Below are 57,671 nucleotides of genomic sequence, written 5' to 3'. Positions count from 1 at the left end.
CGCTCATGACGCCCTCGGGGACGAAGAAGAAGGCGCTCCGGTCGTGATAGAGCAGGAAACCGGGAGCCCGTTTCCGGTAACCTACGAAATTATTCCAGGGCTGGCGGTAACCGGACGTCCCGCTGCGCACCGAGAGCTCGTCCTGCGAAATCGCCACGGTCAGCTCTTCGCCGAAGAAGGGGTGACGGCAGGCTGTACGCAGGGATTTGGCGACCAGCAGGTGTTTTGACAAAACAGCGAACAGGCCGGTGGCAAGAAGCAGCGAGGCGATGACGGGCGAGTGATAGAACCCGCCGAAACCGAGCGCGCCGATCATGATGCAGAGTACGCCCCACAGGTAGCGCATTTTGAGCGTGGGGTTGCTGCTGAAATGGGCATCCAGGAACTGTTGCCAGAGTTCCCTGGTGAGGCGGTAGTTGAGGATGATGATTGTTTCGGACATGGGGGATGCTTTTTGGTGAGAGTTGGAGTAGATGGAGGGTTCGGGGCGGTGTGCGACGGGGAGAGTGTGTTCTGGTTCCCTGTTGCCCCTGTGCTTACAGGGTTATTTTTGATGCCGAAAATCGGCGTGTAAGGGTTATAACGCAAAAAAATCGCCCCTGCCGGCACATCACCGGCAAAGGCGGTTCAAATCTGTCTTCCCTCTCTCAATCTCATCCCATCCCCAATGCACAATGCAAATAAAGCCAGAGGTTACAATTTATCCATAAAGAGTGTCAAAGAAATTCGCCGGTCCCGGCCGGCGGCCGGGTGACTTTCTTTGCTGGTCCAAAGAAAGTCACCAAAGAAAGGACCCTGCCACTGGCGTGGAGCACTCCTGTGCCGATCTCCGGGGTCATTAACAACGCGCCGCAGATCACCACAGCACACTTATCGGCACCGGCTGTAAACGGGGACCTCTCGCAATGGTTCACCGACCTCATGTCTGCACCTCGCGTGCAGGCATCGAAAGCACAGCGAGTTTATCACTGTCAGAATTACCGCCTGTGAGACTCATCGACCCTTTCCTATAGTGCCCAACGAGTCTGGGAATTCAGTGGGGACGCTGGTGACTTGGAGCTGGTGACTTGTTGACTTCCGATCGACCGCGTATCATTCCCAATATCCCTCCCCACCTTCAGCCCCAATGGCCAGAAGCACCCGCCTTCGCCAAGGCTTCGGCGGGCATGAGCCGAGGAGATCTTAGGGATTCGAACCGCTCAATCCTATAACGCAAAAAACCGCCCCTGCCGCATATCACCGGCAAAGGCGGTTCAAAATTCTCACTTCCCTCTCTTTCGACCTCAGCACAGCCCCCATGTCCAATGCAAATAAAGCCAGAGGGTACAATTTATCCATAAAGAGTGTCAAAGAAAAAACAGGCACATCAAGACCCGGGGGTTGCGCCCCTGACGGCGCCGTCCTCTTTTACTGGCCTAAGAGAGAGTATGCAGAAAAGGGCCTGCCACTGGCGTGGAGCATGTCTGCGCCGATCGTTGTGGTTATCAACGAGAGAGCTGCGGATTACTACCGCTTGCTTATCCGCACCGGTGTCAGACGGGAGCTTCTCGCAATGGGTCTCCAACATCGAGGCTCGCACTGGCGGTGCAGTTCCCGTTTTCAGAAAAAATTCCCGCTCCTGAGGGGGGCGGAAAAGATCAGGCCCCTCTTCGCTGCCACGAAGCAACGACCTGGTCAATGGCAGCGGCTTACTTACCGTGCAGATGGTGGTCGGAAAAGAAATCGCTACGCCAAATGCAAACGAGTTCGGCATGGAAAAAGCTTGTTCTCTTGTGTTTCTGCGGTAGAATCGGTGGATCGTTTCTCATCTCCAAAACCCCTCGAAAGACAAGCGGCGAATGCACGAACTCGGAATCACACAGAGCATCATCGAAATCGCCGAAAGGCACGCCATGGAGGGCGGCGCCCGGAAAGTTCTGTCCCTGACCGTCGAAATAGGCGAGCTCTCGGGGGTCGTTCCCGAAGCGGTCGAATTCGCCTTCGAAGCCTGCTCCCGGGGGACCCTGCTGGAAGAAAGCAAGCTGATCATCGAAAGCATCCCGGGCCGCGCCCGATGCGGCGACTGCCGCCGAGAGACCGGTATCGACCGCTACAGCTTCGCCTGCCCGTCCTGCGACGCTTTCGCCCTGGAAATCCTGCAGGGCGAGGAGCTGCGCATCAAGGAAATGGAGGTCGACTAGACATGTGCACCGACTGCGGCTGCGAGCCCGCGCAGCATCACCATCACGATCATGACCACGGTCATTCCCACGGTCATGGTCACCACGAGCACGAGCACGGGCACGACGCCGGCGCTAAAACGATCCGCATCGAGGAGGACATTCTCGGCAAGAACAACCGGCTGGCCGCGGGCAACCGGGCGCTCTTCTCCGAGAAGGGGCTCTTCGTCCTCAACCTGGTCAGCTCCCCCGGCTCGGGAAAGACGTCGATCCTGGAGCGGACCCTCACCGACCTCGGCGGCCGGCACTCCTTCGCCGTTCTGGAAGGGGACCAGCAGACCTCCAACGATGCCGAGCGCATCGCCGCCACGGGGGTGCCGGTGCGGCAGATCAACACCGGCGCCGGCTGCCACCTGGACGCCCACATGGTCGGCCACGGCGTGGAGCATTTCGATCTCGACGCCGCCGACCTGCTGATGATCGAGAACGTCGGCAACCTGGTCTGCCCCGCCTCCTTCGACCTGGGCGAGGACCACAAGGTCGCCGTCCTTTCCGTCACCGAGGGAGAGGACAAGCCGGTCAAGTACCCCAACATGTTTCACGCCGCCGACGTGATGCTGATCAACAAGATCGACCTGCTCCCCTACCTGCGCTTCGACATGGAGAAATGCAAGGACTTCGCCCGCCGGGTCAATCCGGGCATCCGCATCTTCGAGCTCTCCTGCCACAGCGGCGAGGGGATGGACGCCTGGTATGAGTGGCTGGCTGAGGGAGTGAAAAGAAAAGGACGGTGATTGGTAACTGGTGATCAGTGATTAGTAACTGGTGATCAGTGATCCGTGATCAGTGATCCGTTAGAGCTTTTACCGATCACCGATCACTGATCACCGATCACTGATCACCGATTTCCAAAGGGAGCTTGCGATGTGTCTAGGCGTACCTATGCAGGTGATGAGCATTGACGGGGAGACGGCGGTCTGCGAGATCGACGGCGTCCGGAGGGAGGCGAGTCTGATGATGGTCGACGGCGTGTCCGTGGGGGATTTCGTCATCATCCACGCCGGGTTCGCCATCGAGAAGCTGGACGAGGAGAACGCCCGGGAGACCCTGCAGATCTTCCGAGAGCTGTTAGCCCGGGGGGCAATGCCGGAATGACATATACTAGAGAATTCCGTAACCCCGATGTCGCCAAACACCTCCTCGAAAGGATTGCCGATACCGTCCGGGATCACGCCGGCTCCATGACCTTCATGGAAGTCTGCGGGACCCACACCATGGCCATCTATCAGCACGGCATCCGCAGCCTGCTGCCGGAGAAGATCCGGCTGATCTCCGGCCCCGGCTGCCCGGTCTGCGTCACTCCCGTGGACTACGTCGATCATGCCGTGGCCCTCGCCCGCCGCCCCGGCACCGTCATCGCCACCTTCGGGGACATGGTGCGGGTTCCCGGCTCGACGAGCAGCCTGGTGAACGAGCAGGCCGCCGGCGCCGACGTGCGCATCGTCTACTCCCCCCTTGATGCCGTCGCCCTGGCGGCGAAGCATCCGGACAGGTCGGTGGTTTTTCTCGGCGTCGGCTTCGAGACGACTGCTCCGACGATCGCCGGCTCGGTCATCGAGGCGCAGCGGCGAGGGCTGGACAACTATTTCGTCCTCTGCGCCCACAAGACCATCCCCGGCCCCATGGCCATCCTCGCCGACGACCCCGGGCTGCAGGTCGACGGCTATCTCTGCCCCGCCCACGTCAGCGCCATCATCGGCGCGGAGGCGTACGAGCCTCTCGCCCGCGACCACAAGGTCCCCTCTGTCGTGACCGGCTTCGAGCCCCTGGACATGCTGCAGGGGGTGGAGATGCTCGCCCGGCAGGTCGTCGCCGGAGAGGCGAAGGTGGAGATTCAGTACAGCCGGGTGGTCAAGGCGGGAGGGAACCCCAAGGCCCGCGAGGTCCTCTACCGGGTCTTCGAGCCCTGCGACGCCCGCTGGCGAGGCATCGGCGTCATCCCCGGCAGCGGCCTGGGCCTGCGCCCGGAATACGCCGCCTTCGACGCCGCAACCCGCCTCCCCGTCGAGGTGGAAGAGCCCAGGGAGCACCAGGGGTGCGCCTGCGGCGAGATCCTCAAGGGGAAGGTCACGCCGAGGCAGTGCCCCCTCTTCCGCACCGCCTGCACCCCCGAGAACCCCGTCGGCGCATGCATGGTCTCCAGCGAGGGGACCTGCGCGGCGGAGTACAAGTACGGAACCTGAAATAACCAGTGACAGGTGATCGGTGATCAGTTATTGGTTTTGTGAATTGCCGATCACCGATCACTGATCACCGATCACTGATCACTGATCACCGCTTTTCGGAGCTTTTCAATGAAATCCGACATCATCCTCCTCGGCCACGGCAGCGGCGGGAAACTCAGTCACCAGCTTCTCGACGAGATCATCATCCCCGCCCTCTCCGGAGTGGCCCGGCGGGACCAGAACGACGCCGCGGTTCTGACCCACGGCGGCGGGCGGCTCGCCTTCACCACCGACTCCTACGTGGTCGATCCGATCTTCTTCCCCGGGGGGAACATCGGCGATCTGGCCGTCAACGGCACGATCAACGACCTGGCCATGAGCGGCGCCCGCCCGCTGGCGATCAGCGTCGGGCTGATCCTGGAGGAAGGCCTCCCCCTTGCCGATCTGCGGACCATCCTCTCCAGCATGAAGGAGGCGGCCGAAACCGCCGGCGTGGCCATCGTCACCGGCGACACCAAGGTCGTCCCCCGGGGGAAGGCCGACAAGATCTTCATCAACACCTCCGGGATCGGCGTCTTCGACCACGAGTTCGACATCCGCGGCAGCGGCGCCCGTTTGGGGGACAAGATCCTCATCAACGGCACCATCGGCGACCACGGCATGGCCGTCCTGGCCAGCCGCGAGGGGCTTGATCTGCAATCCGACATCCGGACCGACAGCGCCTCCCTCCACCACCTCGTCGTCGCCATCCTCGCCGCCGGGGGGAGCGCCGTCCACGCCCTGCGCGACCCCACCCGCGGGGGCGTGGCCACCACCCTCAAGGAAATCGCCCTCCAGTCGGAGATCGACATCACTCTGGACGAATCCTCCCTGCCGGTGAGCGACGCCGTAGGCGGCGCCTGCGCCATCCTCGGCCTCGACCCGCTTTACGTCGCCAATGAAGGAAAGCTGCTGGCCGTGGTCGCACCCGAGGCCGCCGAAGGAGTTCTGGCAGCCATGCGGCATCGTCCCGAGGGGAAGGGGACGGCGATCATCGGAGAAGTCACCGGCGCCTCCTCCGGCAAGGTTTTCATGCGCACCGCCATCGGCGGCCTGCGGGCCATCGAGATGCTTTCGGGGGAGCAGCTGCCCAGGATCTGCTGAAAACCTGACACAAAGCATTTACCACAGAGATACTGAGACCACAGAGGAAAGCCGGTCCAAGGTGTGAATGGTTTTCTCTGTGCCTCTTGGTTCGGACCTGATGGCTCTATTTCCCCGCCAGCATCTTCATCTGCTCCGCCGGAATCAGAAACACCAGCTCCCCCTCTCCGGGTTTCAACTCCGCCGCGTCGATGCGGCACAGGCCGCCGTTCTCGAAACGGACCCGCACTGAGGTGTCGCCGCCCAGCAGCAGGGAGGCGATGCGGGCGAGGGACGGCAGGTGCCCGGCGACCAGCACCCTTTTCTCCCTCCCGAATCCGCGCAGGAAAGAAACGGCCTCATCAGGCGGAGCCGTCGCCTTGACCGTCTCCGTCTCCACGATGTCGCTGTAAGGGTAGTTCACCCCCTCGGCGACCAGGGCAGCGCTCTGGCGGGAGCGTTTCTTCGGGCTGCAGACGATGACGTCGAAGGCGATTCCCATCCGTTTCATCGCGGCCGCCGTCGCCTGGATCTGCGCCACCCCCTCCCGGCTCAGCGGCTGCTCCGGATTCTCCTCTTCCGGCACCGCCCGGCCGTGCTGCATGAGATAAAGTTCCATTTCTCGCCCTCCTTATGCGGGGTTCCTAATCGTGGTGAGAACATCCTCTTGGGACATTGTTGCATTATGCCAGAGGTTGTCTAGTATTGACACAGGATGATCGCTGAAACCAGCAAGGAGAGACGATATGGCACCTTACAAAGGCACTATCGGCATTCTGACGGGCGGAGGCGATGTGCCGGGGCTCAATCCGGCCATCCGCGCCGTCACCATTCGCGCCCTGCGTGAAGGATACCGGGTTCTGGGGATTCGCCGGGGGTGGGCGGGGCTCGTCGACTTGGTCCCCGAGAAGGATTTCGACAACAGCAGCAATGTGCAGGTGCTGACCGAGGACATCGTCAACCGGGCGGGGAGAACGGGAGGGACCTTCCTCCACACCTCGCGCACCCGGCCGAGCCACCTCCCAAGCGGAATCGTGCCGCCGCACCTCAGGGACAAGTACGCCGACGAAATCAACGACATCACTCCCGAGGTCCTCAAGAACCTGGAATTCCTGGGGATCGATTTTCTCATCCCCATCGGAGGGGACGACACCCTGAGCTATGCCGAGCGTCTGCACGAGGAAGGGGTCAAGGTGGTGGCCATCCCCAAGACCATGGACAACGACGTGCCCGGCACCGACTACTGCATCGGATTCTCCACCTGCGTCACCCGCACCATCGAGCTGACGCACCGCCTGCGGACCTCGGCCGGCTCCCATGAGCGGCTTCTGGTCATCGAGGTCTTCGGCCGCTATGCCGGCTTCACCGCCCTGCTCCCCACGATGGCGGGAGCCGCCGACCGCTGCCTGATCCCCGAGCATCCTTTCGAGGTCGAGGAGCTCACGGAGATCCTGGTCCAGGACCGAAACCGCCACCCCAGCAAATACGCGGTTGTGCTGGTTTCCGAAGGGGCCAAAATGCTGCACGAGCAGGAGATGTCTTTCGAAAGCGCGGAAGTGGACCAGTACGGGCACCGCAAGCTGGGGGGGGTCGGGGACAAGGTTTCGGCCCAGCTCAAGGAGCTCTCACCGCGTTTCAACAACGGGCGGCGCATCAATGTGCTCAATCAGCGTCTCGGATACCTGGTCCGCTGCGGCGATCCCGACGCCCTCGACTCCATCGTCCCCATGGCCTTCGGCAACATCGCCTTCGATCTCGTCCTGCAGGGGACCTCCGGGCGCCTCATCAGCATTCACAACGGTTGCTATGACAACATGCCCATTGATGTGGTCACCGGCCACAAAAAGATCGTCGACGTCAGCAAATACTACAACGTCGGCCGCTTCCGCCCGAGATACGAAACGTTTCTCCGGCAGCCTCTTTTCATCATGACCAGCGATTTCTGACCTCTCGTGATCGGTAGGGAATCGCCCGGAAGAAATTCACTGGGGAGAAATATTTTTTCTTGCAAAAGATGACCACTGCGGTTATATTTAAAACCAAGATATCAAACCTTCTTCGCTCCTGATACTCCCGAATGTTTGCGCGTTGGTTCTCCCTCCTGGCCGACGCGCTTTTTTTTGTCGAATTCTCTCTTCGGGCTCCGTCTGGTGGCCCCTCCATCATTTCACCTTCATGACGCTTGTAAATATCCGAGTCTTGCAGAAATATCCGCTGCTCCCCGGGTTACGAGCGGAACAAGTTCACTAGCGATACGTCCATCGCTGAACCGAAGAGACGGTCCCAGGAGGGTAATTGCCCCGACAATCCTTGAGGTATTATCCCGAATAGGTGCTCCTACACTTCTTAGCCCTATTTCCAGCTCGTCGAGTTGAACGGCGTACCCCTTGTGTGCAATCTTCCGGAGGTGAGTCTCCAACTGCTGACGGTCGGTAATGGTGTATGGCGTGTATTGTTGAAACTGGCAGTCAAGGACATACCTCCTGAGTGTCTCCTCCTCAAAAAAGGCGATCTGTGACTTGCCGCCCGCTGTGCAGTAGGCAGGAAGCTGCGAACCTATTCGCGGCATCACCCGCAGGGGATGTTTACTTTCGACAACGCCCAGGTTGACGATACACGAATCTTTCAGAAAGGACATGCAGGCCGTCTCGTTGCATTCCCTGACCAGCGACTCCATGATGGAACGCGATATATCAAGAGTGCTCAACTGTCGAATAGCCGCTTTGCTCAACTCAAAGGTTTTGAAGCCGAGGCGGTACTTTTCCGTCACGGGGTCCTGCTCGATAAAGTTGCGCGATCTCAGAGTGGACAGCAATCTGGAAACCCTGGTTTGGGGAAGCTGCAGAGATCGGCTCAGATCGGCCAACCCGAGTTCGTCCATGTTTCCAAGGAACTGCTCAAGGAGATCGATGGCATGGGAAACAGAGAGGATGTTGTATGCAGAATTTTTTTCGTAACTAGCCATGGGTCGAATCCTTGAATTTCGCGTGACCGCCTTCGCACGCCTTATCTTTAAGCATGTCGTCATCTAAATACGGTTCATTTTCCGCGCCGCCTCCATGAGCTCTCCACGGAAATCCGGATGGGCGATGTTGATCAGGTTCAAGGCGCGTTGTCTGGCGGTCTGTCCCCGGAGCTTGGCGACCCCGAATTCGGTCACTACATGGTCTACATCGTTCTTGCTTGTGGTGACGGAGGCTCCTGGCGCGAGGGTCGGCACGATACATGAGACTTTTCCGTTCTTGGCGGTCGCTGCCGTGCAGATGAAGCCTTTGCCGCCGCGAGATCGGTTGGCGCCCCGAGCGAAGTCGGCCTGGCCGCCAGTGCCGCTCCACTGCAGATGCCCAAAGGATTCTGAACAGCACTGACCGAGAAGATCGACCTGGATGGTGGCATTGATGGAAACCATATTGTCGATCTGTCCGATCACACAAGGATCGTTGACATAATCAACCGGATGCATCTCGACTACGGGGTTTTCATGCATGAATTCGAAGAGGCGCTTTGTTCCAAGGGCAAAGGTTCCGAGGGTCTTGCCGCGATTGATTGTTTTGCGTGAATTGTTGACCGCGCCGGCGAGCATGAGATCGGCGATACCGTCGGAAATCAACTCCGTGTGTACCCCCAAATCCCTCTTCTTGAGCAATGCAGTGCAGACTGCATTAGGTATGCCTCCCCAGCCGAGCTGCAAGGTTGAGCCATCCTTTATGCGTTCCGCAATGTACCCTCCGATGGCCTCTTCTACCGTGGAAACCGGAGGGATATCCAGTTCCTTCAGCGGCTCGTCGCATTCGATGATATGGTCGACCTCGGAGATGTGAATGTGACAGTTGCCGTGCGTGCGGGGAGCATTGGGGTTCACCTGCACCACGACCTTCCTTGCTTTCCTCACAGCCTCCATGGTGTAGCCGACGGAGAGACTGCAGGTAAAGTAGCCATACTCATCCATGGGGGACACGACCGTCCCCGCCACGTCGACGGGCCAGTAGTCACGCAGCAGTTTGGGAACTTCGTGAAAGTGATTGGGAACAAAGTCAGCCCAACCCTTCTGAACCGCTTCGCGAGACACGTGGCTGATGAACCAGGCGTTAACCTTGATGTGTGGAACCGAGTCCTCTGTAAAATAATCGGAACAGAGATGATGCTGCTGATTGACGACAACACCCTCCAACTCATGTTTGCGAGCCGCCAGCGCCCTGACCATGAGGGTCGGTTCTCCGACCCCGAGAGGAAAACAGAGATGGTCTCTTGACTTCACTGTTGACGCAGCTTCTGCCGGTGTGCAGAGTTTTTGCTGATAGGCCTGTTTAAAGTTTCCTCTGGTGATTGATAGATTTGTCATTCTATTCGCCTCCCTTGGGTTTTCTTTTTTGACGGCAGGCTTGTCACCTGAGTCCGCCTGTCGTAACTCGGAATATGCACCCGGGCGTCCCACTCTGCGTTTTTTGCTGTCCGGGCCTCACACGTCGTGCTCTAAGGCATAGCAAGGCTGATACCAAACAATGTTATTTTTTAAGATGTCGACTTCTTTCTTGCTTAAGTCATTGATTAGACTGGGGATTAAGGATATTCTAGGATGGTGGGCGGTGGGTTCGTTTGGGCTTGCCGTGTCAATGATCATTGACAGACGGGAGACGAAGGTGGGATCAACCGATGGAAAATACTGAATATCCGGGATGTTGTGTTTGCTGTGAATTGTTTACTGATTGTACAGAGTGTTGACTGAATGCAGCCGGGCACCGGTGTATTCGGCCTTCGATATTCGATAAAACAGGTTTTCAGCTGGGGATCGATAATGGGAGGCCAGGGGGGGTCAGGATCGGTCAGAATCGTCCTTTTCATTATGTTTTTGCAGCTTCCTGTAAAGCCATTGTCTTGAGATTCCCAGAATCCGGGCAGCTTGGAGTTTATTCCCCTGGCTGAGCTCGACGGCGGTAGTAACGAGTACCTTTTCGAAATCGTCCATGATCTGGTTGAGGTTCTTCTTGCCCAGGCTGGCAGTGATGTAATCCTCGATGTTGTGATGGGACGCACTTTCCGTCCGATTGTCATCGCGGAGGATAAGATTTGCAAGCTTTTCGGGCAGATGTTTTCTCCCGATCAGCGGCCCGGTGACCAAGTTAAAGGAGCTTTCAATCACATTTCGTAATTCACGAATATTCCCCGGCCAGACGTGACCCTTGATGGTGGCCCAAGCTTCCGGGTCGAGCCCCTTGACATGGAGCCCGAATTCGGAATTGAACTGATCTATGAAACTTTTCGTAAGGGAATAGATATCTTCCATCCGATCACGAAGAGGGGGAATGGAGATAGTCACCACCTTCAGGCGGTAGTAGAGGTCTTCCCGGAATTTTCCTTCCACGACCAACTGTTCCAGATTGCTGTTAGTCGCCGCAACCACTCGGACATCCACCGCCTTTGGCGTCGTGCAACCAAGCTGTGTCAGCTCTTTCTCCTGCAATACACGCAGCATTTTGGCCTGCATGTACAGCGGCATATCCCCAATCTCATCCAGGAAAATGGTCCCGGTGTGGGCCTGCTCGAACTTGCCGATCTGCCCCCCCCTTCTTGCGCCGGTAAAAGCTCCCTCTGCGTAACCGAATAGTTCCGACTCCAACAGGTGCTCCGGGATGGCCGCACAGTTCATCTTGACGAACGGCGCGTATCGCCGACTGCTGGCGGCGTGGAGAGCGTGCGCAAAAAGCTCCTTGCCGGTCCCGCTTTCCCCTCTCAGAAGGACATTGGAGTTTTTCTGGGCCACGCGCAGGAGGGTTTCCTTAGACTCGGTGATCTTTCTGCTTTGACCGACAATGCTGTTTACGTCGTACTTGAAGAGAGATTCTTCCCCCGTCACATTGCGGCGCGGTTCCCGTGTTGCCGATGAAGCCCGCAGGTGGTTGGCGATGCGGCCGATCTCCCGCACGTCATTAAAGAGGATCTTGCCCATGCAGCCGATGACTTTGCCGTCCTTGATAAGTGGGAAACGGCTGGCGTAAACCTGTTTGCCATTGAAGTAATGGGTAATGCCGATTTCCGGCTTGCCTGTCTCCATGACGGTCGACAAGTGGGAAGGCTGCGAATCAAGGTAGGCTTTATCAACGTGCTTGCCGATAATGGCTTGAGGATTGGAATCGAGAAGTTTGGCGAAGGCCTGGTTAACCAGCACCACGATTCCATCACGATCTACCACGATGATGCCGTCGTGATCGTAGTTCATGAAAGCATTCGCCGAACGGAGAATCTCCTTCAGTTCGTCGGAAGACGTCGCGACATCCTCATGAAGCGCCTTGTGAAGCGAAAGCGTCCCGCCTACGACCAGATCATCCTCCACAATCGGCACATAATTGCAGACGATGCGCCGTGATCCGACGGTGATGACCTGGTTGCTGAAACTGATGCCGTTTTTGATCAGGTTGCTCATGTTGGCCAGGTCGGCAACCGCGTCGAATCTCTGTCCCAGGAGGGTTTCGGGGGAGAGGCCCATCAGGCAACCGGCCTGTTCATCGAGGGATACGATGCCGAGACCCGTGTCCAGTCGGATAAAACCTATTTCGTCCGATGCAGACAGGGACTCTCCGCGTGGGGGGCATCCGCCTCTTTTCTCGCTGCAATTCACTCCAATGCCTTTCTGCCCACCTCAAAATTCCTGTGGGGGGAACTAAAATCCAGCTTAGTTCAGATCCTGGTATAATATCATTTTCTAATGCCGCGGTGGTCATCTTCCACCCGAATGCGGTCGCCTCTTAAGTATCTTTGAAACTTATTCTCTTGACAACCAAAAAGTATTGCGGTACTTGTTTACCGAATAACCGGCCCCACATTCTGCCCATTCCCCGGTCAGAGGGGTTGTCAGCATTCAACATCTCGTGCGGAGTGCGCCACCCTCTCAAGGCGGCTCCCCTGCCGAATCCAGAAGGATTTACTCAAAGAAGATGAAGGAGGAAGATCAATGAGCAATGCACCGCATCGTTGGCAAATGACGGCAGTAGGTGAGCCCAAGACGAAGGCAGAATTCGACCCGTTTCCACCGTCCGCCGGGGAAGTCGTGGTCGAGGTGGCCGGCTGCGGGGTCTGCCACACGGACCTGGGCTTCTATTACGACGGCGTGCGCGTCAACCATGAATTGCCCTTGACGCTCGGCCACGAAATCAGCGGCCGCGTAGTCGCCGCCGGAGCCGGGGCCGAGCAGTGGCAGGGGAAGGCCGTGATCATTCCCGCCGTGATACCTTGCGGGGAGTGTGAACTCTGCGCCTCCGGACACGGCACCATCTGCCGCAGCCAGCAGATGCCCGGTAACGACATCCACGGAGGATTTGCCACCCACATCCGCGTTCCGGCCAAGGGGCTGTGCCCTGTGGACGAGCAGCGGCTGGCTAAAGCAGGGCTGCAGCTGGCCGATGTCTCGGTGGTGGCCGACGCCGTGACCACTCCTTATCAGGCGGCGGTGCAGGCCGAGGTAAAGCCCGGCGATCTGGCCATTGTGGTGGGAGTCGGAGGGGTCGGCGGCTACGCCGTGCAGATCGCGAATGCCCTGGGGGCCACCGTGGTCGCTCTCGATGTGGACAAGGCAAAACTCGACAATATGGCCAAATACGGCGCAGCGCTGACTCTCAACGTTCGAGAGCTCGATGCGCGCGAACTCAAGAAGGCGATCCAGGGATTCGTCAAGGAGAAGGGACTGCCCGGCACCGGATGGAAGATCTTCGAGTGCTCCGGCACCGCCCCCGGTCAGGAGACCGCCTACGGCCTGCTTACCTTCGGAGCCACCCTGTCGGTGGTGGGGTTCACCATGGACAAGGTGAATCTGCGCCTCTCCAACCTGATGGCCTTCCATGCCAGGGCCCTCGGCAACTGGGGATGCCTGACCGAACTCTATCCCGCGGCGCTCGACCTGGTACTCGATGGCAAGATTGCGCTGGCTCCTTTCATCGAGCGCCATCCTCTCGAAAAAATCAACGAGGTCTTTGCAGAAGCCCACGCCCACAAGCTGACCCGGCGCGCCATCCTGGTTCCCAATTCATGATGCTTGCATAAAGGAGATGTTCAGATGAGTGTCGAAAACGCAAAAAACCCCGAACCGGGCGCCTCCCCCCTCAAAGTCTGGCTGGAGCATGAAGGCAAGCTGCTGCGCCTGCGCCTGGCCCGTCCGAAGGCCAACATCGTCGACGCCGCCATGATCGCGGCACTGCAGGCGGCTCTCACCGAGCATCTGTCGAGCCCATCGCTTCGGGGAGTGCTTCTCGATGCCGAAGGGCCCCACTTCAGTTTCGGCGCCAGTGTGGAAGAACACCTTCCGGAATCCTGTGCCCAGATGCTTCAGGAACTGCATGCTCTGATCAAGCAACTTCTGAAAAGCCCGGTTCCGGTCCTGGTTGCCGTGCGCGGCCAGTGTCTGGGTGGGGGCCTCGAGGTGGTATCGGCGGGCCACCTGATCTTCGCCGCCCCCGGCGCGGTGCTGGGGCAGCCCGAGATCAAGCTCGCGGTCTTCGCTCCTGCGGGCTCCTGCCTGTTGCCGGAGCGCATCGGCCAGGCCCAGGCCGACGACCTGCTTTTCTCGGGACGCAGTATCGACGGAGAAGAGGCTCACCGTCTCGGACTGGTCAACGAGATTGCCGAGGACCCGGAGCAGGCGGCGCTCGCCTATTTCGAGAAACATCTGGCGCCGCTGAGCGCCAGCTCTCTGCGTCTCGCCGTGCACGCCTCCCGGGCCGATGCCGTTGAGCGCATCGTGAAGAAGCTCGACGAAGTTGAGCGGCTGTATCTCGAAGACCTGATGGCCACCCACGATGCCGTCGAGGGGCTGACGGCCTTCATCGAAAAGCGTTCCGCCAAATGGGAGGACCGCTGATCCGGAAGGATGGAGGATGGGTTCCCCGCTGTAAGGGGCAAACTCAAAGCTAGTTAAACAGAACTGAAAAAAGGGTTAGCGACCAAACGGTCAGCTAACCCTTTGCTTTTCCTGTTCGAGTTTTTTCAGCCCGTTGAGGATCCGCTCCGGGCTGAAGGGGGTCTCATGGAGCCGCACGCCGGTGGCGTCGTAGACGGCGTTGGCCATGGCGGCGAGAATCCCTGAAATAAGCCCTTCGCCGACTTCCTTGGTGCGGTAGGGCTGGCCGACCCGGTACTCCTCGGTGATCACGTCGGCGTCTTCCGATTCAGCCATGTTGTGAATGGTCGGCATGCGGTAGTCCAGCCAGTTCGGATTTAAGGTGTAACCGTTCTTCGTGATCACCTCTTCCATGAAGGCGTGGCCCAGCGCCATGGACACCTGGCCGTCGACTTGCCCCTTGACCAGTGCCGGGTTGACCGGAAATCCGCAGTCATGCACGGTCAACGCTTTGATCAACTTCGCCTCGCCTGTCTCGATATCTACCTCTACCTCCGCCACCTGGGCGCTGAAGGCGTAATTTTCCGTCCAGCGCCCCTTGGTGGTCGCCAGGCTGGGATGGGTCGGTTCATCGCGCATGGTGCGCCAGAAGCCCTCGCCGATGATTGTGTCGCCGCGGTGGGTGGCGACACTGGCGGTAAAGAGTTGGGCGTAGGACAGGCGCTGCTGCGGGTCGCGCCTGTTGAAGACGGCCTTGTCCTCGATCCACAGGTCCTCGACCGGCGTCTTCATCTGCTCCGAGGCCACCTGCAGCAGTTTTTCACGGGCGTTGCCAGCGGCCTGGCGGGCGGCATTGCCGGTGACGTAGGTCATGCCGCTGATCCAGGCGCCGATGTCCTGGGGCGTGATGTCGGTATCGGAAGCGATGATCTTGATATCGTCCATACCGATGGCGAGCTCCTCGGCGACGATCTGGGCGATGACGGTCTCCGCCCCTTGCCCCACGTCGATGGCGCCGGTGAGGACAACGGCCGTTCCGTCGTCGTTCATCTTGACGATGACGCCCGAGCCGTTGGGGTAGATCAGCGAACCGCCGAAGTAGGCGCTGACGCCGATGCCGATCCCCCGGCGGAGGCGCCCGGTCTGGGGTGACTTGCGGGCCTGCCCATATTTACTGAGCAGGTCGGACTTCTCGGCGGCCATCCGGATGCATTCCACCAGCCCGCCCCGGTGCACGTTATCCCCGTTCGGCAGATCCTCGCCGGGGTGGCGGGCGTTGCGCAGCCGGATGGTGATCGGATCGATGCCGAGCTCTTCGGCGATCATGTCGAGCTGAGACTCGATGGCGAAGCGCACCTTGGGGCAGCCGTGACCGCGCTGAGGGGCCCGCACCGTGTGGTTTGTGTAGACGGAGTAACCCTCGTACTTCAGGTTGGGGCAGCGGTAGGGCGCCATGGTGAAGCCCCAGGCCAGGAAGATGACCACCACGCCGCTTCCCCGGTAGGCTCCGCCGTTGTTGATCACCCGCACCTGCTGGGCGACGATGGTACCGTCCTTTTTCACCCCCGTCTTGACCTCGACGATCAGCGGCTGGGCGTGGCGATAGGCGGAGAAGATCTCCTCGCGGCTCGCCACGATGCGCACCGGACGGCCGGTGAGCATCGACAGCCTGGCGGCGCAGTATTCGTGGGAGTACAGGTCGATCTTGCCGCCGAAGGTGCCCCCCACGTAGGTCTTGTGGACCCGCACCGAGGAATGCGGCAGGTCCAGGACCTTGGCCAGCTTCGCCCGCTTGATGAAGGTCCCCATGGAGGAGGTCCAGATGTTCAGCTTGTCGCTCTCCCAGTGGGCCAGGGTGACGTGGGGCTCCAGGTACCCGTGGGTGCGCAGCTGGCTCTCGAAGCGGTCCTCTCGCACGTAATCGGATTCGGCGAATCCCTGCGCCACGTCCCCCCAGCCGCCTTCGGTCTTGCCGCCGATGTTGGCGTAGGGCTCTTTTTCGGCAATCTTGGGATGGCTCGGATGGATTTGCGGCGCCTGCGCATCCATGGCCTTTTCCGGATCGAACACCGCCGGCAGGATTTCATACTCGACTTCAATCAATTGCAGCGCCTGGTGGGCGGTCAGCGCATCCACGGCAGCTACGGCGGCGATCTCCTCACCCACGTGCACCACCTTCCCCCGGGCCAGGACTTCCTGGTCCGGCGGATAGCGCGGCGTTTCCACGAATCCATGCTTGATCCCCTTGGTATCCTCGACGGTGATCACCGCCTTGACGCCGGGCAGTGCGCTCGCCTTCGACGTGTCGATGCCGAGAATCCGGGCGTGGGGGTGGGGGCTGCGCAGGATGCGGCCGATCAGCATGTTAGGGAGTTTGACGTCCTCGCTGTATACCGCCCGCCCGGTGACCTTGTCCGGGCCGTCCTTGCGACGCAAGCTCTTTCCGACGTAATTCAATTCGTTCATGGGCTCTTCCTCGCTTATTTCATGACGGGCGTCACGCCCTGGTCCGAGGCCTGCAGAACGGCATCGACGATCGCGTTGTACCCGGTGCACCGGCAGAGGTTGCCTTCCAGAGCTTTCTTGATCTCCGGCAGCGACGGCTTGGGAGTGTGTTCCAGCAGGGCCGTGGCCGACATCAGCATCCCCGGCGTGCAGAAACCGCACTGAACCGCCCCCTGATCAAGGAACGCCTCCTGGATTGCGCTGAGGTTCCCACCTTGGGCCAGATCCTCCACGGTACGGACTTCCTTGCCGTCGCATTCCACGGCGAGCGTGATGCAGGACAGCACCGGTCGACCGGACAGCAGAACGGTACAGGCGCCGCAGGCGCCCGTCGCACAGCTCCCCTTGGTCCCCGTCAAGCCGACCTTCTCCCGGATCACCTCGAGCAGCGTATGCCTTGGGCGAACGCAGACCTCGTGCCACTCTCCGTTGATTCTCAAGGTGACGAGTCGCGTTCTCGCCTTCGACTCAGTTGTGGCCGGGAGGCCTGTCTTCAGGAACGGCGCCGTATTCAAAGTGTTCATCAAGGAATCTCCTCGGTTGTCATTGTCCCGGGAAGGGAGTCCGGAAAAACGAAATGTCTTAAACGCTCTGTCCGCGTGCGCGGTCGAAGGCCGCAGTGAAAGTACGCCGCAGATGCACCCGGATATTTTCTTTCAGGTAATTTCTGGTAAGGCCGTGATGGGGCAGCGGGTTGATCTCCGCGCTGGCGTCATCCGCCGCTTTCGACATTCTCTGGACGTCCAGGACCTGGCCGACCAACGTCCGGGCCGCAACCGATGCCTGCAAGGGACCTTCTGAAACGGCGCCCACGACGACCTTGGCGCTCGCGCAGGTTTTGCCATCGGCTTCCAGGTGGAGCGCCACAGCCATATTGGCCATGGCAAACTCTAATCCACCCCGAATGGTCGATTTGTGATAGCCCCAGCCGAAATACGGTGGGGTCGGCGGCACAACGATCGAGCGGATGATCTCCGCACGGGCAAGCGTCAAAGGATTCAAAGCGTTGCCGCTGAAGAGCGCTTCCGCCCGAATCCTGCGGATACCGGCTTTACCCAGGATTTCTATTTCCGCTCCAAGGGCAATCAAGGCAGGCGCGATGTCGGACATGTACACCGACCAGCACGTGTCGTTCCGATTGCCTGGATAGGGATAGCAGCAGTCGCCGCCACGCTTGTAGCAGGGTGCGGTGAACTGGAAGTCATGAGCCTGGTTGAGGTACAGGCAACGGGTTTCCTGGCACAGGTTGCCGCCAAGCGTCCCCATCTGTCGGATCTGGTTTCCCCCAACCGCATGGGCGCTCTCGGCCAGCATAGGGACCCGGCTCCGAATAAAGTCCGAGTTCACCAGGCTGGCCAGGCGGGTCAGCGCATCGATTCGGATCGAACCGTCCGGCCCGATTTCCGGCGGCAATGGTTCGATGCCTCCCAGACTGACCAGTAATGCCGGCTGTAAAATCCCTATCCGCATGTTGGGAAGCAGATCCGTGCCCCCGGCCAACAGCCGGGCGCTGGTTCCGGACCGGCGCAGGAGAGCTGCCGCTTTATCCAGTGTGTCGGGGCGTTCATAGTCGAAGTCATACGGAATCATGTCGTGTCTCCATTCGGCTGGGTGCTTGGAAGCAAACAGATTATCGCATACAATTGCGTACAAATGGTAAAGCGAACTACGTTGGTTGAGGGTACTTAGAAAAGGCGCTTTACGTAGATCGCCGACGCCAAGCGGTCCGCGGTCTGCTGGAAACAGGAGGCGGGTAGCGCAGAAAAATAAATCTTGTTAACTATTTCTGGCAAGCGAGCTATGAAAAAGAAAAGGCACTTGCGGATCATACCGCAAGTGCCTGTTTTTTATTGGTGGAGCTGAACGGGATCGAACCGTCGACCTATGCGTTGCGAACGCATCGCTCTCCCAGCTGAGCTACAGCCCCTTGAATGCGGCTTACATTAACCAAACAGTCTCTTTTTGTCAACGGAAAGGTGCCGGAGAGTATCGACGGGAAGGCGAAGGATGAAAAGGGCGCCCCTTTCCCGATTCTGCACCTCGATTTCGCCGCCATGGTGTTCAATTATCCGGTGGGAGATGGAGAGCCCCAGCCCTGTGCCTTCATCCTTGGTCGTAAAGAAGGGATTGAAGATGTTGCGCATGATTTCGGCGGAAATTCCACCGCCTGTGTCTTCCACTTCCACGGCGACGGCCTTGTCGCCCCGCAGTGCATCCGGGTAGGCCCGAAGGGTGAGCGTTCCGCCCGCGGGCATCACTTGCAGTGAGTTGGCGATCAGATTGATCATGACCTGACGCAGTTTCTGTTCGTCCCCCCGGATCGGCGGCAAGTCCTTGGCGATGTCGGTCACCAGCCGGATCGCCCTGCGGTTGAGGGCATCGGCCTCCAGGGAGAGGGCCTCCTCGATGATGTCGACAACATCGCAGGGCGCGACGCAGAGCATCTGCTTTTTGGAAAAGGCAAGGATGTTGGCGAGCATTTCTTCCATGCGGCGCACCTCCCGCACGACGATCGAAGAATACTCGCGCTCCCTGCTGCCGGTGGCAAGCCGGTTCAGTCGCTGGGCAAATCCCCCGATGGCCACCAGGGGATTTCTGAGCTCGTGGGCCACCGAGGCCGCCATTTCCCCGAGTCCAGCCATCTTTTCCCCCTGAATCAGCTTTTCCTGGGTTTCCCTCAGATCCTGATGGGCTGTTTCAAGTCGATTCAGCAGCATGGAGTTTTCCATGGCTGCGCCTGCCAGACTCGCGAAAAGCTCCAGAAAACGCAGCCGGTCCGCGGCGATCTCTTCCTCCGAATCCGGATTGTCCACCACCAGCACCCCCAAAGCCCTGTCCCTCCCCAGCATTGGCGCGCAGGCATAGGGGGCCAGTTGCAGTTCCTCGGCCAGAGCCGCCCCGGAAGGAGGCTCTGACGCCGGACGGGTGACCAGGAGAACCCTCTCTTGGAAGGCGGCCCGTGCCAGCGCATTGTCCGCGGGGTTGAAAGGCAGACGCTGCCTCATCACCTGACGGCAGAAACGGGAGCGGCTCTGAGCGATCCGGATGTCCTCACCGAATTCGGGACTCTCCCACGTAAGAGAGCCCTGCTGCGGGGGCAGAACGAGGGCGGCCGTTTTTGCGGTGACACCCAGCATCCCCTGCAGGGTGCCGCTCCTCTCATTGATCATGAAGAGCATGGCCCTTTCAAAACCGCCCCCCTCCGGCAAAGCCGCCGCCGACAGGATGAGGTGCATCAGCTCATTCAGGCGCAACGTACTATGCATTGCCCTGGAGGTTCGATATAGAAGGGTGGTCTCGCGAAGTTTGCGGTCGTTGTCCGCCGAGAGGGACGTCAGCCGTTCCTTGCCGATCACCCGCTCCAGGGCATGCGCCACAAGCGAACCGACCGAGGCGCAAAGTCTCCTTGCTTCCCGGTCGGCAGCAAGTGGTATGCCCTTTGCGTCTTCGGTGCCGAAGAGGGACAGGGTGCCCAGCACCTGATCCTGGATCTTGAGGGGAACAGTCACCAGGGTCATGCTGGAAGCTGGAGAGGCTTCCCTGCCTCTGGTGGAACCCTGGCGGTAAACCGGCCTGCCTTCGCTGAGCACCTGAACCGAAAGTTCTTCTTCAAGATCCAGGAATACGCGGCGCAGTCCTCGCGAAGACGGGCTGATCCGAATCAGGCTGCGCCCGAGGAGAGTTTCTCCGTGCACCGGACGGAGGATGACGCAGTCGACCTCGAAATGTTTGTGGATGGTGCGGACGGCCACCTGCATGAGCTCCCTCAGGGTCTGCGCTCTCGTCAGCTCCCGGCCCAGGTCGGAAAGCAGGGTCAACTGCGTCACCCGTCGCCGCTCCTCTCCGGAGATCAGGCCATACTGGACCATGGAGGCGAGCTGATCGCAGACTCCCTGAAGAACGGGCTGCGAGCCTTCGGATAAAGGAGAGGCGGGAGTGGTCCGGAGGGACAGAACCCCGAAGTCACGGCTTTGATTGTAGACAGGTAGATGGAGACAGGACCCGGACCGCAGGGGTTTATGGCGTTTCAGGGAGGTCCCTTCGGGGGTATTTTCGCAGGGCGTGTGGCGGGGAAGAAACAGATCGGTGCCGGTAGCTTGGACGGATTGTGAAAAAATCTGTTTCCGGCTGTCGAGGAGCAGAAAGACGGCTTCTTCAAGTCCAAGGGCTCTGCGCAGGTAGCGCAGAATGCTTTTGAAACCGCGCGGGTAGTCGAATGCCATCTGATTCGCGATACGGACGACGCTGTGCAGCACTTCAAAAGGATCGCGGCTCATAGCTGGCTCCGGCATCGCGCTCTGTTCAGCCGATCTTCTCCTGACGCTCCTGTTCGGTTTTGCAGTCGATGCAGAGAGTGGTTACGGGGCGGGCTTTCAAGCGGGCTTCGCCGATCATTTCTTCGCAGCTCTCACAGATTCCAAATTCGCCGTTTTCTATCCTCTCCAGCGCTTCCCGGATCTTCATGATCAGCTTTCGTTCCCGGTCCCTGATTCGCAGCTCGAAATTCCGGTCCGATTCGAGAGAAGCCCTGTCCGTCGGATCGGGAAAGTTGCTTTTTTCGTCCGTCATTTCAGAAACGGTTTTTCCGGCCTCGCGCAATAACTCATCCAGTTGTCCCTGGAGAATCTTCTGGAATTCCTCGAGCTTTGCCTTATCCATGCGGGACTCCCTTGTGATTTGAGAATTAGGTCAATTTAAAGGAGATTGGCCTAAAAGTCAACGTAAATGGGTCTTTTGAGAGTTCCTTCAGAGTCTTCCGCCCAGTTGGATATAGAGGATGAAAGCCAGCAGCAGCACCCCAAGCCAGCACGAAACGATGTCGGTGCTCTTTGTCGGCGGGGCTGCCGCCAACTTCTTCGTTTCTTCGCTCACCGTATCCGGCGGCACCCGCGAAAGCAGGGCATCTACCATGGCGGGAAAATCGGCGTAGGCATTAGAAAGGATGAGGAAATCATCCCCGGCGCAGAGGGTCAGAAAGGCTCGCTTTCGCACCATCACCGTCTCCACCGCGGTTATCTCGGAAAACTTGAGCATCTTCCGCCGGAGGAATTTAAAAACGGTCACCTTTTCGTTGTTGACCACCGTTCGCCGATTGAAGCTCTCCGCAAAAAGGACCGCCACCGGAAGGATGATAAAGCCCAGAATGAGGGTTTTTGCCAGCGGCTGTCCCTGCACCAGGCAGAGAATGAAAAGGATCACGCACTGGGCCAGCAGCAGACCCAGCGGGATCAGGAAAGACTTGCGGATCGAGAATGTCTGCAGTACGTTCACGGTACTCCTTTCAAAGGCCGCATTCGCAACCCGGCGGGAATTCTACCAGAAAAAAAACGCGATGCAACCCCTGGGGGGGGCCATCATTCCTGGCGAAGATAGGTGCCGCTTTTGCCGCCGTGCTTTTCGAGCAGTCGGATTTCACCGATGACCATTCCCTTGTCCACCGCCTTGCACATGTCATAGATGGTCAGGGCCGCAGCAGAAACCGCGCAGAGGGCCTCCATTTCGACCCCGGTGGTTCCGGTGACCTTGACCGTCGCCTCGACCTCGACCCGTCCCTCCCCGGGAAAAGGATGGAATTCGACGGCCGCCGACGTCAGGGCCAGAGGATGGCACAGGGGGATAATCTCCGGCGTCTTCTTGGCTGCCATGATTCCTGCGATGCGCGCCACGGCGAAAACATCGCCCTTCTCCACGGAGCGGTCCAGGATGCGCCGAAGCGTTTCCTCCTTCATGCGCACCTCTCCCCGGGCCACGGCGATCCGACGGGTGGCGGACTTCTCCCCCACCTCAACCATGATGGCCTTTCCTTCACTGTCGAAATGCGTCAGCTTGTCTGTGCTCATTATCTCTCTCCAGAATGAAAACCTTTGAGGTATGGGAGCAGGAATCATAGAGGTCGTCCGATCCCGATCCTACTCGAACATTCCTTCCAGCGCCTCTTCGGCGCTGCGGACGCCGACCAGCGCGATTCCGGGAGGCGGCTCAAGGTTCTTGAGGTTGCCGGCAGGGAGCAGGCAGCGGTCGAATCCGAGGCGGGCCGCTTCATTGATGCGCAATTCGGGGCGGGAGACGGCGCGCACCTCCCCGGCCAGACCGACCTCGCCGAAAACGATGGTCCGCGGCGGCAACGGCCGATTGAGATGGCTGGAAGCCAGGGCGGCGATCACCCCGAGATCGGCGGCCGGTTCGTCGAGACGCACCCCGCCGGCGACATTAAGGAAAACGTCCTGAGACAGCAGCGATAGACCGACTTTCTTCTCGAGCACGGCCACCAGCAGGGAAACCCGGTTGTGATCGATCCCGATGGTGGTGCGCCGCGGCGTTCCGAAAGAGGAGCCGGAGACCAGCGCCTGCAGTTCCACCAGGATCGGACGGCTCCCCTCCAGCGAGGAGACGACGGCGCTGCCGGCCGCTCCTTCGGGGCGCTCGGCGAGGAAGAGCTCCGAGGGGTTGGCGACTTCGGCCAGTCCGCTCTCCTTCATCTCGAAGACGCCGATCTCGTTTGTGGAGCCGAAGCGGTTCTTCACCGCCCTCAGGATGCGATAGGGATGACCCGCATCCCCTTCGAAATAGAGGACGGTATCGACCATGTGTTCGAGCATGCGCGGCCCGGCGATGGATCCGTCCTTGGTGACGTGGCCGACGATGAAGGTGGGAATGCCGTCCCCCTTGGCCACCTGCATCAGCCGTCCGGCGCATTCACGCACCTGGCTGACGCTTCCCGGGGCCGATTCGAGGGCTGAGGTGAATATGGTCTGAATGGAGTCGACCACCAGGAACCCGGGTCCTAGTTCACGCACCCTCTCGAGAATCGCTTCCAGGGAAGTTTCGGCCAGCAGAAACAGATCCTTTGCCGCAACCCCCAGTCGTTCGGCGCGCAGCTTGACCTGCCGGGTCGACTCTTCGGCGGTGACGTAGAGGGCCGGTGCGGATTCCGCCAGGCGCGCAATACTCTGAAGAAGGAGAGTCGATTTGCCGATCCCCGGATCGCCTCCGATCAGGGCGAAGGAGCCGGGGACCACTCCGCCTCCCAGGACCCGATCGAATTCCGCAATGCCGCAGCGTATGCGGTCCTCCTCAGTTCCCGCCACTTCATGCAGACGCTGGGGCTTCCCGGCCGGAACAGGTGAGCGGCCTTTCCCCCGGGTCAACACGATGGCCTCCTCGGCCAGGGTGTTCCATTTCTGGCAGTCGGGACACTTTCCCAGCCACTTGGGACTCTGATAGCCGCACTGCTGGCAGGTATAGATCGTCTTCTGTTTCAAAAATCCCCCCTTTGGCCAAAGGAGGTCATTTTATGTGCTGCCGAAGAGAGTGTCAACGACCAACGCCTTGATGGGTACAACTCTCTCCCTGTTGTATGGTTCAGCCGGGACCGGCGTCCGTGAGATAAGATTTCGCCTGAGAGCCAAGTTCCTCACGGCCGCTCTCGAATTCGACCGCAGGACGGGAGGGGTCGCCGTTCAGATAGCCAAGCCGGGCGACGCATCGCCATTTTCCCCCGGAGAGTTCGTGGGAAGGCATTTCCGACCATCCGACCGGACGCCTGTTCTCTTCCAGCAGCGAAAAGATATCTTTCTGGAAACGAGCGCCTTCTTCCAGGCCGATATTGCGGAATGCCTTCTCTCCCGGGACCTTGACCGCCAGTTCTCCGAAATCGTTCTCATAGAGTTCCGCATTGATGTTGAAGGCTACCTGTTCGCTTGCGCCCATTGTATTCTCCTTTCTCGGTTTCCCACGAAAACTCTCTCATGTCCAGATTAGCACAGGAGAGGCGGCGAACAAGGTGCCGCCTTCGTGCCGGAGCAAGGTTTGACAGTATCCGACTTCATGATAATTTTTTATACTGGTCGACCTGCCGAATGACGCCTCACCGAGGGGTGCCGCGGGACAAATTGAGCTCCTCGAAGAGGGTGACCCGAACGAATGGAGAGATGATGCGTACGGCTAACCGATTGATGCTGTTCCTGATCGTCGCCCTGTCCCATTCCACCGTTGCCGGGGCCGCTTCGACCCTCGCTGTCGATCCGATGCAATGTCTCGAATGTCATGCCGATTCCATTGATTCGGACGCCTTCGCCCGTTCTGTTCACAGCCCGAACGCCTGCACCAGCTGCCATGTGGAAATCACGGATCTGGGCAAGCACCTTGCGGGAGAAATCGAGATCAAACCTGTCCGCTGCGCCCGCTGCCACAAGGACGAGTCCGCCGCACATTATGCCAGCGTGCACATGCTCAGCGACATCGGCTGCTCGGCCTGTCATGCCGACATCCATGAAATGCGCCCGTGGGACGGCGCAAAGGGCAGGGTGGTGGAAGTTTGCGGAGGATGCCATGACGCTGAGCGATACGAGGCGTCGGTTCACGGGAAGGCGGTCCGGGAGGGGAATCCCGATTCGGCGGCCTGCCACGACTGCCACAATCTCCATGAAATAAAGCCGCTGGAGGCCCCGGACACCGAACAATTCCGACTGTTTCACACCCGGGTCTGTCTCGATTGTCATGGCGACGGGGAGATGATGGAGCGCAACGGGGTATTCCCCATGGCGGTGGACACGTATTTTGAAAGCTATCACGGCAAGAGCTATCGCCTCGGATCCGGGCGGCAGGTGGCCGGCTGCGTCGACTGCCATTCCGCCCACAACATTCTGCCCGAAGACGATCCCGACTCCAGCATCAACCCGGATAACCTGGTTGAAACCTGCCGCCAGTGCCATTCGGAGGTCACGACCCGGTTTACGGAATTCTACGTACACGGCGACCATAGTGACCGTCGGAACTATCCTGTTCTTTTCTGGACGTTTGTCCTGATGACGGCACTGGTCGTGGCGGTTTTCGCCGTCTTCTGGTTCCATACTCTCTTCTGGATGTTCCGGGGCTTTGTGGAAAACAGGCATCGGGCAGTCGAACTCGCGGAGGGGAAGATCAAGCCCCTGCCGGACGGGCACAAGGCCTATCGCCGATTTCGAAAGCGCCATATCGTCCTGCATCTGATCGTCATCGTCAGCTTTCTCGGCCTCTCACTGACCGGTCTTCCCCTCAAATTCAGCGAGCACTCCTGGGCTCGGGCCATGATGTCTTTTTACGGCGGCGTTCAGAATGCCGGCCTTCTCCACCGAGCGTGCGCGGTCCTCACCTTCTATTATTTTTTCGTCGCTCTCGCCATGAGCTTTCAATTTCTGTTCATCCGTCGGGACATCCCGGGCAACTGGCTGCAGCGGCTTTTCGGTCCCGACAGCCTCATGCCCAACACCAAGGACTTGCGGGACGTCCGCGGCATGATCCGGTGGTTTCTGTTCCGGGGACCCAAGCCTCAGTTCGAGCGCTGGACCTACTGGGAGAAGTTTGATTTCTTCGCGGTTTTCTGGGGGATGTTCGCCATTGGAGGATCCGGGCTGCTGCTGTGGTTTCCCGAGTTCTTCTGCCGTTTTCTTCCCGGATGGCTTCTGAACGTGGCGACGATCATCCATTCGGACGAGGCCCTGCTGGCCACCGGCTTCATCTTCACGGTTCACTTCTTCAACACCCACGGGCGCCCGGAGAAATTCCCCATGGATTTCGTCATCTTCAATGGCGAGATTTCCAAGGAGGAACTCATTCTGGAGCGCGGCGAGCAGTGGAGAAGGTACGAGGAGCTCGGCGTGACCGAGAACTTCCGGGTCCGCAAATCAAGCGGCATCCTTTACGATTTCATCCTCAAGGGATTCGGGTTTCTCGCCCTGTTTACGGGGCTTCTTCTGGCCTTTCTGATTTTTTCCGCCTTTATCTGGGGGTAGAGGGGGGGCGGCGTCCCTCGAAGGGATAGCCGCCGGCGAAGAGGCCGGCGTTTGAGGTTGATGACGAGGGATCGTGCAGCCGGCAGGGTTGGGGTGGCAGGCAAAGGGCGGCTCCCTTAAGGGCTTCCCCCACTTAGGAGCAAAAAAAATGGAATGAGAAGGGTGAGGTTTTAATGCCTCACCCTTGCCTTCTTCTGCCATCCGAAAGATGGATTCCGGTCCCCACCATCAGGATAATCCGCACACCACCATGTGGTATTCTGTCTCGCTCCGCTTAATCGCGTTTCGTGAATCGCCAGAATATGCACCAGGGGCGACTACCGACTCCTCCCGTTTCACCCTCCATCTTTTGACCTAAATCTTCAGCGCAATTCAACTTCACGCAAGGGGCACACGAGATGCGCGTTTTCGCCATTTTGCCCGCTGTCACGCGAATCACTTTCCAAGCAAATCTGAATCTAAAGTTATATAAAGCTTTATCCTCGGATTAATTTTCTTTTCGACAGAAGGTTTTAGACTTTGGAATACATAGGATGGAGAGATGAAAATGTTTGAGACAAAGAGAAGTGCGAAGCGGATTCGGATAGAAGTGCCGGTGCATCTGGATCCGGGATCCGGCGTTACCCGGGATGTCAGCCAGTCCGGAGTCTACTTCTTCACCGAGCAGCCGTTTTCACCGGGCATGCCCATCAGCCTCATCCTGGAACTCGATTATGTCTTCCCCGGAGAGCCTGTGCATCTCCGCTGCCAGGGGAAGGTGGTGCGGGTGGAAGAGGTTGGGGAAAGGGTGGGCGTGGCGGCCAGCATCAGCGATTTTCAGAGCGCCGCTTGAGTTGCGGGAGGAGACAGGTCGCCGGTGAAAGGCCGGAGAGAGGGATATGGATTTGAAAAGGGACGAGGAACCTTGTTGTTCACGGGACGCGGGTTTGGAAGGGTCATTATCAAAAAGGAGGCAAAGATGAGAAGAAAGGGAATGATCACAATTCTGGCGTTGGTGTTACTGATGGCCGGCTGGTGCGGAGTGGGATGGGCAAAGGATATGGTAAGGGCGGAGGTGACCGAACCCGACGCTATAGTCACCCCCAACGGTTTGGCAAATGGGACGATTCATGTTGTCTACACGGTGAACGCATTGGCATTCACTACGGGATTTTTCAACAGCTTTGATCTCAATCTTGACATCGCGGCAAGGTCCGGCAACCCTGAAACGGCTTACCCTCTTACCCTGAATCTCACCCAGAAACAGAGCGGGGATGCCAGCCTGGAATTGACCCCGGCTACCCCCAGCTTCGGTGTGAACGGGCCGGGGGCGGTGGGTTCGACGGGCGTTACAGTGACCATCCCTTCGGGGGCCCCGGACGACGACGAGACGACCTTGACCGGCGTATTGCAGCTGGAAGCCAGCCCCGGAAGCGGCAACAATGCCCATCTCGATACCATCACCACGATCGTGGTCAAGGTTATCCTGTTGCATCCGACCGCCTGCCTGAAGGTGGTTGACTTTATTACCGATCAGGACTTCACCAGGATGCTCGCCACAGCGACGGCCTCCGCCCCCATTGAGGTTAAGGTGAAAAACGGCAACATCCAAAATACTAATCCTCCGCAGCTTTCCGACAACATCTTGATTGCCAACAACTGCAGCGATGCCCAGACCTTTGACCTGCAGATCGCACTTGACAGCAGATTCGAAACCAGCCCGGCAGGGAACCCCGGCAACGCGGTCTTCACCTACCAGACTACGGGCATTTACGAGGAGCCGACCACCAGCCTCGGTTCTTTTGGCACCGGGACACCGCAGGGGCAGCAGCTCTGCCTGGGGAATGTGACGGTACCGGCCGGTCAGACATTTCTGGCCACGGTGCACATGCGCATCGGTTCGAATGTGACAACCGCCTTGCCTGAGGACGGCACCTTCGACTTTCTTGCGGCGGTGTTGGAAACCGCCTCTTCTTCATGTTCTTCCGGCACCTACCTGTGGTTGGCTGGCCCGAATCCGGCGCCGGTGCAACTTCCCTTCATGGTGACCGTCCAAGGGAACTCCAAGTGATCTAGGACGGCAGCCGCCGGCAATATGACCCGGTCAGGCCGCTCCGAAGCAGGAGCGGCCTTTTTTCTAGCCACGGCATTTCACACCAGCCCTCTCTTCTGAGCATACAGGGTCAAATCCACCCGGTTTTCGATCCCGAGCTTCTTGTAAACGTTGTGAAGGTGGATTTTCACCGTTCCTTCGCGTAGTCCCAACTTATCGGCGATCTCCCGGTTGCTCTGTCCTTTGGCGACCAGGTGCACGGTCTCGATCTCTCGGGGCGTGAGGATGTTGGCGAGCCGGCGGGCCCCGGCTTCCCGCCGCAGCATCTTTTCAACGGCGTGGCCGACCGACTCTTTTTCCAGCCACTGGCCGCCGGCAGCCACCTTGCGCAGACATTGGGGCAGCAGGTGGGGCGGCATGGTTTTCAGCACCACACCCGGTACCCCCAGGCGCAGGGCTTCCAGGGCCAGCGTGTCGTCTATTATGGATGTAAGAAGGATGGAGCGGGTGGGCAGGGAATACCCTTTCAACTCGCGAATGAGCTGCAGACCGCTTCGGTCCGGGAAGTGAACGTCGAGAACCAGCAGGTCGGGGCGATGGCTGCGCACAGTCTTGAGGGTATCGCCGGCGGTATTGCAGCGTGCGACCACCTGCAGATCAGGCTCGGATGAAAATAAATGTTCTATGCCAAGCAGAAAAATGGGATGAGGGTCGGCCAATACAACGGTCAGAGACATGATCCCTCCGGACAAGGCAGCAATCAACGCAAGAATGCTGATAGTTTATCACGTCAACAGCAAGTTACCATTTCCATCTAATCCGGATCTGCTGGAGCATGTCAGGCGAGGTGCCATTAAAGAGCTTCAGAAACGACGGAGATTAGAATCCATACCATTGCAGGAACTCTTTCCGGATCGGTTTCGATTCTATCAGGCGCAGGCGCAGCATCAAGGTTTCAGATAGCTTCGTATCCCCTGCGGAAACGACTTCGGCGCGATTCCGAAGACCTCCGCCCACTCCTTCGGGTCGCATTCGTTCCCCTCCAGCAGCATGGTCATCTGGCTGGTGGTGAGGGGGAAGGCGGAGAAGTTTTCGAGCAGGGAGACGACCGGTTTCATCAGGCCGACAGGTTGATGAACTTTGGACACCCGGTTTTTCCCGAGAGCCTCGCCGATCAGATCGAGCACCTCGTTGTAGCTGTAGCTCACCGGACCGCAGCAGTGAAAGGTCCTGCCGATGGTCTCCGGCAAGGCAAGAGATCTGACGAAGGAGGCGGCGACGTCCTCCACCGCCACCGGACTCATCCGGTAGCGGCCGTCGCCTATGACAGGCATGACAGGCAGCTTGCGCATCATGTCGGCCAGCATGTTGACGAAGGCGTCCCCGGGGCCGAAGATGAGGCTGGGACGGAAGATGGTCCAGGACAGGGAAGATTTCCGTACGGTCTCCTCGGCTCGCCACTTGGTCCGGTGATAGGAAGAGACGGCTTTCTCACGGGTGCCGTTGGCGCTCATATGCACGAACCGCTTCACCCGCTGGATCTCGGCCTCCGCCGCCACGTTGCGGGTGGCCTCGAAGTGCAGCTTTTCGAAGGTGATGCCGCGGCCTGGAAACTCACGAATGATCCCCACAAGGTGAATGACCGCATCGCACCCGTCAAGGGCCTCTTCCAGGGTGTCCGGCTCGGTGGCGTCTCCCGGATGGATCTGCACTCCCTGATGGACGGCGAGTTTTTTTTCCGAACCCGGCCGGACGAGGCAGCGCACCGTGTGTCCCGCCACGACCAGTTGCCGCAGCACTTCACTTCCCACGAACCCGGTGCCGCCGGTGAGGAAAACTTTCATGGAACCTCCTGAGGACTGCAGAGGACGGAGGACGGAAGAAGTCGGGCGCTTCTCCGTCCTCCGTCATCTGTCCTCTAGCCTTTGATAACCGCCATCGGTCTCAGCCGTGCCACTATTTTGCCTATCCCCGCCTGCTGCACCACTCCCACCACTTCCATGACGTCCTTGTACGCCTCGGATATCTCCTCGGCCACCGTGGCACGGCCTGCGGCGCGGATGAGGATCCCCTGGGCGGCTAGTTCCGCTTCGATGTTGCGTCCCCTGGCCTGTTTCTTCGCGGCGTGGCGGGAGAGCACCCGTCCGGCTCCGTGACAGGTGGAGCCGAACGTCTCATCGAAAGCGCCGCTGGTCCCGACCAGGACATAGGAATAGCGGCCCATGTCTCCGGGGATGAGCACCGGCTGCCCCACATTCCTGTACGCTTCGGGGGTTTCCGGGTGCCCAGGGGGGAAGGCCCGGGTGGCTCCCTTGCGGTGGACGCAAAGGCGCCGCTCCTTCCCCTGGAACCTGTGGGTCTCCCATTTGGCGATGTTGTGGCAGACGTCGTAAATGACCGAAAGGCGCAGATCGGAGGGGCCGAGGCCGAGGACCTGTTCGAAGGATTCCCGCACCCAGGAGGTGATCAGCTGGCGGTTGGCGAAGGCGAAATTGGCGGCGCAGGCCATGGCGCCCATGTACTGGGTGGCCTCAGGGCTCCTCAGCGGAGCGCAGCAGAGCTGACGGTCGGGGAGCTCTATTCCGTATTTGCGGCTGGCCTGCAGCATGACCCGCAGATAGTCGTCGCAGACCTGGTGCCCGAGCCCCCTGCTGCCGGTGTGAATGGTGACCGTGAGCTGCCCTTCGTGGAGTCCAAGGGCCTCGGCGGCCTCCTGGTCGTGGATTCTTTCGACCTGCTGCACCTCGAGAAAATGGTTGCCGGAGCCGAGAGTGCCCAGCTGCGTTCGGCCCCGCTCGAGAGCCCGATCCGAGACGAACTCCAGTTCTGCGCCGGGGATGGCGCCACCCTCTTCGATGTGCCGCAAGTCCTCCTCGCTGCCGAAACCCTGTTCCACGGCCCAGCGGGCGCCTTTTTTCAGGACCTGCCTTTCCGCCTGGGAGGAGAGCTTCAGGTCCCGCCGCTGGGAACCGACCCCTGAGGGGACGTTGCGGAAGAGAGCATCGGCCAGTTCCTTGAGGCGGGGACGGATCTCGGCCGCCGACAGGGCGGACCGCAACAGACGTACCCCGCAGTTGATATCGTAGCCGACGCCTCCGGGAGAGACGACCCCCTCTTCCAGGTCGAAGGCGGCCACCCCGCCGATGGGGAAGCCGTACCCCCAGTGGATATCCGGCATGGCGATGGAGGGACCGACGAGCCCCGGGAGGGTGGCCACATTCCGCACCTGCTCCAGGGCTTGCTGCTCCTCGCGCTGCAGGACCCGCATCAGCGCCTCGGAGGCAAAGACAAGCCCTTCGGCGCGCATTTTCCCCGTGCGGGGAATGCGCCAGCGGCAGGCGTCAATTTTCTCCACCGTGATGCTCATATGCTTCCTTCCCAATCACAAATCGAGATAGACTCGGGCCAGCCATCCCTTCTCCCCATGCTCGAGCCGGAGCTGGTGATAGGTCGCGGCCTTGATCTCCCGATCGATGGGGTGCCGATCCGGGTCGAAGGGCTCCCCGAGGATCCGGGCCCTTATCCGGTTTTCCGTTGCCTGTTCGATGACGAATTCGGCAGGAAAGAAGCCCCCGGAATCGAAGAGAAAGAGGATTTCGTTCAGCCAGTTCACCAGGAGTTCTTCTCCCTCGCCGGCCGTGATTTCGACACTTCTCTCCTCATGGGGGAGCGCCTCGGCCCCACTGATGATCTCCATCATTCCCCGGGCCGCCTGGACCAGAAGCTCATCCAGAGTCTCTCCGGCGGCTTCGATCCCCATATCGGCGGTATGTTCCAGAATGCGGTATCTCCCCATGCGCCTTCCACAACAGCGGATGAGATCCGTGGTATCCGTCCCCCTCCGCTCTTCTCCATATGCTGTCAGGCCGATCGTTCCCAAGTCACCCGACAGAGAGAATGCTCATCGCTCCAGTCTATCTTGAGTTCTCCCTGGTGCGCCTTGTTCAATGCCCGCCCCAGATGCTCGGCCAGCTTTTCCTCGGTCGTTTCAATGACCAGGTTGTCCCCTTCGCGCTCCATACGCATGATGCGCTCCAGGGGGTTCTTGGCCATCGCCTTGTTCTCCTCGTTCTTCAGGATGTTGCGAATCTCCTCCTCGTGATGCCAGAGATAATCGCCGCGAAGGGTGACTACGCCCTCGGGGTAGGACTGGGTGATCTTCTGGCAGGCGGGGCAGGCGGTCTCGACGGCCTCACGGTTTTCCCGGAGATATTTGAATTCGTTTTCCTCGAAATACCAGTGCTTGTTCTTGTAAACGGCGTGACATCGGATGCATACCGCAGGTTCCGGCCGTCCTTCGTCCATGACGTAAGGATCGAGATTGCGCCGGTTGCGGCCCCGCTTCTGGTCGGTCTCGCTTTCGAATTTACGCCCTTTTCTATCGCTGACCTGACTTCCGTGAATGCCCTTGTTTGGCATAAAATTCCTCCTTTCTCGGTATCTCCTGGTTTCAGTATACCATTTCTCTTTCGGCACAAGGCGTGGGTCCGGGGCGACCTCGCGAGCCCCGTTGAAGGCGAACATCAGGTCTGCAGACAAGTTTTTAGATGGGTCGGAAAAAAAGAAGGCGCTCGGTTGTTAAAGGGACAGGAAGACATATAGTTTTTAAAAATTTCATAATGTTTAAAGGGTGAGCTGTTGATTGTGACGGAATACGCATGGACCCGGATATTTGCTTGACAGCATGCAGACAAGGTAATAAAACTTTGTTATATAAATAAATTTAACGAAGCCAGATCTACTTATAAATGGCAAATATAAGGAAAGGCGTTCTGCAATCGGTTGAAACTGGAAAGGAGGAGAGTCCATGAAAAATGAAAACACCCCGGAACCGGTCTCCCTGCCGGAGGAGATGCTTCAGAGATGGGAGGAGAGGGGAGTCGGCCGCCGCGAGTTCATGAAATTCTGTTCGACCATGGCTGCCACCCTGGCTCTTCCCGTCAGTTTCATTCCGAAGATCGCCGAAGCGCTGGAAGCCGACAACCGGCCGCCGGTCATCTGGCTGGAATTCCAGAGCTGCAGCGGCGACTCGGAGGCCCTGCTGCGCGCCAACGCGCCCACGGCGGCGGAGCTGATTCTGGATCATCTCTCCATCGAATATGCCGAGGTGATCATGGCCGCCGCGGGCCACCAGGCGGAGCAGGCCAAGAACGAGGCCATCGAGAAGTACAAGGGAAAATACATCGCCGTGGTGGAGGGGTCGATACCGATGAAGGACGGCGGCGTCTACTGCACCATCGGCGGCGAGAGCGCTCTAAACATCGCCAGGAAGGTCTGCGGCAATGCGGCTGTTACGATCGCCGTGGGCAGCTGCGCCACCTTCGGCAATATTCCCGCCGCCGCTCCGAACCCGACCGGGGCGGTGGGGGTGCGGAAGGCCGTCCCCGGCGCCACCGTGCTCAACCTGCCGGGCTGCCCGCTCAACGCAGAAAACCTCACTGCGGCGATCGTCCACTTCATCACCTTCGGAAAGCTTCCCGCGGTCGATGGTTTGAACCGTCCTCTTTTCGCCTACGGCAAGCGGATTCACGACAACTGCGAACGCCGCTCCCACTTCGACGCGGGGCAGTATGCGGAAAAATTCGGCGATCCGGGTCATCGGAAGGGGTATTGCCTGTACAAGCTCGGCTGCAAGGGCCCGGAAACCTTCCACAACTGTCCGACGGTGCGCTACAACGAAGGGGTGAGCTGGCCGGTCATGGCCGGTCACGGCTGCATCGGCTGCTCCGAACCGCAGTTCTGGGACGCCATGACTCCCTTCTACCGGCGTCTGCCGAAGGTCCCCGGTTTCGGAATCGAAGCGACCGTCGACAAGATCGGCATCGGGCTGGCTGCAGCAACCGCCGTGGCCTTCGGCGCCCATGGGGTGATCAGCGCTCTCCGCAAGGGTGATGAATCCGATAAGGTGAAAAAGGAGGAATAAACGATGGCCAAGAAAATTGCTGTTGATCCGGTAACCCGTATCGAGGGGCACCTGCGCATAGAGGCCCAGGTCGAGGGGGGCAAGATCGTCGACGCCTGGAGCTCTTCGACCGCCTTCCGCGGTATCGAAACGATCCTGAAGGGACGCGATCCCCGTGACGCCCATCACTTCACCCAGCGCTTCTGCGGGGTCTGCACCACCGTTCATTCCATGGCCAGCATCCGCTGCGTGGAGGACGCTCTCAAAATCCGGATTCCGGACAATGCCCGCCTCATCCGCAACCTGATCATGGGAATTCAGAACGTCCAGGATCACGTGATCCACTTCTATCACCTCCACGCCCTCGACTGGGTCGACATCACCAGCGCTCTTCAGGCCGATCCGAAAAAGACGGCCCAGCTTGCCCAATCGATCTCCAACTGGCCGATTTCCGGGACTGCCTACTTCCAGGGGATCAAGGACCGTATCGCCGCCTTCGTCGGAACCGGCCGCCTCGGCCCCTTCCAGAACGCCTACTGGGGTCACAGCGCCTACCGCCTTCCGCCCGAAGCCAATCTGATGGCGGTGGCCCACTATCTGGAGGCTCTCGAGTGGCAGAAGGACATCATCAAGATCCACGCCATCCTAGGCTCGAAGAATCCCCATCCCCAGACCTTCCTGGTCGGCGGAATGTCGATTCCGGTCGATCCCGACAGCCAGAACGCCATCAACGCCGACAAGGTTGCCTACATCGGCAAGCTGCTGAAGAAAGCACGGGGCTTCGTCGAGCAGGTCTACATCCCGGATCTGCTGGCGGTGGCTTCCTTCTACAAGGAATGGGCCGGCATCGGCGGCGGCGTGGGGAACTTCCTTACCTATGGCGATTTCCCCATGGACAACAGCGGCGGCCCGGAAAGCTTCTACTTTCCCCGGGGCGTGATCATGGGCAAGGACATCTCCAATGTCATGGAGATGGATGAGACCAGGATCGCCGAGTACGTCACCAAATCCTGGTACACCTACTCCGGCGGCGACGACAAGGGCCTGCACCCCTACGATGGCGAGACCAATCACAAGTACACCGGCCCCAAACCTCCCTATGAGTTCCTCAACACCGAGGAGAAATATTCCTGGGTCAAAGCTCCCCGCTATATGGATCAGCCGATGGAAGTCGGGCCGCTGGCCCGTATGGTTGTGGCTTATGCGGGAGGGCACAAGGAAGTTCAGGACACGGTCAATTTCGTCCTTGGCAAGTTGGGGGTCGGCCCCGAGGCGCTCTTTTCCACCCTCGGCCGCACCGCCGCCAGGGGGATCGAAACGCTCCTCCTGGCTCAGAAGAATGAAATATGGCTGAAGCAGCTCGCGGACAACATGGGCCGGGGCATTCTCGAAGTGCACAACAGCGAATTCTGGGACCCCTCCACCTGGCCGAAGGAGTCCCGGGGATTCGGCTACCACGAAGCGCCGCGCGGGGCGCTCGGCCACTGGATCCGCATCGAGAACGGCACCATCGCCAATTTCCAGGCGGTTGTTCCCTCGACCTGGAACGCCGGTCCCCGCGATCCCATGGGGCAGATGGGCCCTTATGAGGCGGCGCTTATCGGCACCCCTATTGCCGATGAACACCAGCCGCTGGAGATCCTGCGCACCATCCACTCCTTCGATCCCTGCCTTGCCTGCGCGGTGCACGTGCTCGACGGCAAGAGGACGGAGATCATAAAGGTCAGGGCGCTGTAAACCGGGGCGCGGGACGAGGGACGCGGTACGAGGAGCAAGCTCTTCGCGTTCCGCATCCCGCGTCCCGCGTCCCGCTCCCTTGGAGGTTGTCATGCTCGAGATACGCTATGTGTGGGAATGGCCGGTCAGGCTGACGCACTGGATCAATGTCCTCTCCATCACGGTTCTGTCGGTGACGGGCTTCTACATCGGCCATCCCTTCTATACCGCCACCGAAACGGCACAGTACATCATGGGGTGGAACCGCTTCATTCACTTCGTCTTTGCCTATCTCTTCACGGTCTCGGTGATCGTCCGGATCATCTGGGCATTCATGGGCAACAGATATGCCTCCTGGAGGGTGTTTTTTCCATGGGCTTCGCGGGAGGGAAGAAAAGGGATGATCGAAACCTTCAAGTTCTATACCTTTCTGGAAAAAAAGACCCCCGATGTGGTGGGACACAATGCGCTGGCGGCCATGGCTTACCTGGTGATCTTTGCTCTTTTCCTTCTGCAGATCGTCACGGGCTTTGTCCTTTACGGCCAGTTCGCTCCGGGTGGTTTCTGGGCCACGGTCTTTGGACCCCTGCTGGTCGCTTTCGGGGCACAGAGTATGCGGCTGACCCACCATATCATCATGTGGCTGCTCATCGGCTTTTCCATCCATCACGTCTACAGTTCCTGGCTGATGGATGTCAAGGAGAAGAACGGCACCCTGAGCAGCATCTTCGGGGGGTACAAGTTCGTTGAACCGGAGGATCTGCATTGAGCATCCTGGTCCTTGGCCTCGGCAACGCATTGATGTCCGACGATGGTTTCGGCTCAAGAATGGCCGAAATGCTGCAAACGCGCTTCCGTTTTTCTTCCGGGGTTGCCGTTCTTGACGGCGGCACCCTCGGTCTTGACCTCCTCCCGCGGCTGGAGGGGATCGATCGCCTGCTCATTATCGACGCTCTCGAGATGGACGCCGAGCCGGGAGCTGTCTTTCGCCTCGAGGGGGAAGAAGTCCCGCGGGCCTTTGCGAGCAAACTTTCCGTGCATCAGATGGGGGTTCAGGACCTGCTGGCGGTCGCCGAGCTGCAGGGTCACCTTCCGTCCGAACTTGTCGTATGGGGAGTGCAGCCGGGTACGGTTGAAATGGGACTGGATCTCACTCCAGCGGTAACTGCCGCCACGGATAAAGTCCTGGCGGGGGTCCTTGAAGAGCTGCGCGCCTGGGGGGTTGATTTGCGACATCCGCCTGAGCAATTTTAATCCATTTTGGTATAGTGGTGGGGGTCGTTTGGAGGCGGCCCCTTTTCTCTTGGCGGCACGCCGGCAGGCTGGAGATAAGAATGAAGCGGACACCATTACTGCTTTCCTTGCTGCTGCTGTTGACCGCCTGCGGCGAGTCGATCTCCTACCCCGAGCGCACGCCCCCGGAGGACTTCCTGCAAATGCAGATCAATGTGGAAGCGGGACGGGAGCTTTTCCGGGAGCACTGCGTTCTATGTCATGGAACTCTGGAGGAGGGGCGCAGCCTGAGTGCCGAATTCAACTCCCCAGCCTCCACCTTCGAGGCGATCCGTTATCGGTCGGTTGATCCCGCCTACCTTTTCTGGCGGATCGCCAAGGGCAAGACGGTCGAGCCCTATCTCTCGCGCGGCTCGATCATGCCCGCCTGGGGGCCGCATTTCACCGATGAACAGATCTGGCAACTGGTCGCATATATTCGAATTCGCCCATGAGGAAAAATTAAATACTCATAAAACGTTAGCCGAACACCACTTTTTGCCTTTTCCTTTTTGCAAACCGCACATTTTTATTTAAACTTTTTTTCTTTTTTATTGAAGTTAAATTTGATAATAATACGACGTTTGAGACTTGATGATGACCCGGTTCTTGCATTAATCCGCAGTCTTGCCGGCGCATCGAGCGGGAATGCCCTGCCGGTAGACGAGTTTTCGGCTTATTACTTATCAGTGCCGGAGGGGCAAAAACGGCCGGAAACAGTCATTATGGGCGAATATAAAATTTGAAGCGGGCGGGTTGGCCGACCGCGAATGAGAGTGAATGGTGAGGCCGGCCAGATATGCCGGCCTTGGACCCGGGTGGAAGAAGACAAACGATAGGGAGCAAAAATGCAGGAGTCGACAGCTATGGGAGACAAGGAAAAATCAATTGACGCCGAAGCTTTGGGCCTGAAAAGCGTCGGGACAATTTTCCACAATCTGGGCTATGACGAGCTCTTCGAGCATGAGAGCAGAAATGCCGAAGGCAGCGTCTCGGAAAACGGCACCATGATGGTGGACACTGGTAAATTCACCGGCCGCTCGCCCAAGGACAAGTACTTTGTCCATCAACTCCCCTCCTTCAGGAACATCGCCTGGGGTAAAATCAACCAGCCGGTTGCTCCCGAGATCTTTGATGAACTCTTCGCCGAAGTTACGGAATATCTTTCCGGCAAGGATCTCTACGTGACCGACGGCTTCTGCGGCGCAAATGAAAAAACCCGCAAATCTGTCCGCTTCGTCACCGAATTCGCCTGGCAATCTCATTTCGTGAAGAACATGTTCATCTCTCCCGGCGCCGAAGATCAGGCCGCCTTCGCTCCCGACTTCACCGTCTACAAAGCCAGCAATCTGCCGAATAAAAACTGGGAACGCCACGGCCTCAACTCCGAGGTCTTCATCATCTTCAACATCGAGAAAAATGTCGCCATCATCGGCGGCACCTGGTACGGCGGGGAGATGAAGAAGGGGATCTTCACCATGATGAACTACTGGCTCCCCCTGCAGGGCATCCTCTCCATGCACTGCTCGGCCAACGTCGGCAAGGACGGGGACGTCTGTCTCTTCTTCGGCCTCTCCGGGACGGGAAAGACCACCCTCTCCACCGACGCCGCCCGCAAGCTCATCGGCGACGACGAGCACGGCTGGGACGATGACGGCATCTTCAACTTCGAGGGGGGGTGCTATGCCAAATGCATCAACCTGTCCGCCGAAAGCGAGCCGGAAATCTATTCGGCCATCCGTCGCAACGCCCTGCTGGAGAATGTCGTCGCCGACGAGGACGGGGTGATCGACTTCGACGACCAGTCCAAGACCGAGAATACCCGCGTCTCCTATCCCATCGAGCACATCGAGAACCACGAGCCGTCCCTCAAGGCCGACCACCCCACGAACATTATCTTTCTCACCTGCGACGCCTTCGGCGTGCTTCCGCCGGTCTCCAAGCTGACTAAAGAGCAGGCGATGTACTACTTTCTCTCCGGCTACACCGCCAAGGTCGCCGGCACCGAGCGCGGTGTCACGGAGCCGACGGCGACCTTTTCGGCATGCTTCGGCGAAGCGTTCCTGCCGCTGCCCCCCACCGCCTATGCGAAGCTGCTCGGCGAGAAAATGGAGAAGCACGGCGTCAACGCCTACCTGGTCAACACCGGATGGACAGGCGGCGGCCACGGAGTCGGCAAGCGCATGAGCATCAAGGCGACCCGCGCGTGCGTCAATGCCATTCTCGACGGCAGCATCAATGCAGTCGAATTCGAAGAAACCCGCTGGTTCCGCCTGCGGATCCCCAAGAGCCTGCCCGGAGTCGACAGCGCCATCCTCAATCCTCGCAACGCCTGGGCCGACAAGGAGTCCTTCGACGCCACCGCCAACAAGCTGGCCGGGATGTTCATGGAGAACTTCAAGAAATACACCGCCGGCGGCGACGACTTCAACTTCACCCAGGCGGGACCGAGGGTGTAAGTTCGAACCATCACTCGCAGCAGATCAAAAGGGCAGCCTTCGCGGGCTGCCCTTTTTTGTAAATTCAAAAGATCAGAGCCTGAGCAAAGATTTTTTACGGGACCAGCAAAAAAATGCCCCGGCTTGAGGGGCCGGGGCCATGGGAGAGAAAGAGTGGTGGAGGAAGATCTTATCAGTTGAGCGCCTCAGCCAGCAGCTCGATGGTGTGGGCGGCGCGGATGGTCGAACCTTGTTTTTCCAGGCCGCCGCGGATCTGCATCAGACAGCCGGGGCAGTCCATGGCGACGCAGTCGGCGCCTGATTTTTCGATGTCTTTCACTTTGTCGGCAAGAATGTTTTTGGCGATGTTCGGGTGGCTGGTGAAGGAATAGGAGCCCCCGAAGCCGCAGCAGCGGTCCGAGTGATCCATTTCCACAATCTCCCGGCCCGAGGCCGCGAGGAGGTTCCGCGGCTGTTCCCACACTCCGGCTCCGCGCTTGAGATGGCAGGAGTCGTGATAGGTGACCTTCACCGGATCGGCCAGCCCTTTGAAGACGTCGGACGCGTCCAGAACCTCATCCATGAATTTGGAGACGTCCATGGTGATCGCCGACAGATGCTCGGCCTGCTGCGCCCACACGGGGTTGTCCCGGAGGTGCTCGACGAAATCGCGCTGCAGGGCCATGGTGCAGGTGGGGCAGGTGGTCAGCACATAATCGGGGTTGCCGGCGAGCATGGCCTTGACGTTCTGCTCCGCCAGCTCCACCGCCGTTTCCTTGTCTCCCGAGTAGAGGGCGGGAATGCCGCAGCAGTTCTGCTCCTGCGGATAATAGACTTCCACTCCCAGGCGGTTCATCACCTTGACCAGGTCCTTGCCCAGTTCCGGGTAGAGGAAATCGTTGGCGCAGCCGCCGAAGAAAGCCACACGGTGCCGGGGCGTTTCCACCGCTTGCGGAATAGTGTCGAAGAGATCGCGCAGCGGTTTTTCGGCGATGGCCGGCAGGGTGCGCCATTCGGTCAGGGACGAGAAGAACATCGGCAGATGGCGGATGGTTCGCTCCCCCCGGGTGACCGGTTTCTGCAGCAGGCTGGCGGCGCGGATCAGTGAATGGAACATTTTGCGGTTGCGCATCACCTTCCTGAAGACCAGGGACTTGCCGGTGCCGATCCCCTCTTCATCGCCGATGACTTCGCGCAGGTGGAGAATAATGCCCTCCAGGTCGATCTGGCTGGGGCAGACGGCGACGCAGGCGCGGCAGCCGATACAGGCCCGGACGATCTCTGCCGCTTTGTCCAGGCCGTGGAAGAAGGCGGTAAGGATGATGCCGATGGCGCCGATATAGATGTGGCCGAAAACGTGGCCGCCGACCGTCTGGTACACGGGGCAGACGTTGGCGCAGCCGCCGCAGCGAATGCAGCGCAGCGCGTCGCGGCAGTGGGGGGATTCGGCCAACGCGCTGCGGCCGTTATCGAGAAGGACGATGTGAAGCTCCTTTTCCTCATCGCCGCAGGGGACGGCGCCCCGGATCCAGGTGACGTAAGAGGTGAGGAGCTGACCGGTGGCGTTCTTGGGGAGAGCGCGCACCACGGCGGCGGCGTCCTCAAGGGTCGGCACCAGCTTCTCCACTCCGATCAGGGCGACGTGGATTCTGGGCAGGGTCGTCACCAGGCGGGCGTTTCCCTCGTTGGTGAGCAGGGCGATGCCCCCCGTCTCGGCCACGGCGATATTTGCGCCGCTGATCCCCATGTCGGCGTCGAGGTAGGACTGGCGCAGCTGCTCCCTGGCCACCCCGACCAGATGCTTGATTTCGGCCGGCTCTTTTTTGCCGGTCTCTTTGCCGAAGAGTTCGGCCACCTCTTCCTTGAACATGTGGATGGCGGGCATCACCATATGGCTCGGCCGTTGCCCAGCCAGCTGGATAATCCATTCGCCAAGATCAGTCTCCACCGCCTTGACTCCGGCCGCTTCCAGTGCCCGGTTCAGGTGGATTTCCTCGCTCGCCATGCTCTTGCTCTTGACCGCCAGCCTGACCCCCTTCTCCCTGGCCAGATCGGCGATATAGGCGTTGGCCTCCTCGGCGGTTTTGGCGACGAAGACCCGGGCGCCCGCCGCCTCGGCATTGGCGATGAACTGCTGCAGGTATCTCTCCCGGTTTTCCCGAACCTCGTCCTTCATTGAAGCGATCCCGGCGCGCAGCGCCTCGAAATCATGGCCGGCGAAGGCGTTCTCCCGTGCGAGCACGTAGGCATCGGCGAAGCGGTGCAGGGCCTCCTGCAGCTTCGGGGTGGCGAGAGCCCTGTCGATTTGATCTTTGTATTGGCGGGTGCGTTCTTTGCTCATGGTGTTTGCCTCTGGCGGTGCAAAATAGGTCTCATGGGGCTGGTCTTAAAGCTCCATAAAATCGTCGGACAGCCCTTCGACCAGAAATATATGCAGTTCCCGCGGGCCGTGGACGCCTATGGTGAGGACACGCTCGATATCGGCGGTGCGGCTGGGACCGGTGATGTAAGCGACGAAATTGCGCGGCCGCAGCCCGTGCAGGGCGCGCATCGCAGGGACTGCCGCCTGTTCGTCGGAAATTATTTTATTGGGATCGAGAATGACGAAGTGCCGCTCCGGCAGGGTGGTCGCCAGACGAATCGCTTCCTCCGTGCTCTCCAGAACGACCGTCCCGGTGGCGGCAAGGCCGAAGTTGGCCCCGGTCACCCCGGCGGCCGCCTGCGGGGCGGACCGGCGGAAATCGTCCCGCTCCACCCTGCAGCCCGCATCGCTTAGCCGCTCCGCGAGCCCTGCCCGCTTACCGCTGGGGAAGGACGGTACCAGGACGGTTCCGCCGCAGCGGCTTTTAATATAGGAAACCGCGTCCTCCAGGTTTCCCTTCCGGACTTCCGCACCGGCCTTTTCTGCCGATTCACAAAATTGCTCAACGAGGGAATTGACGGCCATGATCTCATCCTTTAAATTGGTCTTACCAATAATTCTTTTTCAAATTACGGGAAAACGGAAACGATGTCAAGCCGCTAAAACGTTTTTTCTCCGCAGGAGGTCCTCCTTTGCCCTCAAATCAGGTGGAGTCGAAAGCCTGTCGACCATAATTTGAATCAACGATTCAGAATTGAATCAATGCAAAAAAGCAAGTATTCTAAGGGTAGTCACTTGACATCAACACTTTAAGATTCAAAGTTGTATCAAAAATAATTTCCTTTATTTTCTTTTTGCGCGGTACATCGCGATTTTCAACCGTTTTTTTATTATGGTACGCGCTTTGCTGAATAAGGGGGCACAATCCCCTTCCAATATGAGGTGAATCATGAAAGACGTTTTCTTGATCGAGGCTCTTCGGACCCCCTTCGGAGCTTTCGGAGGAAATCTGTCCGAGGTCCCCGCGCCGGACCTGGCGGCCCGGGTCATCAGCGAACTGGTGCGGCGCCATGCGGTGCCCGGCAACGCCGTAGACGAGGTGATCATCGGCCAGGTTCTCCAGGGAGGGAGTGGCCAGGCCCCCACCCGCCAGGCATCCCGGGCGGCCGGCCTCCCCGACAGCGTCCATGCCATGACCATCAACAAGGTCTGCGGCAGCGGACTGAAATCGCTCATGCTGGGCGCCGATGCCATCCGCCTGGGAGAAGCGGGGGTGGTAATCGCCGGGGGGATGGAGAGCATGTCCCTCTCCCCCTATGCAGTGCCCGGCGCCCGCTTCGGCCATCGCATGGGGAACGGAGCACTTATCGACCTGATGCTCCATGACGGCCTGGTCGATCCCTATTCCGGGCGCCACATGGGAGAGATCACCGAGGACTGGGTCCAGGGACACGGCCTCTCCCGGGAGGAGCAGGACGCCTTCGCCAGCCGATCCTATGCTCGTGCCCGTGAGGCGCTGAAGGGCGGGATCTTCGAAGACGAGCTGGTGCCGGTCGTGCGCAAAACCCGCAAAGGGGAGATCACGATTGCCGAGGACGAGGAGCCCTTCAAGGCTGACCTGGAGAAACTTTCCTCTCTTCGTCCAGCTTTCCGCAAGGACGGGACGATTACCGCCGGAAACGCCTCTACGATCAACGACGGCGCCGCCCTGGCCCTTCTGGCCGGCACGGACGCGGCGAAGGATCTGGGCCTGAAGCCTGTCGCCCGCCTGGTTGCCGCCGTCACCCACAGCATCGCCCCGGAACTCTTCGCCGAGGCGCCCGTGGAGGCGATCCGCAAAGTGTCAGCCAGGGCCGGATTGAAACCGGCCGACATCGGTCTTTTCGAAATCAATGAGGCCTTCGCCGCCGTTCCCCTTATTGCCATACGCCAGCTCGCCCTGGATCCCGAGAGAGTGAACGTCAACGGCGGAGCTGTGGCCATCGGCCATCCCGTCGGCGCCAGTGGCGGGCGCCTCACGGCCACCCTGATCCGGGAAATGAAGAAGCGCCGGGAGCGCTACGGCATCGCCGCCCTGTGTATCGGCGGTGGCGAGGCGGTTGCCGCGCTCTTCGAACTGGTTTAAGAAATTGAAAAACGTCAAAGGAGGAACGAGTATGAAACCGGTATATACCGATGCGGCTGAGGCGTTGGAGGGTCTGGTCCGGGACGGCATGACTGTCGCCGCTGGGGGCTTCGGACTCTGCGGCATCCCTGAAAAACTGATTCTGGCCCTCAGGGACTCGAAGGCGAAGGACCTCGTTGTGGTCAGCAACAATGCGGGGGTCGACGATTTCGGACTCGGGCTGCTTTTGCAGACCCGCCAGATTCGAAAAATGATCTCCTCCTACGTGGGGGAGAATGCCCTTTTCGAGAAGCAGTTCCTCTCCGGCGAGCTGGAACTTGAACTCACCCCCCAGGGGACGCTCGCCGAGAAGTTGCGTGCGGGAGGTGCGGGAATTCCCGCCTTCTTCACCCGCACCGGGTACGGCACCCTTCTGACCGAGAAGAAGGAATCCAGGGAGTTCGGCGGTGAAATGTACGTCCTGGAGGAAAGCATCCACGCGGACCTCTCCATCATCAAGGCATGGAAAGCCGACAGGGCGGGAAACCTGGTCCTGCGTAAGACCGCCAACAACTTCAATGTTGCCTGCGCCAAGGCAGGGCGACTGACGGTGGCCGAAGTGGAGGAAATCGTGGAGATCGGCGATCTCGATCCCCACCACGTGCACGTCCCGGGGATCTACATCGACCGCATTCTTCTGGGGACCGGATACGAGAAGCCCATCGAGCAGCGCACCGTTTCCGGCGCCGGCATCTCGGCCAAGGGATTCAACGAGCAGAGGGAGTGGATGGCCCGGCGCGTCGCCCGGGAACTCGAGGATGGCGCCTACATCAACCTGGGAATCGGTATGCCGACCCTGGTGGCGAACTTCATCCCGGAAGGGATCCGCATCACCCTCCAGTCGGAGAACGGCCTCCTCGGCATCGGCCCCTTCCCGGCAGAAAATGACATTGACGCCGACCTCATCAATGCCGGCAAGCAGACGATCACCGCCCTCCCGGGAGCGAGCTACTTCGACTCCTCCGAGTCCTTCGCCATGATCCGGGGGGGACACATCGATCTTTCCGTTCTGGGGGGGATGCAGGTCAGCCGCACCGGAGACCTGGCCAACTGGATGATCCCCGGCAAGATGGTCAAGGGGCCGGGCGGCGGCATGGACCTCGTTTCGGGAGTGAAGCGGGTGGTCGTGATGATGGAGCACTGCGCCAAGGGGGACACCCCCAAGATCCTGGAGGAGTGCACCCTCCCCATCACCGGAAAAGGGGTGGTCGACCTGCTGGTCACCGACAAGGGGGTGTTCGAGGTCGACGGCGAGAGGGGACTGATTCTCATCGAGATCTCCCCCTTCTCCAGTCTGGAGGATATCCGGCAGACGACCGGCTGTGCTTTCCGGGTGTCGGATTCCTTGGCCGTGGCCTGAAATCTGCTCTGGTATTGAAGGCCTGGCAGGACAAATTCCTCGGAACTTTTTCGAAGGTGTCATTCATTTGAAAGGAGAATCATGATGGAAAAACGGGTCGCCGTAGTCACCGGGGCCGCCAGCGGGATTGGGCTGGCGGTCGCCGAAGCACTCGTCGGGAAGGGGCACCGGGTGGTCATGGCCGACGTGAACGCCGAAAAGGGAGTGGCGGAAGCGGAGCGACTGGGGGCACTTTTTGTTGCCGCCGATCTGGCGGATCGCTCCGCATGCCGCAACCTTATTGAACGGGCCGCCGACGCCGGCGGCTCGGTGGACATCCTGGTCAACAACGCCGGGATTCAGCACGTCAGCCCCGTGGAGGATTTCCCGGAGGACAAGTGGGATTTCATGATCTCCCTGATGCTGACAGCGCCCTTCCTTCTCACCCGCTATGCCTGGCCCCACATGAAGAAAAAGGGCTGGGGGCGCGTCATCAACATCAACTCCGTCCACGGTCTGCGGGCGAGCGAATTCAAATCCGCCTACGTCTCGGCCAAGCACGGCCTGATGGGACTGACCAAAACGACGGCCCTGGAGGGCGGACCTCACGGCATCACTGTGAACGCCATCTGCCCGGCCTACGTGCGCACCCCCCTGGTCGACAACCAGATCGACGCACAGGCGAAGACCCACGGCATTCCCCGGGATTCGGTGATTCAGACGATCATGCTGAAAAAAGCCGCGGTCAAGAGGCTGATCGAACCGTCCGAGATCGGCGAAGCGGTCCTTTTCCTCTGCTCGGAAGCAGCCTCCTGCATGACCGGAGTCGACTTCACCATCGATTGCGGGTGGACGGCAACGTAGGGATAACCCGGAGTTGTTGGTTTGTCCTTTCATTGGTACTTTGCACGCATCTTAAGGTTTTCATGGACAAGGAACTTCTCGAAATCGTCTTCGACAATGTCTACAACGGCATTTATCTCACCGACGGCCAGGGTGTTACTCTGCGGGTGAACCGCACCTTTGAGGAGATGTCCGGAATTTCCAACGAGGAACTTGCCGGCAGGAGGCTTCAGGACATGGTGGGAGAGAACAACCTTTTCACCGGATCGGCCACTCTTCTCGTCCTGGAACGAAAGGCTCCCGCCACGGTGACTTACTCTACCCGGGCCGGCCGCAAACTCCTGGTTCGGGGGAAGCCTATATTCGATGAGAATGGGCGCATCCGCTATGTCGTCAATACCATCTGGGACCTGACGGTGGTCAACTACCAGAAAAAAATCGATTCCGATACGGCCCGCGATCATCTGCTGTCCGAGGAGGACATCATCGCCTGCAGCGAGCGCATGATGGAGGTCGTCGACCTCTCCCTGCGGGTGGCGAATACCGATTCGACCGTTCTGATTACCGGCGAGACGGGGGTCGGGAAAAGCCTCATCGCCCGCCTCATCCACCGCACCAGCGAACGGGGGAAGGAAATGCCCCTTTTGCAGATCAACTGCGCGGCCATACCTGAAACCCTTATTGAATCGGAACTTTTCGGATACGAGGCGGGCTCCTTTACCGGAGCCGACCGCAAGGGCCGGCCGGGGCTCTTTGAAACCGCCGACAGAGGGACGATTTTTCTGGATGAGATTTCCGAGCTTCCCCTCCACGTCCAGTCCAAGTTGCTGGGAGTCATCCAGGACCGGGAATTCTACAAGGTGGGAGGTCGACGCGTCCGGTCCGTGGACGTGCGGATCATCGCGGCTACCAACCGGGACCTGGCCTCCCTGGTCGCCGCGGGAAAGTTCCGGGCAGACCTCTTTTACCGGCTCAACGTGGTCCCCGTCCACGTCCCTCCGCTGCGGGAGCGACCGGAGGACATTCCTCCGCTGATCCGCTACTTCGTCGACAAGTACAATCGCAAATACCGGCGGTATCGCCGCTTTTCTCCCGATCTTCTCGACTGCCTCCAGGGTCTGCCCTGGGCGGGAAACGTCCGGGAACTGGAAAATTTCATTGAACGCATCATCGTGACCTCGGGAACCGAGGAAGTAACCTCCCGGGGAATCGGTCTGTGCGAAAGCCAGGGTGAATTCAGGGAGGAGCTTTCGCTCAAAGAGGCCTTGGCAGAACACGAACGGACCATTCTTCACCAGGCTCTGCGACAGTACGGCACAACGCGCCGGGTCGCGCGGGCCCTTGGGATCAGCCAGGCCAGCGCGGCACGCAAGCTCAAGGAACTCAGGGAGGAATCCGGAAAAGTGCAAACGAAAAGGGATCCCTGAGGCTCGGCCGCGCAGGAAATCTTTCAAATATTTCCATAGAACGATATTTGTTTTTTCTTGACATGGATTTGGAAGGAGGCTAGGGTTTACGGAAAGCAAAATGGTATTACCAATTTTTTATCTGACCTAGGGAAATTGAAAGGCCGACAGCGGGTCGGCCAAAGGCAAACACCGAAGAAGGAGGAAGAACATGAAGAGATGCAGAATGCTGGTTGGGCTGATGGTTGCTGCGAGCCTGCTCATGGCGCCCCAGGCCTTCGCCGCCAAGCGGGAGAAGTTCGGTGTGGACAAGCGCCACGAAGAAGTGAAAAAGGAATTGAGAACCATCAAGCCCTCAAAGGAAGAATTCAAGTGGAAAATGGTTATGCCCTGGTCCAAGGGACTCCTTTTCTACGACATGGCCCAGCACTTCGCCGACTCAGTCGCCCTCGCTTCCGGCGGACGCCTGGAAATCAAGCTCTTTTCCGCCGGCGAACTGGTCGGAGCAATGGAGAGCTTTGACGCCGTAAGCAAAGGTTCGGCCGATATCGGTCACGACTGGCCCGGATACTGGAAGGGCAAGAACGAGAACTTCGTCTCCTTCGCTTCCGTCCCTTTCGGTCTCGATGCCGAAGGTTACAACATCTGGCTTTATGAGCGCGGCGGCCTGGAGCAGATGCAGGAACTGTACGGCCGCTATAATCTTTACGCACTGCCCGGCGGAAACGGCGGCCAGGAAATGGGCTTCTTCTCGAACAAGAAGGCCACCAAGATGGCGGATTTCAAGGGGATGCGAGTGCGGACCCCCGGCTGGTACATGGACATCATGAACTCCCTGGGCGCCTCGGTCACTCCTCTGCCCGGCGGCGAGGTCTACCTGGCCCTGGAGCGCGGCGTCATCGATGCCGCCGAATTCAGCTCCCCGGCCATCAACTACCCCATGGGCTTTGACGAGATCACCAAGTACGTCATCGAGCCGGGCGTCCACCAGCCCTCCGTTCAATGCGCCATCTTCATCAACAAGGATTCCTACAACAAGCTTCCGGCCGACCTGAAGTGGATTATTGACATCGCCGCGAAAGAAACGCAGCTGTGGTCCAACGCATGGCAGGAGCAGCTGAACATCGAGGCGATCAAACTCTTCAAGCAAAAGGTCGAGTTCGTCAAGATGGACGACGAGGCGATCACCGCCTTCGCCAAGCGGACGAAGGAATACCTCGATGAGGTTAAAGCCAAGCACCCCGATGTGAAAAAGACCCTCGACTCCCAGGAGCAGTTCAAGAAGGACTTCGCCGAATGGCGTGAGGTCCGCAGCGGTCTGACCCCCTGGCCGATTGATGATTTCATCAACGGCAAGCGTATGCAGTAACTTCCTGAAAAGCGGCGGGGGCTCCCACGCCCCCGCCTTGCTTTTTCCAGGTAAATCCCAAAGATTTGTGTGAGGTATGCCATGCTGCAAATAGCTCGTTTTATCGATGCCCTAAACGAGTTTTTCGGTCGTTATAATTCCTACCTGATTCTTCCTCTGATCGGGGTGATCTCTTTCGAAGTTTTGATGCGCTACGGTTTCAATTCACCGACTGTTTGGGCCTTCGAACTGACCGTCTTCATTTATGGCGTCCATTTCATGCTGGCCCTCGGCCATTGCCACAAACATGACGGACATGTGGCCATCGATGTTTTCGAGGCCAGGCTGCCACAGAGGCCGCGAACCATTCTGCGGATTTTAGCCAACATAGTTATCTTCATCCCGACCATCGGGATGCTCTCCATCTGGTCGGTTGTCTATGCAAGTTCCTCCTGGGGTATGACCGAGCATGCCTCTTCTTCCTGGAGCCCGGCAATTTACCCGTACAAATCACTTATGGCTCTTGGGTTCATTCTGTTTTTCCTGCAAGGTGTTTCCAAGTTGATTAATGATTTTAGATCCCTGCGCAGCGTCGAATAGTCGCAGTCCGCTCCGGAGAAGTTTATGACCCCCGAAATCATGACAGTTCTGATGTTCGTCACCCTGGTGGTTGCCATTACCCTCGGACATCCCCTGGCGGTGACCCTGGCTGCGGTGGCAACCCTGTTCGGCCTGATTGATAACGGCTTTAATGTTCCCGCACTGCTCGACCTTTTTGTCAATAACTCCTGGGGTATTTTCCTGAATTACACCCTGGTGGCAGTGCCGCTTTTCATCTTCATGGCACAGATCCTTGACCGCTCAAAGGTTTCCGAAGGGCTGTTCGACGCCTTATACATCGTCCTCGGCGGCTTGCGAGGCGGTCTGGGACTGGCGGTCATCGTCGTTTCAACCGTTTTCGCCGCCACCACCGGCATCATTGGCGCATCCGTCGTCGCCATGGGGCTGATGGCCGGGCCGGCCTTGTTGCGCCGTGGCTACGACCGTGGTATGTCAGCCGGCATCGTCTGCTCCTCGGGTACCTTGGGAATCCTCATCCCGCCCAGCATCATGCTCGTCGTTTACGGCGGTCTCACCGGGTTGAAGGAAACCTCCGTCGGCAATCTCTTCGCCGCCGCCATCCTTCCCGGCCTGGTTCTCTCCGGTCTCTACATGGTTTATGTGCTTATTCGCTGCACCATCAATCCCAAGCTCGGCCCTCCAATCCCGATTAGTGAGCGCACAGCCACTCTCGGCCAGAAGTTCACGATGACTGCGAAAAACTTCGTTCCCCCCTTCGGCCTGATCCTGGTGGTCATGGGGACGATCCTCGCCGGGGTCGCCACCCCGACCGAGGCGGCCGCTCTTGGCTGCGTCGGCGCCATGATCCTGGCCGTTGCCTACCGCAAGCTCTCCTGGGAGGTCATTACCCAGGCCTCCCTCTCCACCGCCCGAACAACCGCCATGATCATGGCTCTGTTCATCGGCGGCAAGCTGTTCAGTGTCGTCTTTCTCTTCATGGGGGGCGGCGACGTCGTGGCCGATGCTTTGCTCGGGATGGATGTCAGCCCCTACGTGGTCCTGGCGATCATGATGGCGGTGGTGTTCTTCCTGGGGATGTTCATCGACTGGGCGGCGATCCTGCTGGTGGTGGTGCCGATCTTTACTCCCATCGCCATGGAGCTCGATTTCAACCCTCTCTGGTTCGCCATGCTGGTCTGCATCAACCTGCAGACCTCATTTCTGACCCCTCCTTTCGGTTATGCGTTATTCTATTTCAAAGGGGTGGCGCCGCCGGAATACACCATGGGCGACATCTACCGGGGGATCATACCTTTTGTGGCCATCCAGGTCATCGGCCTGGGGATCATGATCGCCTTCCCCGAAATCATCACCTGGCTTCCCGAGGTCTTCTTCGGTGGCTGATACAAAAATTAAAAAAAGGAGAAAAGGCATGCTGCCGGACATCCGAACCATCCTTTACGCTACGGGCCTGGGCCCGGCCGCCCCTTACGTCTATCGCTATGCCATGAGTCTGGCGAACCGGTACGATGCGGGGATAATCGCTGTGCACGGCATGGAACCCCTGTCTCCCTTCGCCCAGAGCCTGGTGGAACTGCATGTTTCCCATGAGCAGACCGAGGAGTTGCATCGTCAGGCGCAAGAGCAGGTCAAGGAACGTCTGCGGGAGCGTATCCAGCGCCTCTGCACGATGGATAGCGCTGAAAACCCCGGGGAATGCGACCGGATCAGGGAGATCATCGTCATGGAGGGACAGCCCGCCCAGGTCGTTCTGGAAGCGGCTACCCGGATCGATGCCGACCTGATCGTCATGGGATCTCACCGGCATACCGTCATCGGAGAGGCGATGCTCGGCACCACTACTCACAAGGTGCTGCACGGCACCGACAAACCGGTGCTGGTGGTGCGCATCCCGGACGGCTATCGGGAAGAGGGATTTTAAGATGATCTCCCAGACCGCCATCGGCCATCTCAGGGAAAAGCTGGGCGCGAGGAACGTTCTTCACGAGAAGGAGGACCTTCTCGTCCTGGGCTACGATTCGACGCCCGGGGTCCATCATCTCCCTGAGGTCGTGGTCTACCCCACCACGACGGAGCAGGTGATGGAAGCGATGGGAATCGCCCGGCGCGAGGGGCTGCCCATCGTCCCACGGGGCTCGGGAACGGGCCTCTCCGGGGGGAGCGTGCCCGTCAAAGGGGGAATGGTCCTCTGTCTGACGCGGATGAACCGCATCCTGGAAATCGATGAGGAGAATCTCACCGCCACGGCCGAGGCCGGAGTGATCACTCTCGATCTCTTCACCGCCACGGCCGAAAAGGGACTCTTCTACCCGCCCGACCCCGGGTCGCAGAAGGTCTCCACCCTGGGGGGGAACGTGGCTGAGAACGCCGGGGGACTCCGGGGCCTTAAGTACGGCGTGACCCGCGATTACGTGATGGGTCTCAAGGGGGTCCTTCCCGACCTGAGCGTTATCTCCACGGGCGGCAAGAGTGTCAAGGACGTGGCGGGCTACGGTTTCAAGGACCTGCTCGTGGGCAGCGAAGGTACCTTGGGGATCGTCACCGAAATCACCGTCAAGCTCGTCCCGCCGCCAAAGGACAAGCGAACCATCCTCGCCTACTTCTCCGACATACGCACGGCCGGCGAGGCCGTTTCCCGCATCATCGCCGCAAAAATCATCCCATCGACCATGGAGATTATGGACCGGGCGACCATCAACTGTGTCGAAGACTACGTCAGGATCGGTCTGCCGCGCGAGATGGCCGCGCTGCTGCTGATCGAGGTCGACGGCCACCCCGCGCCGGTGGCCGAAGAAGCCGCCGGTGTGCAGAAAATTCTCGAAGAAGTCAAGGCCGCCGAGATTCACGTAGCCAGGAATGCACAGCATGCCGCCAGCCTCGCGGCGGCCCGGCGGACCGCGCTGTCGGCGCTGGCACGGGTCTCTCCGACCACCCTGCTGGAAGACGCCACCGTGCCCCGCTCGCGCCTGGCCGAAACCTTCGCTGAGATCGAGCGATTGACCGAAAAATACAAGCTCAAGGTTGGCACCTTCGGCCATGCCGGCGACGGCAACCTGCACCCGACGGTGCTGTGCGATGAGCGGGACCGTGACGAGATGGAGCGAGCCCACGCCTTCTATAACGAACTCTACGAACAAGTCCTCGCCTGGGGCGGCACCGTATCCGGGGAGCACGGCATCGGCCTGGCCAAGAAGGAGTATCTCGCCCGCCAGATCGGCGAGGGGGGCGTCAAGGTCATGAAGCGCATCAAGCAGTCCTTCGACCCCGAAGGAATCCTCAATCCCGGCAAGATCTTCGACGATAGAGATCCCTGCACCAAATCGCACGTCGAGGAGGGTTTCCGTGTCTCTCCCTGATAAAAAAGGCAATTTCAAGTCCCAGGATGCCCCTCGCTACGATGACGTGCTTCAGTGCATGCGCTGCGGCTTTTGCCTGCCGACCTGCCCGACCTACGCTCTGACCGGCCGTGAGCGCTCCAGCCCCCGCGGCCGGGTCGCTCTGGCGCGGGCGGTGGCGGAGGAAAAGCTCGAGTTCACACCGGCGATCAAGGAGGAGGCTTTTTTCTGTCTCGACTGCAGGGCCTGCACCACCGCCTGCCCCTCCGGCGTGCGTGCCGGCGAGGTCATGGAAATCTGTCGCAGTCAGGCTCAGGCCTTCTATCCTCTGAGTAAATCCGGACAAGCCTTTCGCGCATTCATTCTCGAGAAGATGCTTCCTTCTCCAGAAATGTTGGAAGCCTCCATGCTGCCGACGCGGCTTTATCAGCGTCTCGGCATTCAGTGGTTGGTGCGCCACCTGAAAGTGCTCAAGGTCGGTCCCGGCTGGATGGAAAAGGCCGAGGGTATGCTTCCCCGGCTCGAAAGCCCCTTGCGGCCGCAGTTGCCCGAAGTTGTTCCGGCCAAAGGAGAGCAGCGCGGGAGGGTCGGCTTCTTTCTCGGCTGCGTCATGACCCTGATGTATCCCGGCGTCTCCCGCCAGACGGTCAGAGTGCTCTCTCACCAGGGGTTCGAGGTTGTCACCCCGAAGCAGGCCAAGTGCTGCGGCGCTCCTCACCTCTCCGAAGGGGACCGCCAGACAGCCCGGCAGCTCGCCCTGTTCAATCTCGACCTGTTCCTGTCCCTGGAGGTCGATTACATCGTGACCGATTGCGCCGGCTGCGGCGCTGCGCTCAAGGAATACGAGGAGCTTCTCGAGGGTCAGGCCGAACACGAGAAACTGACCCGTTTCCGCAGCAAAATCCGGGACATCTCCGAGTTCCTGTCGGAGGCCGGGGTGCGCACCGAGGGGCTGAAACCTGTGGAGGCCTCGGTCACCTACCATGAACCCTGCCACCTTTGCCATGCCCAGGGGATCTCGACCCAGCCCCGGGACCTGATCAGGCAGATTCCCGGGGTCGAGCTGAGGGATATGAAGGAGTCCAGTTGGTGTTGCGGCTCTGCCGCCACCTGGGGCCTGAAGTTCTCGGATGACAGCCGACAGGTTCTCGACCGCAAGCTGAAGAACGTGAAGGACACCGACGCCGAACTCCTGGTCACCGCCAACCCAGGCTGCCACCTGCAGCTCGCCTGGGGTTTGAGGGAGGCAGGGATGAAGCAGGAAGTGCTGCACGTGATGGAACTCTTCGGGAAGGCGATACCGGAGTAGACCCTGAATCCGAAAGCAGTCTCACGCGAAGTCGCGAAGAACGGAGAAGAAATTTCATTACCGCTGTGGCTCCTGAGTGCGGATTTGCTTTTGAAATAATGTAACGTTTCCGGTTGCTCAGGAGGCGATTAAATGAAATGCAAGGCGTGCGCTTGCTCCCCCAAGCATGCCCAGAATTGGCCGGCGAGGTTTCGTCGGCCTTCTTTTTTGACAATGGTTGTCGAAACACCTGACGCGTTTATACTGGATTCTGGTTCTGGGATTCGGGAGGGAGGCCATGGCGTTTGAACGGCATCGATGGCTTCGTACCGGTGGGATTCTGTCCACCGGCATTCTCCTGCTGATCGCGGGTTATCCTATGATGGGCATGTCCGGCCGTCCCTTGAAGGATAAGCTTTCATTCACAGAAGATGGAGGAGATATTGCGGTCCGTCTGGAGAAGCACGTCCGGGTGCTGGGCGGAGAGATCGGCGAGCGCAACCTATGGCGGCCGGGGAGCCTGGAGGCGGCCGCCTCCTACGTGGAAAGGGAGTTTCACGATCTAGGTTTTCCAGTGGAGGCCCAAGAGTACGTCGTCGAGGGGGAGACGGTGAGAAATCTGGAGGTGGAAATAGAGGGTGTCGCCGAGCCGGGGGAAATCATTCTGGTCGGAGCCCACTATGATTCGGCGCCGGCCTCCCCCGGCGCCAACGACAACGCCTCCGGGGTTGCCGCCCTGATCGAGATCGCGCGGCTGCTGGCAAAAAAGCCCCTCGACCGAACGGTGCGCTTCGTCGCCTTCGTCAACGAGGAGCCGCCGCTCTTCATGACCGATAGGATGGGGAGTCTTCAGTACGCCCGCCGTGCCCGGCAGAGGGGGGACAACATCGTCGGCATGCTCAGCCTGGAAACCATCGGCTATTATCGCCGGGAGAAGGGGACCCAATCCTACCCCACTCTGCTGCTGCGTCCCTTCTACCCTTCGAGAGGCAACTTCATCGCCTTCGTCGGCAACGTCTCCTCCCGCTCCCTGCTTCGCCGCTGCCTCGCTTCCTTTCGCCGCTGCAGCGACTTTCCCTCCGAGGGGCTTTCCGCTCCCGCGTGGGTGACGGGGGTGGACTGGTCCGATCACTGGTCCTTCTGGCAGGAAGGCTATCCGGCGATCATGGTCACCGACACGGCCGTCTTCCGATATCCCTGGTACCACAGCTCCGAGGATACCCCGGAGAAGGTGAATTATCCGGCGATGGCGAGGGTGACGGCTGGTCTGGCCGGTATGGTGGCCGATATGGCGAGGCGGTTTAATGCAGGCTGAGCCGGACCCTGCCGTTCCGGTGCCGAACCGAAATGCCCCGGCGCACAAATAGGCTCGCGGAACGAATCCACCGGCACTCTACGATTTGTCGGCGAACAGGTCGAGCTGGTCGAAGCGATGTTTCGCTACCTTGAAAGGATAGGGGAGAAAGCGTGGACAGTCGACCAGGACGACTTCGGCCGGCTGCCGGCACGGACGCCGGCATTTGCCGCATAAGGGATTGCATACATCGACGGCGGGAGGTTTGATCACAGTCGGCGTTCCTTTGCTTGAGGCAGAGGCTTATTATCTCCGCAACCGCCGGCAAAGTAAAGAGGGTGCTGCAAAGAGGTGCAAAAGGTTTTCAGGCCATCCAGTCTGTAAATGGAAATGCGCGAATATTTCAGATGCCCATCCGATCGAGGAACTCGACGATATAGGGAGTAAATTTTTCGGGTTCCACGAGAAAGGAGTCATGGCCGTAGTCCGAGTCGATCAGGTGATAGGCCGCGGGCTTTCCCATCTGCTGAAGGATATCAACGACCTCTTCGGTCTGATCCGGGGGATAGAGCCAGTCGGAGGTGAAGGCGAACCACAGTGAGGGGCACCGCATGCGGGAGAGGGCGTCTTCCCGTCCGTCGAAATTCCAGGCCACATCGTAGAGATCGAGCGCCTTGGCGAGATAGAGGAAGGAGTTGGTGTCGAAGCGGTCGATAAAGTTCCTGCCGTTGTATTCGAGATAGCGCTCCACCTCGAACTGGCCGAAGAAATCGAACATCCCGTCCCGGACGGAGAAACGGCGCCCGAACTTGAGGTGCATGGAGGCGTCGGAGAGGAAGGAGATGTGCCCGACAGCCCGGGCCAGGGCGAGGCCGTCGGCGGGAGGATGCTCTGGCCTGTAATTGCCCTTCTTCCACATCGGGTCGTTGAAGACGGCCTGCCGCGCCAGCGCGTTGAGGGCGATCGCCATCGGCGATGTCCGGCCGGTGCCGGCTATGGGGATGATGGAGCGAACTGATTCGGGATAGAGGATGCTCCATTCCAGGGCCTGCATGGCCCCCATGCTGCCGCCGATGACGGTGAGCAGGGACTCGATCCCTAAGTGATCCAGGAGCAGCTTCTGGGCACGGACCATGTCGCGGACCATGACGACCGGGAAGGAGAGATTGTAGGGGCGGCCGGTGCGCGGATTGATGCTGGCCGGCCCGGTGGAGCCCTTGCAGGAGCCGATGACATTGGAGCAGAGGACGAAGTAGCGGTCGGTGTCGAGGACCTTGCCCGGGCCGATCATGTCGTCCCACCAGCCGGGCTTGCGCTCTTCGGGGGAATTCCGGCCGGCGGCATGGGCATCGCCTGTCCAGGCATGGGTCACCAGTATGGCGTTGGAGCGGGCGGCATTGAGCTCGCCGTAGGTTTCATAGGCCAGTTTGATGGGGCCGAGCAGACGCCCGCTCTCCAACTGCAGCTCCACATCGAATTCGGCGTATTCGGTTGTAATGATGCCGACAGTTCCGCTCAATTATCCACCCATCATTGGATAGGCCGCCATGCTCAGGCGCCCGTTCATTCGAAATAAAAAAGGCCCCTTCCACAATGATGAGAAGGGGCCTTTCGGATACGGGGTAGCGGCGGTATCTGTCAGGCTCCGTCCCCATCTCTCCCGTTCGCCCTGAGGCTTCAACAGGAAGGATTTAGCACCTGACACCCGCCTTTGCAAAGGCGGATCGGTTGCTGTGGTT

The 57,671-nt window shown here is 59.5% G+C and carries 51 protein-coding genes, 1 tRNA gene and 1 riboswitch (2 of these 53 cut by a window edge); of the genes, 28 read left to right on the top strand and 24 right to left on the bottom strand.

Annotated elements, in window-relative coordinates:
- Positions 1-442: the 5' portion of a YcxB family protein gene (locus DTF_RS0100915; RefSeq protein ID WP_027713809.1), read on the bottom strand. Its footprint begins 68 nt before the window's first position; only the first 442 of its 510 coding nucleotides appear in the window; the start codon lies at positions 440-442; the stop codon falls past the left edge of the window.
- Positions 443-1,838: 1,396 nt separating this feature from the next.
- On the opposite strand from DTF_RS0100915, the gene hypA reads away from it, so the two are divergent.
- The 5 genes from hypA (at position 1,839) to hypE (ending at position 5,527) form a co-directional block, all read left to right on the top strand.
- Positions 1,839-2,180, top strand: a complete 342-nt coding sequence (hypA, locus tag DTF_RS0100910) for a hydrogenase maturation nickel metallochaperone HypA (protein WP_027713808.1) — start codon at positions 1,839-1,841, stop codon at positions 2,178-2,180.
- Positions 2,181-2,182: 2 nt separating this feature from the next.
- A complete protein-coding gene (gene hypB / locus DTF_RS0100905) occupies positions 2,183-2,953 on the top strand; it encodes a hydrogenase nickel incorporation protein HypB (RefSeq protein WP_027713807.1) in 771 nt (256 codons plus the stop codon).
- 130 nt (positions 2,954-3,083) lie between these two features.
- Positions 3,084-3,314, top strand: a complete 231-nt coding sequence (locus DTF_RS0100900) for a HypC/HybG/HupF family hydrogenase formation chaperone (protein WP_027713806.1) — start codon at positions 3,084-3,086, stop codon at positions 3,312-3,314.
- Positions 3,311-4,402, top strand: a complete 1,092-nt coding sequence (hypD, locus tag DTF_RS0100895) for a hydrogenase formation protein HypD (protein WP_027713805.1) — start codon at positions 3,311-3,313, stop codon at positions 4,400-4,402. The genes DTF_RS0100900 and hypD overlap by 4 nt, the downstream gene beginning before the upstream one ends.
- A gap of 111 nt (positions 4,403-4,513) precedes the next feature.
- Positions 4,514-5,527, top strand: a complete 1,014-nt coding sequence (gene hypE / locus DTF_RS0100890) for a hydrogenase expression/formation protein HypE (RefSeq protein ID WP_027713804.1) — start codon at positions 4,514-4,516, stop codon at positions 5,525-5,527.
- Positions 5,528-5,633: 106 nt separating this feature from the next.
- Here hypE and DTF_RS0100885 read toward each other — a convergent pair whose 3' ends face one another.
- The gene (locus DTF_RS0100885; RefSeq protein ID WP_027713803.1) at positions 5,634-6,125 is read right to left on the bottom strand and encodes a histidine phosphatase family protein; all 492 of its coding nucleotides are present in this window, start codon (positions 6,123-6,125) and stop codon (positions 5,634-5,636) included.
- Between the two features lie 127 nt (positions 6,126-6,252).
- Here DTF_RS0100885 and DTF_RS0100880 point away from each other — a divergent pair, with 127 nt between their 5' ends.
- On the top strand, positions 6,253-7,452 hold the full coding sequence (locus DTF_RS0100880) for a 6-phosphofructokinase (RefSeq protein ID WP_027713802.1): 1,200 nt from the start codon (positions 6,253-6,255) through the stop codon (positions 7,450-7,452).
- A gap of 227 nt (positions 7,453-7,679) precedes the next feature.
- Here the strand turns inward: DTF_RS0100880 and DTF_RS0100875 are convergent, their stop codons facing one another.
- From DTF_RS0100875 to DTF_RS0100865, 3 genes are all read right to left on the bottom strand, one after another.
- Complete coding sequence (locus tag DTF_RS0100875) at positions 7,680-8,471, bottom strand: IclR family transcriptional regulator (RefSeq protein WP_027713801.1); 792 nt, start codon at positions 8,469-8,471, stop codon at positions 7,680-7,682.
- Positions 8,472-8,534: 63 nt separating this feature from the next.
- Positions 8,535-9,848, bottom strand: a complete 1,314-nt coding sequence (locus tag DTF_RS0100870) for an acetyl-CoA hydrolase/transferase family protein (RefSeq protein ID WP_027713800.1) — start codon at positions 9,846-9,848, stop codon at positions 8,535-8,537.
- Between the two features lie 471 nt (positions 9,849-10,319).
- Entirely contained in the window at positions 10,320-12,122 is a 1,803-nt protein-coding gene (locus tag DTF_RS0100865; RefSeq protein ID WP_035055095.1) for a sigma-54-dependent Fis family transcriptional regulator, read from the bottom strand.
- 333 nt (positions 12,123-12,455) lie between these two features.
- On the opposite strand from DTF_RS0100865, the gene had reads away from it, so the two are divergent.
- Positions 12,456-13,529 carry a 6-hydroxycyclohex-1-ene-1-carbonyl-CoA dehydrogenase gene (gene had / locus DTF_RS0100860; protein ID WP_027713798.1) on the top strand — a complete coding sequence of 358 codons (1,074 nt, stop codon included), beginning with the start codon at positions 12,456-12,458 and terminating at the stop codon, positions 13,527-13,529.
- Between the two features lie 24 nt (positions 13,530-13,553).
- Positions 13,554-14,354 (top strand): cyclohexa-1,5-dienecarbonyl-CoA hydratase, encoded by an 801-nt coding sequence (locus DTF_RS0100855; protein ID WP_051360620.1) that lies wholly within the window; start codon positions 13,554-13,556, stop codon positions 14,352-14,354.
- Between the two features lie 90 nt (positions 14,355-14,444).
- On the opposite strand, the gene DTF_RS0100850 is transcribed toward DTF_RS0100855, so the two are convergent.
- The 10 genes from DTF_RS0100850 to DTF_RS0100800 form a co-directional block, all read right to left on the bottom strand.
- On the bottom strand, positions 14,445-16,799 hold the full coding sequence (locus DTF_RS0100850; protein WP_027713796.1) for a xanthine dehydrogenase family protein molybdopterin-binding subunit: 2,355 nt from the start codon (positions 16,797-16,799) through the stop codon (positions 14,445-14,447).
- Positions 16,800-16,813: 14 nt separating this feature from the next.
- On the bottom strand, positions 16,814-17,362 hold the full coding sequence (locus DTF_RS0100845) for a (2Fe-2S)-binding protein (protein ID WP_081702719.1): 549 nt from the start codon (positions 17,360-17,362) through the stop codon (positions 16,814-16,816).
- A 58-nt stretch (positions 17,363-17,420) separates the two neighbouring features.
- A complete protein-coding gene (locus tag DTF_RS21160; RefSeq protein WP_051360618.1) occupies positions 17,421-18,428 on the bottom strand; it encodes a xanthine dehydrogenase family protein subunit M in 1,008 nt (335 codons plus the stop codon).
- Between the two features lie 261 nt (positions 18,429-18,689).
- Positions 18,690-18,765: transfer RNA gene (locus DTF_RS0100830), tRNA-Ala, on the bottom strand.
- A gap of 16 nt (positions 18,766-18,781) precedes the next feature.
- A complete protein-coding gene (locus DTF_RS24955) occupies positions 18,782-21,115 on the bottom strand; it encodes an ATP-binding protein (RefSeq protein ID WP_051360616.1) in 2,334 nt (777 codons plus the stop codon).
- Positions 21,116-21,140: 25 nt separating this feature from the next.
- On the bottom strand, positions 21,141-21,497 hold the full coding sequence (dksA, locus tag DTF_RS0100820; protein ID WP_027713794.1) for an RNA polymerase-binding protein DksA: 357 nt from the start codon (positions 21,495-21,497) through the stop codon (positions 21,141-21,143).
- An 87-nt stretch (positions 21,498-21,584) separates the two neighbouring features.
- Positions 21,585-22,109 (bottom strand): hypothetical protein, encoded by a 525-nt coding sequence (locus DTF_RS0100815; RefSeq protein ID WP_027713793.1) that lies wholly within the window; start codon positions 22,107-22,109, stop codon positions 21,585-21,587.
- 83 nt (positions 22,110-22,192) lie between these two features.
- The gene (gene moaC, locus DTF_RS0100810; protein ID WP_035055091.1) at positions 22,193-22,678 is read right to left on the bottom strand and encodes a cyclic pyranopterin monophosphate synthase MoaC; all 486 of its coding nucleotides are present in this window, start codon (positions 22,676-22,678) and stop codon (positions 22,193-22,195) included.
- A 69-nt stretch (positions 22,679-22,747) separates the two neighbouring features.
- A complete protein-coding gene (gene radA / locus DTF_RS0100805) occupies positions 22,748-24,100 on the bottom strand; it encodes a DNA repair protein RadA (protein WP_027713791.1) in 1,353 nt (450 codons plus the stop codon).
- Between the two features lie 100 nt (positions 24,101-24,200).
- Positions 24,201-24,548, bottom strand: a complete 348-nt coding sequence (locus tag DTF_RS0100800; RefSeq protein ID WP_027713790.1) for a hypothetical protein — start codon at positions 24,546-24,548, stop codon at positions 24,201-24,203.
- A 221-nt stretch (positions 24,549-24,769) separates the two neighbouring features.
- Between DTF_RS0100800 and DTF_RS0100795 the strand changes: the two genes are divergently transcribed.
- From DTF_RS0100795 to DTF_RS0100785, 3 genes are all read left to right on the top strand, one after another.
- Positions 24,770-26,611: a cytochrome c gene (locus DTF_RS0100795; RefSeq protein ID WP_027713789.1), complete on the top strand. Its 1,842-nt coding sequence runs from the start codon at positions 24,770-24,772 to the stop codon at positions 26,609-26,611.
- Positions 26,612-27,158: 547 nt separating this feature from the next.
- Positions 27,159-27,443, top strand: a complete 285-nt coding sequence (locus DTF_RS21150; protein ID WP_051360614.1) for a PilZ domain-containing protein — start codon at positions 27,159-27,161, stop codon at positions 27,441-27,443.
- A gap of 126 nt (positions 27,444-27,569) precedes the next feature.
- Complete coding sequence (locus tag DTF_RS0100785; RefSeq protein WP_155890633.1) at positions 27,570-28,661, top strand: hypothetical protein; 1,092 nt, start codon at positions 27,570-27,572, stop codon at positions 28,659-28,661.
- An 80-nt stretch (positions 28,662-28,741) separates the two neighbouring features.
- Here the strand turns inward: DTF_RS0100785 and DTF_RS0100780 are convergent, their stop codons facing one another.
- The 5 genes from DTF_RS0100780 to DTF_RS0100760 form a co-directional block, all read right to left on the bottom strand.
- A complete protein-coding gene (locus tag DTF_RS0100780; protein WP_035055086.1) occupies positions 28,742-29,380 on the bottom strand; it encodes a response regulator transcription factor in 639 nt (212 codons plus the stop codon).
- 210 nt (positions 29,381-29,590) lie between these two features.
- On the bottom strand, positions 29,591-30,487 hold the full coding sequence (locus tag DTF_RS0100775) for a complex I NDUFA9 subunit family protein (RefSeq protein ID WP_027713786.1): 897 nt from the start codon (positions 30,485-30,487) through the stop codon (positions 29,591-29,593).
- Between the two features lie 74 nt (positions 30,488-30,561).
- Positions 30,562-32,010 carry an RtcB family protein gene (locus tag DTF_RS0100770; protein ID WP_027713785.1) on the bottom strand — a complete coding sequence of 483 codons (1,449 nt, stop codon included), beginning with the start codon at positions 32,008-32,010 and terminating at the stop codon, positions 30,562-30,564.
- Positions 32,011-32,025: 15 nt separating this feature from the next.
- Entirely contained in the window at positions 32,026-32,439 is a 414-nt protein-coding gene (locus tag DTF_RS0100765) for an archease (RefSeq protein ID WP_035055083.1), read from the bottom strand.
- Positions 32,440-32,504: 65 nt separating this feature from the next.
- Positions 32,505-33,062: a BCAM0308 family protein gene (locus DTF_RS0100760; protein WP_027713783.1), complete on the bottom strand. Its 558-nt coding sequence runs from the start codon at positions 33,060-33,062 to the stop codon at positions 32,505-32,507.
- 388 nt (positions 33,063-33,450) lie between these two features.
- On the opposite strand from DTF_RS0100760, the gene DTF_RS0100755 reads away from it, so the two are divergent.
- The 6 genes from DTF_RS0100755 to pckA all read left to right on the top strand — a co-directional run bounded on the left by DTF_RS0100755 (position 33,451) and on the right by pckA (position 39,992).
- Complete coding sequence (locus tag DTF_RS0100755) at positions 33,451-34,566, top strand: hydrogenase small subunit (protein ID WP_027713782.1); 1,116 nt, start codon at positions 33,451-33,453, stop codon at positions 34,564-34,566.
- Positions 34,567-34,569: 3 nt separating this feature from the next.
- On the top strand, positions 34,570-36,282 hold the full coding sequence (locus DTF_RS0100750) for a nickel-dependent hydrogenase large subunit (protein WP_027713781.1): 1,713 nt from the start codon (positions 34,570-34,572) through the stop codon (positions 36,280-36,282).
- A 91-nt stretch (positions 36,283-36,373) separates the two neighbouring features.
- A complete protein-coding gene (cybH, locus tag DTF_RS0100745) occupies positions 36,374-37,030 on the top strand; it encodes a Ni/Fe-hydrogenase, b-type cytochrome subunit (RefSeq protein WP_027713780.1) in 657 nt (218 codons plus the stop codon).
- Positions 37,027-37,515: a HyaD/HybD family hydrogenase maturation endopeptidase gene (locus tag DTF_RS0100740; protein ID WP_027713779.1), complete on the top strand. Its 489-nt coding sequence runs from the start codon at positions 37,027-37,029 to the stop codon at positions 37,513-37,515. The genes cybH and DTF_RS0100740 overlap by 4 nt, the downstream gene beginning before the upstream one ends.
- Positions 37,516-37,595: 80 nt before the next feature.
- On the top strand, positions 37,596-37,988 hold the full coding sequence (locus tag DTF_RS0100735; RefSeq protein ID WP_027713778.1) for a cytochrome c: 393 nt from the start codon (positions 37,596-37,598) through the stop codon (positions 37,986-37,988).
- A 411-nt stretch (positions 37,989-38,399) separates the two neighbouring features.
- Entirely contained in the window at positions 38,400-39,992 is a 1,593-nt protein-coding gene (pckA, locus tag DTF_RS0100730) for a phosphoenolpyruvate carboxykinase (ATP) (RefSeq protein WP_027713777.1), read from the top strand.
- 172 nt (positions 39,993-40,164) lie between these two features.
- Here the strand turns inward: pckA and ldhH are convergent, their stop codons facing one another.
- Positions 40,165-42,312 (bottom strand): L-lactate dehydrogenase (quinone) large subunit LdhH, encoded by a 2,148-nt coding sequence (ldhH, locus tag DTF_RS0100725; RefSeq protein ID WP_027713776.1) that lies wholly within the window; start codon positions 42,310-42,312, stop codon positions 40,165-40,167.
- Positions 42,313-42,357: 45 nt separating this feature from the next.
- Positions 42,358-42,918, bottom strand: coding sequence for a lactate utilization protein (locus DTF_RS24950; protein WP_051360612.1), 561 nt, complete (start codon positions 42,916-42,918; stop codon positions 42,358-42,360).
- Positions 42,919-43,282: 364 nt separating this feature from the next.
- Here DTF_RS24950 and DTF_RS0100715 point away from each other — a divergent pair, with 364 nt between their 5' ends.
- From DTF_RS0100715 to DTF_RS0100665, 11 genes are all read left to right on the top strand, one after another.
- Positions 43,283-44,458, top strand: a complete 1,176-nt coding sequence (locus tag DTF_RS0100715) for an acetyl-CoA C-acyltransferase (RefSeq protein WP_027713775.1) — start codon at positions 43,283-43,285, stop codon at positions 44,456-44,458.
- A gap of 31 nt (positions 44,459-44,489) precedes the next feature.
- On the top strand, positions 44,490-45,857 hold the full coding sequence (locus DTF_RS0100710) for a 3-oxoacid CoA-transferase (protein ID WP_027713774.1): 1,368 nt from the start codon (positions 44,490-44,492) through the stop codon (positions 45,855-45,857).
- An 84-nt stretch (positions 45,858-45,941) separates the two neighbouring features.
- Positions 45,942-46,700 carry a 3-hydroxybutyrate dehydrogenase gene (locus tag DTF_RS0100705; RefSeq protein WP_027713773.1) on the top strand — a complete coding sequence of 253 codons (759 nt, stop codon included), beginning with the start codon at positions 45,942-45,944 and terminating at the stop codon, positions 46,698-46,700.
- Positions 46,701-46,762: 62 nt separating this feature from the next.
- Positions 46,763-48,106 carry a sigma-54-dependent Fis family transcriptional regulator gene (locus DTF_RS21140; RefSeq protein WP_051360610.1) on the top strand — a complete coding sequence of 448 codons (1,344 nt, stop codon included), beginning with the start codon at positions 46,763-46,765 and terminating at the stop codon, positions 48,104-48,106.
- A 190-nt stretch (positions 48,107-48,296) separates the two neighbouring features.
- Positions 48,297-49,454: a TRAP transporter substrate-binding protein gene (locus DTF_RS0100695; RefSeq protein ID WP_027713772.1), complete on the top strand. Its 1,158-nt coding sequence runs from the start codon at positions 48,297-48,299 to the stop codon at positions 49,452-49,454.
- A gap of 81 nt (positions 49,455-49,535) precedes the next feature.
- Entirely contained in the window at positions 49,536-50,033 is a 498-nt protein-coding gene (locus DTF_RS0100690) for a TRAP transporter small permease subunit (RefSeq protein ID WP_027713771.1), read from the top strand.
- A 24-nt stretch (positions 50,034-50,057) separates the two neighbouring features.
- Positions 50,058-51,398: a TRAP transporter large permease subunit gene (locus DTF_RS0100685; protein ID WP_027713770.1), complete on the top strand. Its 1,341-nt coding sequence runs from the start codon at positions 50,058-50,060 to the stop codon at positions 51,396-51,398.
- Between the two features lie 28 nt (positions 51,399-51,426).
- Positions 51,427-51,936 carry a universal stress protein gene (locus DTF_RS0100680; protein WP_027713769.1) on the top strand — a complete coding sequence of 170 codons (510 nt, stop codon included), beginning with the start codon at positions 51,427-51,429 and terminating at the stop codon, positions 51,934-51,936.
- A gap of 1 nt (position 51,937) precedes the next feature.
- Entirely contained in the window at positions 51,938-53,371 is a 1,434-nt protein-coding gene (locus tag DTF_RS21135) for an FAD-binding oxidoreductase (RefSeq protein WP_051360609.1), read from the top strand.
- The gene (locus tag DTF_RS0100670) at positions 53,358-54,659 is read left to right on the top strand and encodes a (Fe-S)-binding protein (protein WP_051360607.1); all 1,302 of its coding nucleotides are present in this window, start codon (positions 53,358-53,360) and stop codon (positions 54,657-54,659) included. The genes DTF_RS21135 and DTF_RS0100670 overlap by 14 nt, the downstream gene beginning before the upstream one ends.
- Positions 54,660-54,936: 277 nt before the next feature.
- Positions 54,937-55,953, top strand: a complete 1,017-nt coding sequence (locus tag DTF_RS0100665; RefSeq protein WP_027713767.1) for a M28 family peptidase — start codon at positions 54,937-54,939, stop codon at positions 55,951-55,953.
- 78 nt (positions 55,954-56,031) lie between these two features.
- On the opposite strand, the gene DTF_RS26775 is transcribed toward DTF_RS0100665, so the two are convergent.
- Positions 56,032-56,205: a hypothetical protein gene (locus DTF_RS26775; protein ID WP_162148568.1), complete on the bottom strand. Its 174-nt coding sequence runs from the start codon at positions 56,203-56,205 to the stop codon at positions 56,032-56,034.
- Positions 56,206-56,335: 130 nt separating this feature from the next.
- Positions 56,336-57,451 (bottom strand): homoserine O-acetyltransferase, encoded by a 1,116-nt coding sequence (locus tag DTF_RS0100655; RefSeq protein WP_027713766.1) that lies wholly within the window; start codon positions 57,449-57,451, stop codon positions 56,336-56,338.
- Positions 57,452-57,580: 129 nt separating this feature from the next.
- Positions 57,581-57,671: riboswitch (SAM riboswitch) on the bottom strand; it runs 123 nt beyond the window's last position.

Origin of the sequence: Desulfuromonas sp. TF (genome assembly GCF_000472285.1) — a bacterium.
In the GTDB taxonomy this organism is placed as follows: Bacteria; Desulfobacterota; Desulfuromonadia; order Desulfuromonadales; family ATBO01; genus ATBO01.
Note: the sequence above shows the minus strand (reverse complement) of the source record. Positions and strands in the feature narration are given on the sequence as shown.

Bases quoted from the DNA above. Each gene is read 5' to 3' on its own strand.
- DTF_RS0100755 (WP_027713782.1), top strand. From the start codon at position 33,451: ATGAAAAATGAAAACACCCCGGAACCGGTCTCCCTGCCGGAGGAGATG.
- hypE (WP_027713804.1), top strand. From the start codon at position 4,514: ATGAAATCCGACATCATCCTCCTCGGCCACGGCAGCGGCGGGAAACTC.
- DTF_RS21140 (WP_051360610.1), top strand. From the start codon at position 46,763: ATGGACAAGGAACTTCTCGAAATCGTCTTCGACAATGTCTACAACGGC.
- DTF_RS0100685 (WP_027713770.1), top strand. From the start codon at position 50,058: ATGACCCCCGAAATCATGACAGTTCTGATGTTCGTCACCCTGGTGGTT.
- ldhH (WP_027713776.1), bottom strand. From the start codon at position 42,312: ATGAGCAAAGAACGCACCCGCCAATACAAAGATCAAATCGACAGGGCT.
- DTF_RS21150 (WP_051360614.1), top strand. From the start codon at position 27,159: ATGTTTGAGACAAAGAGAAGTGCGAAGCGGATTCGGATAGAAGTGCCG.
- hypD (WP_027713805.1), top strand. From the start codon at position 3,311: ATGACATATACTAGAGAATTCCGTAACCCCGATGTCGCCAAACACCTC.
- DTF_RS0100715 (WP_027713775.1), top strand. From the start codon at position 43,283: ATGAAAGACGTTTTCTTGATCGAGGCTCTTCGGACCCCCTTCGGAGCT.
- DTF_RS0100795 (WP_027713789.1), top strand. From the start codon at position 24,770: ATGATGCGTACGGCTAACCGATTGATGCTGTTCCTGATCGTCGCCCTG.
- DTF_RS0100695 (WP_027713772.1), top strand. From the start codon at position 48,297: ATGAAGAGATGCAGAATGCTGGTTGGGCTGATGGTTGCTGCGAGCCTG.
- cybH (WP_027713780.1), top strand. From the start codon at position 36,374: ATGCTCGAGATACGCTATGTGTGGGAATGGCCGGTCAGGCTGACGCAC.
- pckA (WP_027713777.1), top strand. From the start codon at position 38,400: ATGGGAGACAAGGAAAAATCAATTGACGCCGAAGCTTTGGGCCTGAAA.
- DTF_RS0100705 (WP_027713773.1), top strand. From the start codon at position 45,942: ATGGAAAAACGGGTCGCCGTAGTCACCGGGGCCGCCAGCGGGATTGGG.
- DTF_RS21135 (WP_051360609.1), top strand. From the start codon at position 51,938: ATGATCTCCCAGACCGCCATCGGCCATCTCAGGGAAAAGCTGGGCGCG.
- had (WP_027713798.1), top strand. From the start codon at position 12,456: ATGAGCAATGCACCGCATCGTTGGCAAATGACGGCAGTAGGTGAGCCC.
- dksA (WP_027713794.1), bottom strand. From the start codon at position 21,497: ATGGATAAGGCAAAGCTCGAGGAATTCCAGAAGATTCTCCAGGGACAA.
- DTF_RS21160 (WP_051360618.1), bottom strand. From the start codon at position 18,428: ATGATTCCGTATGACTTCGACTATGAACGCCCCGACACACTGGATAAA.
- DTF_RS0100770 (WP_027713785.1), bottom strand. From the start codon at position 32,010: ATGAGCATCACGGTGGAGAAAATTGACGCCTGCCGCTGGCGCATTCCC.
- DTF_RS0100880 (WP_027713802.1), top strand. From the start codon at position 6,253: ATGGCACCTTACAAAGGCACTATCGGCATTCTGACGGGCGGAGGCGAT.
- hypB (WP_027713807.1), top strand. From the start codon at position 2,183: ATGTGCACCGACTGCGGCTGCGAGCCCGCGCAGCATCACCATCACGAT.
- DTF_RS0100750 (WP_027713781.1), top strand. From the start codon at position 34,570: ATGGCCAAGAAAATTGCTGTTGATCCGGTAACCCGTATCGAGGGGCAC.
- DTF_RS0100870 (WP_027713800.1), bottom strand. From the start codon at position 9,848: ATGACAAATCTATCAATCACCAGAGGAAACTTTAAACAGGCCTATCAG.
- DTF_RS0100690 (WP_027713771.1), top strand. From the start codon at position 49,536: ATGCTGCAAATAGCTCGTTTTATCGATGCCCTAAACGAGTTTTTCGGT.
- DTF_RS0100785 (WP_155890633.1), top strand. From the start codon at position 27,570: ATGAGAAGAAAGGGAATGATCACAATTCTGGCGTTGGTGTTACTGATG.
- hypA (WP_027713808.1), top strand. From the start codon at position 1,839: ATGCACGAACTCGGAATCACACAGAGCATCATCGAAATCGCCGAAAGG.
- DTF_RS24955 (WP_051360616.1), bottom strand. From the start codon at position 21,115: ATGAGCCGCGATCCTTTTGAAGTGCTGCACAGCGTCGTCCGTATCGCG.
- DTF_RS0100710 (WP_027713774.1), top strand. From the start codon at position 44,490: ATGAAACCGGTATATACCGATGCGGCTGAGGCGTTGGAGGGTCTGGTC.
- DTF_RS0100800 (WP_027713790.1), bottom strand. From the start codon at position 24,548: ATGGGCGCAAGCGAACAGGTAGCCTTCAACATCAATGCGGAACTCTAT.
- DTF_RS0100875 (WP_027713801.1), bottom strand. From the start codon at position 8,471: ATGGCTAGTTACGAAAAAAATTCTGCATACAACATCCTCTCTGTTTCC.
- DTF_RS0100780 (WP_035055086.1), bottom strand. From the start codon at position 29,380: ATGTCTCTGACCGTTGTATTGGCCGACCCTCATCCCATTTTTCTGCTT.
- DTF_RS0100760 (WP_027713783.1), bottom strand. From the start codon at position 33,062: ATGCCAAACAAGGGCATTCACGGAAGTCAGGTCAGCGATAGAAAAGGG.
- DTF_RS0100845 (WP_081702719.1), bottom strand. From the start codon at position 17,362: ATGAACACTTTGAATACGGCGCCGTTCCTGAAGACAGGCCTCCCGGCC.
- DTF_RS24950 (WP_051360612.1), bottom strand. From the start codon at position 42,918: ATGGCCGTCAATTCCCTCGTTGAGCAATTTTGTGAATCGGCAGAAAAG.
- DTF_RS0100735 (WP_027713778.1), top strand. From the start codon at position 37,596: ATGAAGCGGACACCATTACTGCTTTCCTTGCTGCTGCTGTTGACCGCC.
- DTF_RS0100775 (WP_027713786.1), bottom strand. From the start codon at position 30,487: ATGAAAGTTTTCCTCACCGGCGGCACCGGGTTCGTGGGAAGTGAAGTG.
- DTF_RS0100885 (WP_027713803.1), bottom strand. From the start codon at position 6,125: ATGGAACTTTATCTCATGCAGCACGGCCGGGCGGTGCCGGAAGAGGAG.
- DTF_RS0100665 (WP_027713767.1), top strand. From the start codon at position 54,937: ATGGCGTTTGAACGGCATCGATGGCTTCGTACCGGTGGGATTCTGTCC.
- moaC (WP_035055091.1), bottom strand. From the start codon at position 22,678: ATGAGCACAGACAAGCTGACGCATTTCGACAGTGAAGGAAAGGCCATC.
- DTF_RS0100850 (WP_027713796.1), bottom strand. From the start codon at position 16,799: ATGAACGAATTGAATTACGTCGGAAAGAGCTTGCGTCGCAAGGACGGC.
- DTF_RS0100855 (WP_051360620.1), top strand. From the start codon at position 13,554: ATGAGTGTCGAAAACGCAAAAAACCCCGAACCGGGCGCCTCCCCCCTC.
- DTF_RS0100900 (WP_027713806.1), top strand. From the start codon at position 3,084: ATGTGTCTAGGCGTACCTATGCAGGTGATGAGCATTGACGGGGAGACG.
- DTF_RS0100680 (WP_027713769.1), top strand. From the start codon at position 51,427: ATGCTGCCGGACATCCGAACCATCCTTTACGCTACGGGCCTGGGCCCG.
- DTF_RS0100765 (WP_035055083.1), bottom strand. From the start codon at position 32,439: ATGGGGAGATACCGCATTCTGGAACATACCGCCGATATGGGGATCGAA.